60 protein-coding genes, 2 tRNA genes, 1 pseudogene and 1 riboswitch (1 of these 64 running past the window's edge) are annotated in these 55,397 nt (G+C 48.7%); of the genes and pseudogenes, 28 read left to right on the top strand and 35 right to left on the bottom strand.

From position 1 onward, the window contains the following. The 4 genes in view from cbiQ to Q397_RS0109720 are tightly spaced (at most 12 nt apart) and all read right to left on the bottom strand, a layout consistent with a single transcriptional unit that may run on beyond the window. On the bottom strand, positions 1–236 hold the beginning of the coding sequence (gene cbiQ, locus Q397_RS0109735; RefSeq protein WP_084149016.1) for a cobalt ECF transporter T component CbiQ. It extends 553 nt beyond the left edge of the window; 236 of the gene's 789 nt are visible here — the first part of the coding sequence; the start codon lies at positions 234–236; its stop codon lies beyond the left edge, outside the window. Then, positions 233–790 carry a hypothetical protein gene (locus Q397_RS0109730; protein ID WP_028879259.1) on the bottom strand — a complete coding sequence of 186 codons (558 nt, stop codon included), beginning with the start codon at positions 788–790 and terminating at the stop codon, positions 233–235. The genes cbiQ and Q397_RS0109730 overlap by 4 nt, the downstream gene beginning before the upstream one ends. Continuing rightward, complete coding sequence (cbiM, locus tag Q397_RS0109725) at positions 783–1,415, bottom strand: cobalt transporter CbiM (RefSeq protein ID WP_028879258.1); 633 nt, start codon at positions 1,413–1,415, stop codon at positions 783–785. The genes Q397_RS0109730 and cbiM overlap by 8 nt, the downstream gene beginning before the upstream one ends. Positions 1,416–1,427: 12 nt before the next feature. After that, complete coding sequence (locus Q397_RS0109720) at positions 1,428–2,219, bottom strand: DUF4198 domain-containing protein (RefSeq protein ID WP_028879257.1); 792 nt, start codon at positions 2,217–2,219, stop codon at positions 1,428–1,430. A gap of 93 nt (positions 2,220–2,312) precedes the next feature. Further along, positions 2,313–2,518, bottom strand: a riboswitch (cobalamin riboswitch). Between the two features lie 153 nt (positions 2,519–2,671). On the opposite strand from Q397_RS0109720, the gene Q397_RS0109715 reads away from it, so the two are divergent. The 7 genes from Q397_RS0109715 (at position 2,672) to Q397_RS0109685 (ending at position 9,026) form a co-directional block, all read left to right on the top strand. After that, positions 2,672–3,247: a YceI family protein gene (locus Q397_RS0109715; RefSeq protein ID WP_028879256.1), complete on the top strand. Its 576-nt coding sequence runs from the start codon at positions 2,672–2,674 to the stop codon at positions 3,245–3,247. A 31-nt stretch (positions 3,248–3,278) separates the two neighbouring features. Beyond that, positions 3,279–3,833 carry a cytochrome b gene (locus Q397_RS0109710; RefSeq protein ID WP_028879255.1) on the top strand — a complete coding sequence of 185 codons (555 nt, stop codon included), beginning with the start codon at positions 3,279–3,281 and terminating at the stop codon, positions 3,831–3,833. Positions 3,834–3,836: 3 nt separating this feature from the next. Continuing rightward, positions 3,837–4,388, top strand: coding sequence for a YceI family protein (locus Q397_RS21900; RefSeq protein WP_038013388.1), 552 nt, complete (start codon positions 3,837–3,839; stop codon positions 4,386–4,388). Positions 4,389–4,423: 35 nt separating this feature from the next. Beyond that, positions 4,424–5,038 (top strand): KH domain-containing protein, encoded by a 615-nt coding sequence (locus Q397_RS0109700; RefSeq protein ID WP_028879254.1) that lies wholly within the window; start codon positions 4,424–4,426, stop codon positions 5,036–5,038. 139 nt (positions 5,039–5,177) lie between these two features. Then, positions 5,178–6,875: a hypothetical protein gene (locus Q397_RS0109695; RefSeq protein WP_028879253.1), complete on the top strand. Its 1,698-nt coding sequence runs from the start codon at positions 5,178–5,180 to the stop codon at positions 6,873–6,875. An 83-nt stretch (positions 6,876–6,958) separates the two neighbouring features. Next, entirely contained in the window at positions 6,959–7,888 is a 930-nt protein-coding gene (locus Q397_RS0109690) for a DHH family phosphoesterase (RefSeq protein ID WP_028879252.1), read from the top strand. 181 nt (positions 7,889–8,069) lie between these two features. Then, positions 8,070–9,026: a sensor domain-containing diguanylate cyclase gene (locus tag Q397_RS0109685; protein WP_028879251.1), complete on the top strand. Its 957-nt coding sequence runs from the start codon at positions 8,070–8,072 to the stop codon at positions 9,024–9,026. Here the strand turns inward: Q397_RS0109685 and Q397_RS21895 are convergent. The 5 genes from Q397_RS21895 to Q397_RS0109660 form a co-directional block, all read right to left on the bottom strand. Then, positions 9,011–11,743 (bottom strand): response regulator, encoded by a 2,733-nt coding sequence (locus Q397_RS21895; RefSeq protein ID WP_051609893.1) that lies wholly within the window; start codon positions 11,741–11,743, stop codon positions 9,011–9,013. The two genes, Q397_RS0109685 and Q397_RS21895, sit on opposite strands and share 16 nt — an antisense overlap. A gap of 289 nt (positions 11,744–12,032) precedes the next feature. Continuing rightward, on the bottom strand, positions 12,033–12,836 hold the full coding sequence (locus Q397_RS0109675; RefSeq protein ID WP_028879250.1) for a GNAT family N-acetyltransferase: 804 nt from the start codon (positions 12,834–12,836) through the stop codon (positions 12,033–12,035). A 129-nt stretch (positions 12,837–12,965) separates the two neighbouring features. After that, the gene (locus tag Q397_RS0109670) at positions 12,966–13,295 is read right to left on the bottom strand and encodes a DMT family transporter (protein WP_028879249.1); all 330 of its coding nucleotides are present in this window, start codon (positions 13,293–13,295) and stop codon (positions 12,966–12,968) included. 53 nt (positions 13,296–13,348) lie between these two features. Continuing rightward, positions 13,349–14,680 (bottom strand): ABC1 kinase family protein, encoded by a 1,332-nt coding sequence (locus tag Q397_RS0109665; RefSeq protein ID WP_028879248.1) that lies wholly within the window; start codon positions 14,678–14,680, stop codon positions 13,349–13,351. Further along, the gene (locus Q397_RS0109660; RefSeq protein ID WP_028879247.1) at positions 14,680–15,267 is read right to left on the bottom strand and encodes a hypothetical protein; all 588 of its coding nucleotides are present in this window, start codon (positions 15,265–15,267) and stop codon (positions 14,680–14,682) included. Before Q397_RS0109660 ends, Q397_RS0109665 begins: the two co-directional genes overlap by 1 nt. 109 nt (positions 15,268–15,376) lie before the next feature. Here Q397_RS0109660 and Q397_RS0109655 point away from each other — a divergent pair, with 109 nt between their 5' ends. Beyond that, on the top strand, positions 15,377–16,084 hold the full coding sequence (locus Q397_RS0109655; protein WP_028879246.1) for an SDR family NAD(P)-dependent oxidoreductase: 708 nt from the start codon (positions 15,377–15,379) through the stop codon (positions 16,082–16,084). Between the two features lie 118 nt (positions 16,085–16,202). Here the strand turns inward: Q397_RS0109655 and Q397_RS0109650 are convergent, their stop codons facing one another. The 3 genes from Q397_RS0109650 to Q397_RS0109640 form a co-directional block, all read right to left on the bottom strand. Further along, the gene (locus Q397_RS0109650; RefSeq protein WP_028879245.1) at positions 16,203–18,557 is read right to left on the bottom strand and encodes a tectonin domain-containing protein; all 2,355 of its coding nucleotides are present in this window, start codon (positions 18,555–18,557) and stop codon (positions 16,203–16,205) included. An 82-nt stretch (positions 18,558–18,639) separates the two neighbouring features. After that, complete coding sequence (locus Q397_RS0109645) at positions 18,640–18,948, bottom strand: hypothetical protein (RefSeq protein ID WP_028879244.1); 309 nt, start codon at positions 18,946–18,948, stop codon at positions 18,640–18,642. A gap of 337 nt (positions 18,949–19,285) precedes the next feature. Next, a tRNA-Thr gene (locus tag Q397_RS0109640) sits at positions 19,286–19,360 on the bottom strand. Between the two features lie 116 nt (positions 19,361–19,476). Here Q397_RS0109640 and Q397_RS25205 point away from each other — a divergent pair. From Q397_RS25205 to hisD, 5 genes are all read left to right on the top strand, one after another. Beyond that, positions 19,477–19,632, top strand: a complete 156-nt coding sequence (locus tag Q397_RS25205; RefSeq protein ID WP_169737987.1) for a hypothetical protein — start codon at positions 19,477–19,479, stop codon at positions 19,630–19,632. Positions 19,633–19,727: 95 nt separating this feature from the next. Beyond that, complete coding sequence (gene dcd, locus Q397_RS0109630; RefSeq protein WP_028879243.1) at positions 19,728–20,282, top strand: dCTP deaminase; 555 nt, start codon at positions 19,728–19,730, stop codon at positions 20,280–20,282. 12 nt (positions 20,283–20,294) lie between these two features. Beyond that, a complete protein-coding gene (gene murA, locus Q397_RS0109625; RefSeq protein WP_028879242.1) occupies positions 20,295–21,590 on the top strand; it encodes a UDP-N-acetylglucosamine 1-carboxyvinyltransferase in 1,296 nt (431 codons plus the stop codon). Positions 21,591–21,604: 14 nt separating this feature from the next. Continuing rightward, the gene (gene hisG / locus Q397_RS0109620; protein WP_028879241.1) at positions 21,605–22,273 is read left to right on the top strand and encodes an ATP phosphoribosyltransferase; all 669 of its coding nucleotides are present in this window, start codon (positions 21,605–21,607) and stop codon (positions 22,271–22,273) included. After that, positions 22,257–23,555 carry a histidinol dehydrogenase gene (hisD, locus tag Q397_RS0109615; protein ID WP_028879240.1) on the top strand — a complete coding sequence of 433 codons (1,299 nt, stop codon included), beginning with the start codon at positions 22,257–22,259 and terminating at the stop codon, positions 23,553–23,555. The genes hisG and hisD overlap by 17 nt, the downstream gene beginning before the upstream one ends. 85 nt (positions 23,556–23,640) lie before the next feature. Here the strand turns inward: hisD and Q397_RS0109610 are convergent, their stop codons facing one another. From Q397_RS0109610 to Q397_RS0109585, 6 genes are all read right to left on the bottom strand, one after another. After that, complete coding sequence (locus Q397_RS0109610; RefSeq protein ID WP_028879239.1) at positions 23,641–24,171, bottom strand: hypothetical protein; 531 nt, start codon at positions 24,169–24,171, stop codon at positions 23,641–23,643. A 146-nt stretch (positions 24,172–24,317) separates the two neighbouring features. Next, on the bottom strand, positions 24,318–24,596 hold the full coding sequence (locus Q397_RS0109605; protein ID WP_028879238.1) for a TMEM165/GDT1 family protein: 279 nt from the start codon (positions 24,594–24,596) through the stop codon (positions 24,318–24,320). Positions 24,597–24,725: 129 nt separating this feature from the next. Further along, positions 24,726–25,397: a response regulator transcription factor gene (locus Q397_RS0109600; RefSeq protein ID WP_028879237.1), complete on the bottom strand. Its 672-nt coding sequence runs from the start codon at positions 25,395–25,397 to the stop codon at positions 24,726–24,728. Between the two features lie 271 nt (positions 25,398–25,668). Beyond that, positions 25,669–27,024 (bottom strand): sensor histidine kinase, encoded by a 1,356-nt coding sequence (locus Q397_RS0109595; protein WP_028879236.1) that lies wholly within the window; start codon positions 27,022–27,024, stop codon positions 25,669–25,671. Between the two features lie 132 nt (positions 27,025–27,156). Continuing rightward, positions 27,157–27,564, bottom strand: coding sequence for a hypothetical protein (locus Q397_RS0109590; protein WP_028879235.1), 408 nt, complete (start codon positions 27,562–27,564; stop codon positions 27,157–27,159). 442 nt (positions 27,565–28,006) lie between these two features. Next, entirely contained in the window at positions 28,007–28,645 is a 639-nt protein-coding gene (locus Q397_RS0109585) for a GntR family transcriptional regulator (RefSeq protein ID WP_028879234.1), read from the bottom strand. Positions 28,646–28,792: 147 nt separating this feature from the next. On the opposite strand from Q397_RS0109585, the gene Q397_RS25510 reads away from it, so the two are divergent. Genes Q397_RS25510 through tcuB form a run of 3 tightly spaced genes read left to right on the top strand, consistent with a single transcriptional unit; the run spans position 28,793 to position 31,323 of the window. Beyond that, positions 28,793–29,254, top strand: coding sequence for an FAD-dependent oxidoreductase (locus Q397_RS25510; protein ID WP_276202110.1), 462 nt, complete (start codon positions 28,793–28,795; stop codon positions 29,252–29,254). After that, positions 29,169–30,182: an FAD-dependent tricarballylate dehydrogenase TcuA gene (gene tcuA, locus Q397_RS21890; protein ID WP_276202109.1), complete on the top strand. Its 1,014-nt coding sequence runs from the start codon at positions 29,169–29,171 to the stop codon at positions 30,180–30,182. Before Q397_RS25510 ends, tcuA begins: the two co-directional genes overlap by 86 nt. Continuing rightward, positions 30,166–31,323, top strand: coding sequence for a tricarballylate utilization 4Fe-4S protein TcuB (tcuB, locus tag Q397_RS21885; protein WP_084149014.1), 1,158 nt, complete (start codon positions 30,166–30,168; stop codon positions 31,321–31,323). Before tcuA ends, tcuB begins: the two co-directional genes overlap by 17 nt. A gap of 47 nt (positions 31,324–31,370) precedes the next feature. On the opposite strand, the gene Q397_RS0109570 is transcribed toward tcuB, so the two are convergent. The 4 genes from Q397_RS0109570 to Q397_RS0109555 form a co-directional block, all read right to left on the bottom strand. Next, positions 31,371–32,327 carry an AbrB family transcriptional regulator gene (locus Q397_RS0109570; protein WP_156950675.1) on the bottom strand — a complete coding sequence of 319 codons (957 nt, stop codon included), beginning with the start codon at positions 32,325–32,327 and terminating at the stop codon, positions 31,371–31,373. A gap of 68 nt (positions 32,328–32,395) precedes the next feature. Continuing rightward, a complete protein-coding gene (locus Q397_RS0109565; RefSeq protein WP_028879232.1) occupies positions 32,396–33,490 on the bottom strand; it encodes a 4-oxalomesaconate tautomerase in 1,095 nt (364 codons plus the stop codon). A 13-nt stretch (positions 33,491–33,503) separates the two neighbouring features. Then, positions 33,504–35,483, bottom strand: a complete 1,980-nt coding sequence (locus Q397_RS0109560) for a tripartite tricarboxylate transporter permease (protein WP_028879231.1) — start codon at positions 35,481–35,483, stop codon at positions 33,504–33,506. A gap of 142 nt (positions 35,484–35,625) precedes the next feature. Further along, entirely contained in the window at positions 35,626–36,714 is a 1,089-nt protein-coding gene (locus Q397_RS0109555) for a Bug family tripartite tricarboxylate transporter substrate binding protein (RefSeq protein ID WP_038013381.1), read from the bottom strand. A gap of 313 nt (positions 36,715–37,027) precedes the next feature. Here Q397_RS0109555 and Q397_RS0109550 point away from each other — a divergent pair, with 313 nt between their 5' ends. The 5 genes from Q397_RS0109550 to Q397_RS21875 all read left to right on the top strand — a co-directional run bounded on the left by Q397_RS0109550 (position 37,028) and on the right by Q397_RS21875 (position 41,159). After that, a complete protein-coding gene (locus Q397_RS0109550) occupies positions 37,028–37,228 on the top strand; it encodes a hypothetical protein (RefSeq protein ID WP_028879229.1) in 201 nt (66 codons plus the stop codon). A 16-nt stretch (positions 37,229–37,244) separates the two neighbouring features. Then, complete coding sequence (locus tag Q397_RS21880; RefSeq protein WP_051609891.1) at positions 37,245–38,150, top strand: LysR family transcriptional regulator; 906 nt, start codon at positions 37,245–37,247, stop codon at positions 38,148–38,150. Between the two features lie 35 nt (positions 38,151–38,185). Then, positions 38,186–38,851, top strand: coding sequence for a response regulator (locus Q397_RS0109540; protein WP_028879228.1), 666 nt, complete (start codon positions 38,186–38,188; stop codon positions 38,849–38,851). Continuing rightward, the gene (locus tag Q397_RS0109535; RefSeq protein WP_028879227.1) at positions 38,848–40,215 is read left to right on the top strand and encodes a sensor histidine kinase; all 1,368 of its coding nucleotides are present in this window, start codon (positions 38,848–38,850) and stop codon (positions 40,213–40,215) included. Before Q397_RS0109540 ends, Q397_RS0109535 begins: the two co-directional genes overlap by 4 nt. Before the next feature lie 80 nt (positions 40,216–40,295). After that, positions 40,296–41,159 carry a D-2-hydroxyacid dehydrogenase family protein gene (locus tag Q397_RS21875; protein WP_240475050.1) on the top strand — a complete coding sequence of 288 codons (864 nt, stop codon included), beginning with the start codon at positions 40,296–40,298 and terminating at the stop codon, positions 41,157–41,159. Between the two features lie 222 nt (positions 41,160–41,381). Here the strand turns inward: Q397_RS21875 and Q397_RS0109525 are convergent. Beyond that, positions 41,382–41,468, bottom strand: a tRNA-Leu gene (locus Q397_RS0109525). Positions 41,469–41,536: 68 nt separating this feature from the next. Next, positions 41,537–43,258: a hypothetical protein gene (locus Q397_RS0109520; RefSeq protein WP_156950674.1), complete on the bottom strand. Its 1,722-nt coding sequence runs from the start codon at positions 43,256–43,258 to the stop codon at positions 41,537–41,539. 126 nt (positions 43,259–43,384) lie between these two features. Between Q397_RS0109520 and Q397_RS0109515 the strand changes: the two genes are divergently transcribed. From Q397_RS0109515 to Q397_RS0109505, 3 genes are read left to right on the top strand one after another with little or no spacing between them, the layout of a single operon-like run. Continuing rightward, positions 43,385–44,179 (top strand): tetratricopeptide repeat protein, encoded by a 795-nt coding sequence (locus tag Q397_RS0109515; protein ID WP_028879225.1) that lies wholly within the window; start codon positions 43,385–43,387, stop codon positions 44,177–44,179. A 58-nt stretch (positions 44,180–44,237) separates the two neighbouring features. Next, positions 44,238–44,732 carry a YdcF family protein gene (locus Q397_RS21870; RefSeq protein ID WP_051609890.1) on the top strand — a complete coding sequence of 165 codons (495 nt, stop codon included), beginning with the start codon at positions 44,238–44,240 and terminating at the stop codon, positions 44,730–44,732. 13 nt (positions 44,733–44,745) lie between these two features. Continuing rightward, positions 44,746–45,450: an amidohydrolase family protein gene (locus Q397_RS0109505; RefSeq protein WP_028879224.1), complete on the top strand. Its 705-nt coding sequence runs from the start codon at positions 44,746–44,748 to the stop codon at positions 45,448–45,450. Here Q397_RS0109505 and Q397_RS24075 read toward each other — a convergent pair. Then, positions 45,447–46,394: a transglycosylase SLT domain-containing protein gene (locus tag Q397_RS24075; protein WP_051609889.1), complete on the bottom strand. Its 948-nt coding sequence runs from the start codon at positions 46,392–46,394 to the stop codon at positions 45,447–45,449. The genes Q397_RS0109505 and Q397_RS24075 overlap by 4 nt on opposite strands. Before the next feature lie 617 nt (positions 46,395–47,011). Here Q397_RS24075 and Q397_RS24965 point away from each other — a divergent pair. Then, complete coding sequence (locus tag Q397_RS24965) at positions 47,012–47,161, top strand: hypothetical protein (protein WP_156950673.1); 150 nt, start codon at positions 47,012–47,014, stop codon at positions 47,159–47,161. Between the two features lie 5 nt (positions 47,162–47,166). Here the strand turns inward: Q397_RS24965 and Q397_RS25630 are convergent, their stop codons facing one another. Then, positions 47,167–47,418 carry a DUF7947 five-stranded beta-barrel domain-containing protein gene (locus Q397_RS25630; protein ID WP_478121257.1) on the bottom strand — a complete coding sequence of 84 codons (252 nt, stop codon included), beginning with the start codon at positions 47,416–47,418 and terminating at the stop codon, positions 47,167–47,169. Positions 47,419–47,450: 32 nt separating this feature from the next. Beyond that, positions 47,451–47,966 (bottom strand): DUF7946 domain-containing protein, encoded by a 516-nt coding sequence (locus tag Q397_RS0109485; protein ID WP_028879222.1) that lies wholly within the window; start codon positions 47,964–47,966, stop codon positions 47,451–47,453. Between the two features lie 101 nt (positions 47,967–48,067). Between Q397_RS0109485 and Q397_RS0109480 the strand changes: the two genes are divergently transcribed. Together Q397_RS0109480 and Q397_RS21860 are read left to right on the top strand one after the other, a co-directional pair. Further along, positions 48,068–48,442, top strand: coding sequence for a hypothetical protein (locus tag Q397_RS0109480; protein WP_028879221.1), 375 nt, complete (start codon positions 48,068–48,070; stop codon positions 48,440–48,442). A gap of 13 nt (positions 48,443–48,455) precedes the next feature. Next, entirely contained in the window at positions 48,456–49,289 is an 834-nt protein-coding gene (locus Q397_RS21860) for a putative phage abortive infection protein (protein WP_169737986.1), read from the top strand. Position 49,290: 1 nt separating this feature from the next. Here the strand turns inward: Q397_RS21860 and Q397_RS0109470 are convergent, their stop codons facing one another. The 8 genes and pseudogenes from Q397_RS0109470 to Q397_RS0109435 all read right to left on the bottom strand — a co-directional run bounded on the left by Q397_RS0109470 (position 49,291) and on the right by Q397_RS0109435 (position 54,927). Beyond that, positions 49,291–49,890 carry a tyrosine-type recombinase/integrase gene (locus tag Q397_RS0109470; RefSeq protein WP_028879220.1) on the bottom strand — a complete coding sequence of 200 codons (600 nt, stop codon included), beginning with the start codon at positions 49,888–49,890 and terminating at the stop codon, positions 49,291–49,293. 109 nt (positions 49,891–49,999) lie between these two features. Further along, positions 50,000–50,428, bottom strand: coding sequence for a hypothetical protein (locus Q397_RS0109465; protein ID WP_028879219.1), 429 nt, complete (start codon positions 50,426–50,428; stop codon positions 50,000–50,002). Positions 50,429–51,365: 937 nt separating this feature from the next. Then, positions 51,366–51,665 (bottom strand): hypothetical protein, encoded by a 300-nt coding sequence (locus Q397_RS0109460; protein ID WP_028879218.1) that lies wholly within the window; start codon positions 51,663–51,665, stop codon positions 51,366–51,368. After that, positions 51,662–51,940, bottom strand: a complete 279-nt coding sequence (locus Q397_RS0109455) for a hypothetical protein (RefSeq protein ID WP_028879217.1) — start codon at positions 51,938–51,940, stop codon at positions 51,662–51,664. The genes Q397_RS0109460 and Q397_RS0109455 overlap by 4 nt, the downstream gene beginning before the upstream one ends. 68 nt (positions 51,941–52,008) lie before the next feature. Beyond that, positions 52,009–52,401, bottom strand: coding sequence for a hypothetical protein (locus tag Q397_RS0109450; protein WP_156950672.1), 393 nt, complete (start codon positions 52,399–52,401; stop codon positions 52,009–52,011). Beyond that, complete coding sequence (locus Q397_RS0109445; RefSeq protein WP_156950671.1) at positions 52,383–52,814, bottom strand: hypothetical protein; 432 nt, start codon at positions 52,812–52,814, stop codon at positions 52,383–52,385. Before Q397_RS0109445 ends, Q397_RS0109450 begins: the two co-directional genes overlap by 19 nt. Positions 52,815–52,852: 38 nt before the next feature. Beyond that, positions 52,853–53,221 (bottom strand): annotated as a pseudogene (locus tag Q397_RS25505) (putative phage abortive infection protein); the annotation flags it as partial. Positions 53,222–53,289: 68 nt separating this feature from the next. Further along, positions 53,290–54,927, bottom strand: coding sequence for a tyrosine-type recombinase/integrase (locus Q397_RS0109435; protein ID WP_028879213.1), 1,638 nt, complete (start codon positions 54,925–54,927; stop codon positions 53,290–53,292). Between the two features lie 233 nt (positions 54,928–55,160). Between Q397_RS0109435 and Q397_RS21855 the strand changes: the two genes are divergently transcribed. Then, positions 55,161–55,397: transposase (locus tag Q397_RS21855; protein WP_038013375.1), on the top strand; the 237-nt coding region annotated here is incomplete at its 3' end.

Here is a 55,397-nt window from a genome sequence, read left to right as displayed (position 1 = left end):
GTCAGGACTTTTTTCATGGTGCTCGCGGCGGGCAAACCTGCTGAGACCAACAGAAAAAGGCCGATTGCGAGCGCAAAGCCCAAGGCATAAAAGCTGTCCAGCGTAATGACGCAGCAGGCAAACAGAACCGCAGCGATCACGCGCGCGCGCGGGTCTGTTCGGTTGACCCATGTTTGGGTATCTAACGCCCCGCGGGCCCGCATGACATTGGAAACATTGGGCCCGTACTGGCTCATACAGCAGCCTTTTCTTTGCGGCGTGCCATGATGTAAAAGACCACACCGGTCAGGCCGAAGATGTAGCCAATCCCGCCAAGGATGGCTTGCATGTTGTTCTTTTCCTTGTAAGACGCAATTTCTTTGCGCAAGGGCTGCACTTCCTGACGGACGGCTTTGGCAATCATCTTTTGCAAGTCAGTCGGATCGAAGGCTGGGGCGATGGCAGGCGTTGGCGTTTGCGTGGCAGCCATTTTGGGGAGTTCATCAACCCCCATGGTAAAGCGGGCCACGTGGCCTGCGCCCAGATTTGCGACAAAAGTATGGGCAACTGCTTGGGTTGGTGTAAAGCGGAACAGGCCGTCTTCGGTGACCGTTGTTTCGCCAATTTTGTTGTCATCGGCATCAAAAACTTCAACGACAGTGCCTTTTTTTGCCATGTCGCCGTTGGAAAAACCGACTTCGCCTTCAATGTCGGCACCGTCTGTCCACCCAGAGCCAACGACCTTATGGGCCAGAGCCTGATCTGTCATCAACAGCAAAGCGAAAAAGGCGGTAATGTAAAACTTAGGCATGAACAGGGCTCCCGTCGGCAGAAGGGGTATCGCGCAAGAGTTCAGGTTTGACACGATGGATCAGGGCAACGGCGCTACCACACAGGAACCCTTCAATCAGGATAACCGGGATATGGGCCAAAACGACGAGTTTAGCTGCGGGGATAAACTCTTCTCCTGTTAGGGCAAGGGCAAGCGTTACGACAAGGGCCGTGGTGAAAATCGCACCGCCCCCAGCGACGGCGGCCCAAAGCACAGCAACTTTCTTCTGGGTGCTTTTAACCCCGTTTCGACAGATATAATGCATGACCACGGCAGGCAGGGCGATGGCAACGGTGTTGACACCCAAAACGGTAATGCCGCCGTAGCCGAAGAAAATAGCTTGTAACAACAGCCCGACGAACAGGGCGGGAAACGCCATCCAGCCGAGTAAAAGGCCGGCAAGTCCATTCATGATCAGATGAACACTGCTGGGACCAATGGGAACATGAATAAGGGAGGCCACAAAGAAAGTCGCGGTGAGCATGCCGGCAGCGGGGATTTTTTCCATATCCATTTTGCGCAAGCCCCAGCCGATGCCGGCGGCGGCAAGAACGCCACCGGCAATCACAACTTCGTTTGATAAGGCGCCGTCTACAACGTGCATATCAAACCATCCTTACTTCAAGTCAAAGGCTTGAATCCACAAGACGGCATCTTGTGACAGTTCTTTGCCTTCAAATTCTGTATCCGGGCCGGACCCCAAGGCGGCAAAGCCCCAGTATCCTGCTTTGGGAATGCCGAAGGTGAATTGACCGTTGGCATCTGATACCGCGACAATCGCGCCACCGGGCATGGTGACACTGGCGTCGGATGACGGTTTGTTTGCGGCCATATCTGGCTCTGCGCTCATGTGTTCAATTTCAATTTCAACACCCGCGGCAGGCTTGCCTTCTTTCAACACAACACCTGTGAAGGTGGAGCCGACGATCGCGCCGTACGGCTTGTTCAACGGAACGATTTCTGTTTTCAGGCCGATCGGTTCTGCCCAATCGGTTGGTGCCGCACCTTTGTTGATAAAGACTTTGGTGATTTGCTGGATATAGATATCCTCGCTACCTTCCAAATAAGGTGCCGGGACCGTGATCAGGGCGTAGTCGCCATTGCGTTTCAGTTTGACGCTTGCGTCATAAGCTACGGCTTCGTTGGTCAATCCATTGAATTTGATGGGCTTGAGTGTCTCCATCAGGTCGGTTTTTTCACCTTTGAAAACCGAGTAAAATTCTTGCGGCTGTCCCATGTCCATGGCGTGACCGTTTTCCATCGGATGCCAGAAAACGAGTTTTAGCGGCAGGTCGCCTGCTTTTTCGACATTGCTGTCAGGTGTATAAATGAGTTGAAAATGTGCTTGGGCGGCTGTGGCAAAAGACAGGCTCGCAGCAGCAGCCAAGGCAAAAAGAGATTTACGCATAAAGTGATCCCCTCGATCATATAAAAATGTACAAATCGAGCGGTGTGAAATGGTTTCGTGGTGTGTCGAAAGATAAACCATGAGCCACCCCGCTCAATCTTCTTTTTTATGGCAGGTCTCCTGGCTCACGCTTTTTCGCCCTGTCGCCTTCCCAGTGTCCCAGTGGCATATGACAGCACATTTGCGCTTACAGTTGCGGGGGCAGCCATGGTTTTGATCCCTGATGGGTACGTCGCACCATGTTCCCTTTTAATCCCCTAGACTCAAGCCATCGGGGAACCATGCCCTTCTTTTAGAATGTAAAGTGTAGGGGAGTCAAACAATAAGAAGGGCCGTTGCGAACGATTATTATCAAATTGGAAACAATCACTTTCATTCTTGGCTCTTTTTGCACTGCGAAATTCTCCCTACTGTTTTGATCAAGCACTTTCCACTTTCTCAAGGAGCCCCTTATGAAAAAACTTTTCCTCGCCGCTGCAGTCGCTTTGGGCCTTAGCACCTCTCTTGCACAGGCAGACCCTGTTCAATATGCGTTTGACAAAGACCATACGTCTATTGTGTTTCATGTAAACCATATGGGGTTTTCAAACTTTCAGGGTGAATTTCAAGAGTTTGACGGCAGCCTGACCTTTGATGCCGACAAGCCGCAAAACAGCGCTGTGAATGTAAAGATTAATGTCAACAGCGTGGATACCGATGTCGCCAAACTGGATGATCATCTGAGAAGCCCGGATTTTTTTGACGTTAATAAATTCCCGTCCATGGTCTTTAAAAGTAAATCCATCGAAGTTACTGGCGAGAAAACCGGCAAAATCACCGGTGATTTTACTTTGTTGGGTGTCACAAAAGAAGTCACACTGGATGTCACCCTAAACAAAGCTGCGGATCACCCGATGTTGAAAGTGCCCGCCGTTGGTTTTTCCGCGACAGGGACAATCAAACGCTCTGACTTTGGCATGACAACTTATGTTCCCGCTGTGGGGGACGAAGTGACCATCAGTATCGAAACTGAAGCATACGCGAAATAAGCCTGCAATCTTGCGTATCAGGAGAAACGTTATGTCTTTACGAAACACAAAAACCGCTTTTGGTCGTGTCGCAAAATTTTTCCATTGGAGTATGGTCTTTGGCTTTATCGCCCTCTATGTCATTGGTTTTACTATGACAGATTTGCCGATCGGCCCAGAAATGTTTGAACGGATTGCCCTGCATAAATCCATCGGGATTGGGGTACTGGCCTTGGCTGTTGTGCGTTTGATCTGGCGTTTCTCCAACCCTAATCCTGCGTTGCCGGATACTATGGCGCCCTCTGAAAGATGGGGCGCGCATTTTTCCCATATCGCGCTTTATACCGTCATGATGGTGATGCCCTTATCCGGCTGGGCTATGAGTTCGGCGGCGAACTATCCGGTCAGTGTTTTTGGCTGGTTTACTCTTCCCAATATTCTCGCGCCGTCTAAAGCGGCAGTGGACTTCTTAAAAGAATTTCATGGTCTGCTGGCGTGGGGCATTTTGGGCCTGTTGGCCTTGCATGTGCTGGCGGCCTTAAAACATCACTATATTAATAAAGACAATGTGCTGACCCGCATGTTGCCCTTCTACAAAGGAAACTGATTGATGCTGCGTCTCTTTACTTTTTTAACCACGCTTTTGATGGCAACGCAGGTGATGGCAGCCGACTGGTCCGTGCGCAAGGAAGACAGCAAGCTGGGCTTCTTCGCAACCCAGGCCGGGGCGGAATTTGAAGGGGCTTTTAAAACCTTTTCCTCCGAAATCCGGTTTGATGTGAATGATCTTGCGGGCAGCGAGGTGAAAATCACAATTGATATTGCCAGTGTGGATACTCAAAGTGCCGATCGTGATAGCAATATCACCACTCAAGACTGGTTTTATGTGAGTGAGTATCCAAACGCGACATTTCAAACCAAGACGATCACCAAAGTGGGGGAAGGTCGCTATCTGGCGATTGCTGACCTGACCATGCGCGGGGTGACGAAAGAGGTGGAGCTGCCCTTTACTCTGACGATTGACGCAGGTGTCGCCCACGCCCAAGGGGAAGTCACCGTGTCGCGCACGGCCTTTGGGATCGGGCAAGGTCAGTGGGCCGCGAATACGGTTGTCGGCGATGATGTACGTATTTTCTTTGACTTGAAAGCCGATGCCCAATAGGTTCAGCCCAGCTTAATTAATCTGGGTAATGGATCATGGCTTCTAAGAAATCAGGTAAATATATTGGTGATGCAGGCGTTGCAAAATTTCTGGATCAATATAAAAGCCAGACACCGTTTTATGTGGTGCGCATGCGGGTCCTTGGGGCGTTAGCCAGCCCAAACAAGGACCTGTTGCCTGTGATGGTTGTTGCCAGTTTCTGGCCGGAAGACCAGTTCCCGAAATTTGTCACCAAAGATGAAGCCGAGACGTTCTTTTCCACCTTTATGGGGCTGTGGCGTCGGATGGAAAAAACGGTGGAAGCCAGCCAGAAAATGCTGAGCGCGCGGGGCAAGATCACCAATCTGGAAGAAGCCAAGGAAGTGTTGCTCAAACGGGTGGAAGAACTGGAAGCCGGATTTGTCGAAGGGTTCTGGGGCGGGCAGGACGATATGAAGATGCCGTCTGCAACCGCTGCCCTGATCGACGGGTTGAGCGAAGAAGCAGACTCTTATGCCGCCTTATTAGAAGATGTTGAACGCTGGACCGATTTTAGCGATGGAATGCGCGATGCGTTGCAGGATGAAATGGATGAGCGCGACGCCACCATCGAAGACGCCATCAAGGCGTTGATTTTGCTTAAGCAGAAGTCCGACGAAACCGCGCACTAGGCGAAAATTTAACTTCGGATAGAAAACTGCAATAAATGGCATGGTAATATTTTATTTTTCTGCGTACTATGAAACCTTGAGTGGGGAAAGGTGTCACAAGAATACCTGAATAGTTACGACAGAGAAGCATTATCACACCATGGGCGAACGAACGAAATACGAAATCCGCTTGAATGATCAGGACCGCTGGTTTGTGGAAAAGGTCTTTACCGACAAGAAGATGGCAGAACGTTGTTTTCTTGAGTTTGTTGAAGATGATAATCCTGAATTTTTTGGTGTCCAGATGGTGCGGGTCTGGATGCGTGCCGACCAAAACGAGGTCGAGAAAGTCATCACGGAACAGCGCCTGACACCACGCCACGCGCCACTTCGCCTGTCAAATATCGATGAAGCTGCCCCTTGCGCCCACCGCGATGATTATTTGGGGTTGGGCGCGCGTATCACCATGAACCGATTGTTGCGCAACTATTTTGACCGCGAAGGGATGATCCCGTCCGAGCTGATCTATTCCCATGATCGGGCCAAGCGTTTTATGACCACCGACCTCAGCCCGCTTGCGATTGATCGTGTCTCCACATTGCAGGCGCGCGATACCGGGGGAGATTCCCGCAAGCGCCGGGACGCGATCTTTGAAGAAGTCAACGCGATTATGGAAGAGGTAAAAACCGTTTCCAAATCGAAAACCATCAAGTCCTTTGAAAGCGCCAACCTTGAGGAAATTGATGCGGCGGCGGCAAAAGTGAACAAGCCGATGGCCTTTCATATACTGGCGTGTAAAGCGCTGGTGCAGTATCGCAGTTTGGAGGGGAAACTGGGGTTGGTGCTGGAGTGGCTGGAAACCGACAAAGGCAAAGAGCTGGAGTTTGAACTGGACAGTCTGCTGGCGGAAATTATGTCGTCGGCGACCTTGATACAGGATATGCTCGGGCCGCAGCGCAATTTGGCGAGTGCGATTTCAACCCTGTTGGATTGGGTGGATGGCAAAGAGGTGCAGGGAACCGGTGCAGCCCCACAAGCGGTGGGGGCGATCTGTCGTTTGTTCTCTCAGGATCGACTGGAGGCAACGCGCGATGTTTTGTTTGATTTTATCCTGCGTCAACTGTCTGGCAAACAGCCGCTGGCACGCAATGATCCTTCGCAGGAAGAAAAGGAATTTTTGGCATTGTTTAACCGTCTGGTCGCCCCCACAGGCATGACAGGCGGATCAGACATGGCAGAAGCGCTGACGCGTCGCTATGGACATGGTATGAAACAGGGGGGGGAAAGCGGGGAGCGTCTGTCGATTAAATGGTTGCTGGATTCTTTAGCGGACGGGGCAGCGCGCCTGCCTTATTTATTGGCCTTATATGACGCGCCGTTGGGGGAAAAATACCCAGATGTCATTCAGCAAAGCCTGATGATGATCTGCAATACCACGAAAACCATTTCTGATTTTTGTTCCGGTGAGTTTTCTGCAAAAGAAAAGCTGGTCTGTATGAAAGACCTGCATTTGCTTGTGGAAGGTTCCGTGCTGGAAGAGAGCGAGCAAAAAAAAGTACTGTCTGCACTGGATCGGACGGTTGAAAAATATCTGGTCGATACAAAGCTGATTGATAAGCTGGATAATCCAGATGCGTCGTTACATGACCGTGCCATTCGAATGGTACAGTTTTGTGGATCAGGTGTGCTGTGGCAGCACGGCTATGCCATGAGCTTGGCGCAATCACGGGTAATCGAACATTTGCGCGGGGCAAGTTTTATCGAAAAGTTCACGGAACATGAGACCGACCCGCATAAAAAAGAAGTGATGATCCGTAATTTTTACAAAATGATGGCTGATGCCGGATTTAAGAGTTAGTATGTACAAGCAGATCTTATAAACATAGACTATAAGCTGTACCGGCAAAATACTTGGAAGAAGAATCGACAGGAGCCGAAACGATGACGGATGAGAAATACCGCCTGGTCACACGTGCTGATTTTGATGGCGTTGTGTCAGGAACCTTGCTTCTTGAACTCGACATGATTGACGAGATCGTTTTTGCCGAACCCAAGGAAATTCAGGCGGGTGACTTTAAGGTCGGTCCCAAGGATATTTTGACAAACCTGCCCTATGTTGAAGATGCCTATCTGTGTATTGATCACCACGCCAGCGAGGTGGAACGGGTCGGGAAACACACCAATCTGGTGATTGATCCTGATGCACCGTCTGCAGCGCGCGTGGTCTATAATCATTTTGGCGGGGCTCGTGCTTTCCCAAAAATCAGTACGGAAATGCTGGCCGCTGTCGATCAGGCGGACTCGGCTCATTACTCCGAAGAAGATATTCTGGCGCCCGAACCTTGGGGATTGTTGAACTTTATCCTGGATCCGCGCACAGGCTTGGATCGGGTTGGCAATTTTGCCATTTCCCATGAACAGTTCATGAAGGATATGATGGTTTATTGCCGTCATCATCCCGTCGATGAAATTCTGAAAATCCCTGATGTGGAAGAACGTCTGCATCTTTATAGCCATCATGAAGAACTGTTTGAACGTCAGCTCAAACGATGTACGCAGGTCCATGATAATCTGGTGGTGTTTGATCTGCGCGGTGAAGACAAGATTTTTGCCGGGAACCGCTTTATGATCTATGCGATTTTCCCGCAGTGTAATATTTCCATTCAGGTTATCCCGGAAATTGAGCCGGGCAAATGTCTGTTGGCAACGGGTAAATCACTTTTGGACCGATCCTCGCAAACGGACGTTGGGCATTTGATGCTGACGTACGGCGGTGGTGGGCACCGTCAAGTCGGGACATGCCGGATCGAAAATGATCGCGTCGATCAGGTTTTGAGTGAACTGGTTGCCCAAATTACCGCGGACGGTTGATCTTTTTCCCTGACCCAAAGCTATTCTACCCAGCCGTGAGATATGTCAACATATTGTAATATATGATTGATTGGTTGCGACGTCTGCATTAGGATGTCCGCAGGTAAATAATATATCCATAAAGAGATATATAGACAGGGACAAGGGCTAAGCAATGGACAGCAGGTTGTCAGGAGACAACGTGAGTACTCACGAACATCTATTCGCCATCCGATTGATGCAGCATCTGGTCGTGCCGACTTTTGTGCTGGACCCTGAAGGGCGGGTGATGATCTGGAACAATGCCTGCGAACGTCTGACCAATGTGAGTGCAGACGAAGTGGTTGGCACCAAAGACCACTGGAAAGCCTTTTATCCCGAAGCCCGTGAATGTCTGGCCGATCTGGTTGTTCAGGAACGTATTGAAGATATTGAAAAACTATATGCCACCCATTCTGTCAAAGATGATGTATTTGTCGGGGTCCGGGCAGAAAACTGGGCAGTGATGCCGCGTGCGTCCAAACGGCTGTATCTGGCGATCAACTGTGGACCGATTTATGACGATGATGGCAATATGATTGCGGTTGTCGAAACGTTGCGGGATATGACCGAACAAAAACGTGCGGAAGAAGCGTTGCAAAGTCTGGCCCATAAAGACGGGCTGACGAATTTGGCAAATCGCCGATCGTTCGATATTTCTCTTGAGGCGGATGTGCTACAGGCGCGCAGAAGAGGCGATCATCTGGCACTGTTGTTGTGCGATGTGGATTATTTTAAACCCTATAATGACACGTACGGGCATCAGGCCGGGGACGAATGCTTAAAGAAAGTAGCGGCAGTGGTTGGTGAGCAAGCTTTACGCCCCACCGATTTGGCCGCGCGATATGGCGGGGAGGAATTTGCGATTATCCTGCCCAATACCGCAGATGACGGTGCTTTTCAGGTTGCGGAACGACTGCGCAAATCTGTTGAAGCGCTCAATTTGGAACATACAAACAGCCTAACCGAAGGTCGGGTGACAATGAGCATTGGTTACGTCTCTGTGCGACCAGACGATCATATCGAGCCATCTCACTTGATCGAACGGGCGGATGCTGCGCTTTATCAGGCGAAACAATCCGGCCGCAATCAGGTGAAAGGCTATCAGTCTGATAACTGATTGATCGCGTTCAGCACGGTGTCGTAAGCCTTTTCCAACTGGTCGATAATGGGGGCAACTTCTGTTTTGCCACGGATCAGGGCTTCTTCCAGATCGCGTGAGGCAACAAAGATGTCATTGGCGGCAATGGCACCGGCAACCCCTTTGATACTGTGCGACAGCATGCGCGCATTCTCAATATCATTGTCATTCAGGGCCTGCTTAATCTCGCCGACCAAGCCTGAGCGATCTCTTCTGAAAATCTCCAGCAGTTCCCGATAGAGTTTGCTGTTGCCACCAAGGCGGTCCAAGCCGCCTTCAAGGTCAATGCCATCCATTTTTACCGGCAGCAGGTTCGGGTCGTGTTGGTGCGGATTGGGGAGAACAGTGTCCGTGGCACGTTCGGTTTTGTGCGTGCTCGCCTTGATCCATTTTGCCAATGTTTCAAACAGTTGGTCCGGTTCAACAGGTTTTGTCAGATGATCATTCATCCCGGCCGCCAGGCATTTGTTATGCTCGCTGCGCATGGCATGGGCGGTCATGGCAATAATGGGCAACTGCTTGAAACGGGCATCACTGCGAATAACGCCCGTGGCTTCATAGCCATCCATCTCCGGCATTTGAATATCCATTAGGATGGCATCGTAATACTGTGTATTGGCCTCTTTTAAAATCATGTCGGAGGCTTCTTTGCCGTTTTCTGCCATATCGACCAGAATACCGGCACTTTGCAAAATTTCCTGACCGACCTGTCGGTTAATCTCGTTGTCATCACACAGCAGGATGCGGGTGCCCGCCAATTCCAGTTTTATCGGGTTTTCGCTGTTTTCGCGCTTGCGCGGCCGTTCGCGCACGACTTCCTGACCAAAGCTGGTCATGATGGCGTCAAACAGGCTGGAGGGGTTGACTGGCTTTTGCAGGAAGAGGTCAACCGGTGTGTCATCGGTTTTTTCTTTTTCTGCTGCACGGGCCTGACCGGAAACCATAATGATTTTCGGCAGGAAGATGGATTGGCGGTTTTTGAAAATCTGTTGGGCGGTCTGCAGCCCGTCCATATGCGGCATTTTCCAGTCCATGACGATAAATTCGTAAGGGGACCCGAGGGAAATTGCTTTCTCGATCTCCGCGACGGCATCCAGACCGCTACCCACAGCATAGACATCGAAAGACAGATGATTGAGCATGGCTGTCATAATATCGCGAGATGCGCGACTGTCATCCACCACCAACACTTTCATGGAATACATGTCGCGAGAGATGACTTTTTTACTGGCCTGCTGATTTTCGATATAGCCGAACTTGGCGGTAAAGGTGAAGGTGCTGCCTTGACCGGGCTGACTGGTGACAGAAACGTTGCCGCCCATCATTTCCACCAGTTCCTTGGAAATGGTCAGGCCAAGACCGGTGCCGCCATATTTACGGGTATTGGAATTGTCCGCCTGATTAAAGGCTTGAAACAGGTTGCCGATTTGCTCGTCACTCAGACCAATGCCGGAGTCCGCCACGTTGAATTCCAGCGTGACGTCCTGATCTGTTTTTTCCACCAACTCGGTTGAAACGATGACTTCGCCCTCTTGGGTAAACTTGACGGCGTTGGAGGTCAGGTTCAACAGAATTTGCCCCAAGCGCAGCGGATCACCGATCAGGTCTTTCGGTACATCGGGGGAGACGTTGAAGAGAAGCTCCAGCCCTTTTTGTTCTGCGCTTAAGCCGACAAGGTTGACGAGGGTTTCAAAGTTTTCGTTCAGGTCGAACTCGACTTTTTCCAGCTCCATTTTCTTGGCTTCGATCTTGGAAAAATCGAGAATGTCATTGATGATGCCCAGCAAGTTTTTGGCGGAGACATCGATTTTGCGCAAATAGTCTTTTTGCTGCGGATTAAGGTCCGTTTTGGACGCGAGGTGACTAAGGCCGATGATAGCGTTCATCGGGGTTCTGATCTCGTGGCTCATGTTCGCGAGGAATTGGCTTTTCGCATTGTCGCTTTGTTCGGCCTTTTCCTTGGCGAGGCGCAATTCGGTTTCCATGCGGTCGCGTTCTGTCAGGTCGTCTTCGGTGACGATATAGTTGAACTCCCCGGTTAAGGGGTTACGGGTGACGCGCACATCAACAGCGTGTTTGCGTGGCCCAAAGCGGGTGTTCATCATAAAGTCGCCGTGGCTGTTTTCCTGCGCTTTGGCTTTTTCAAGAATTGCCATTCCTTGGTGTTCATCATGGAAGCGGCGCACAAAAAGAGGGAGACCTTCTTTGGTCCCGATGGCTTCCTGTCCATAGACGTCCGCGGCCGCCGGATTTTGGCGCATCAACAGCCCTTCGGGTGTGAAAATGGAAATATTGACGGACGTGTAGCGTGTAGCATCCACCAGCAACAGGTTTTCCGGCTCTTTCCCCAAATCCACTTCTTCGGAGATAAAGGCGAGAATACCTTCTGATTTATTTTCACCCAGATAAACAGAGCGATGGCGCATATAGACGGTTTTGGGTTCGCCATTCGGGTAGGTGGTCCAGCTTTCGTTCGACTCCCCAAGTGTGGCGGCTTTTTCCCAGACCTGTTCCATACGGCGGCGGGTGCCGTCACTATCGCTGGTCATGTCTTTGTCGATCATGTCCTGTACGCTGCTGACGCCCCAGAACTTGAACGCAGCCTTGTTGCACCACCAGAAACGGTAATTGCCCAGATCGAAAATCCAAGTCGGTGTCGGGATCAGATCAAAGTCTGCCAACTCCGCGCGATCCATAAAATGTCTTAAATCGTGTTTAGGCAAGGCAACAGGCTCTCTTTATAAAAAATGTGAAAGGCAGTTTAGCTCACTTTACGAACATTTATAAAGGGATATCTGTAAAAAATGCGTGACAAGACCTGGCTTTTTTCTACTATAAAGTGCAAAATTAAGGAGTCGACCATCTAGCAAGCTAATATCTAGAGATCCACGTCATGAAAATGTCTTCCAACCAGTGGAACTCTTTCACTTTGATAAACTGTGTCATAGCGAACGGCGTTTCCTGAGAACAAGGGACAGATTTTTTTTAAGTGTTAGCTTGGTTGGGGAGGTCAGCAGATTCTTGCAGGTAGTGGCGCTGATAGCGTCCGGTGACATTGCCGGTTTCAACCAGCAGGCAGACATCGGTGGTGTTGAATTGGTGATCAATCACCGCCCCATGTCCGATGACCCCACCGACCCGCAGGTAGCCTTTGATCAGCGGTGGCATTTCGCGCAAGGCCTGACGGTTGTCGATTTGCTTTTTCTTGAGCAGCTTCATGTTTACAAAACGATTTTTCAGGGCTTTTGGGGACCATTCTTCAGGTGCGCTGTGATGGTGATGCAGATAAGACAGCGCGGTCGCCATGGCTTTTGGGTCTGTACCGGGGAAGCTTGCACAGCCAAACATCAGGGTGATGTTGTGCTGGTTGATATAATCCGCAATGCCGCGCCACAACAGTTGCATCACCGCCTTGCCGCGGTAGTGCGGGTCCACACAAGACCGACCCAGCTCGACAATTTCCCCCGGATAATTTTCAAGGTGGGTCAGGTCAAATTCATCAGCGGAATAAAAGCCTTCATGCAGCAGCGCAACGCTCCGGCGCAGCAGTCGGTAGGTGCCGACCACGCAGTCTTCACCCGCTTGTTCTTTGGCGGTATCAATGACCAGCAGATGGTCGCAATAGTCGTCAAAACGGTCAAAATCACGACCAGCTTGGGCGACAGGGGCATCCGGTACCGCGCCCATCCCTTCAAAAAAGACACGAAAACGTAATCTTTGGGCGGCGCGGATATCGTCTTCGGATTTGGCTAGGCGGACATCGAGTGTTGTTGCGGTTGAAGTCGTCATCTGTCTCATCACTGAATGTTAATCTATGTAAAACTTAAATTACGCTAGACACTGGATCAGGAATGTTTCATCGCCGTGAAGCTTTGATGACGAAAAGGCTTAAAAAATGTGACGCGGGGGTCTTTAGGGTCAGTGACTCACGCTTTTAGAGAAAACATTTATGACAATAACGCCTAAAATAATAAAGCCAATGCCGATCATGGCGGGAATATCCGGGATTTGCTTATAGAACACGGCACCCGCAACGGTGACGAGGACGATCCCGACCCCGGACCAAATGGCATAAGTGATCCCAATAGGCAGCGTGCGAATGGTCAGTGTCATAAAATAGAAAGCGACACCATAGCCGATGACAACCACAATACTGGGCACCAGTTTGGTAAATTCTTCAGACGCTTTTAGCGCGCTGGTGGCAATGACTTCGCCGACGATGGCGATGGCAAGGTAAAGGTAGGCCATGGGAGGTTCGCTTAAAAAATGGGGGAAGGGTGGACTATCTGCCAGTCGTCCGATTAGGTCAAGCCGACTTTTGTCAGCAGGTCTTTTTGTTTGCGGTTTAAGGCGTCTGCGTCAAATCCATCCACAAGGTCATGGAAGAGGCGGTGCCAGTTGACCTCGGCCTTGGTGCGCATAAACACACTGCCGAGCCCGACGGCGGCCCGATCCACCATGACAAATTCCCGTGGGGGGCGGATACCACCGAGTTTCTTGAGCTCCTGATGGATCTCGTTGGCAACTTTGGCCCCATAAAGGCCATCGTCGCTGTCGTGGATGCGCCGGACTTTATCCTCTAGCAAGGGGGTGTAGATATAACGGGCCCAACGGTTTAGCACCTCGATAACCTCACGCGAGAGATTTTCAAATCCCCATGTTTCATAGGCATGGACGGCAAGGTCATGGTCGCCATCACGGATGGCTTTGTAAAGGTCGATGATCCCGCCGACGAAGCTGGCTTCAAAAAAGCGGATACAGCCGAAATCCAGCAGGTTGAGGGATCCGTCCGGGCGCACCGTATAGTTTCCCAGATGGGGATCACCATGGATGACGCCGTAATGATAAAGCGGCAGATACCATGCCTTGAACATGGCAATGGCGATGGTGTTGCGCAGATCGGGATTATCTTCTGCCATTTTGATCAGGGGCTGACCTTCCATATAGGACATGCTGAGTAAGCGGTCGCTGGACAGGTCCGTGTCGGGGACGGGCACGTGGATCATAGGCTCGTCTTTTAAAATTTCCGCGTAAAGCTGCATGTTTTTGGCTTCGCGGCGATAATCCAACTCTTCACGCAGACGCTCGGTGAGTTCTTCCAGAATGTTGCTCGGATCAATGGCTTTGTCGTACCGGCGATAGATGGAGAAGATAAACTTAAGCTGTTTCAAATCCGCTTCAATGGCGCTGGACATATCGGGGTATTGCAACTTGCACACAAGTCGGTTGCCCGCGTGGTCGGTTGCATGATGGACTTGCCCAAGGGAGGCTGCATAGCTGGACTCCCGTTCAAAAGTGTCAAAGCGGGCTTGCCAGTTTGGGCCGAGTTCCTTGGTCATGCGGCGTTTGACAAAGGGCCATCCCATGGGCGGCGCATCGCTTTGCAGTTGAGACAGTTCTTTGGCAAATTCTTCGGGCAGCGCATCGGGGATGGTCGCCATGATCTGGGCGACTTTCATGATTGGCCCTTTTAAGCCGCCAAGGGCTTTACGGAGTTCTTGGGCGGCTTTTTCCGTGACAAAACTGTCAGAAGTCAGGCGTTGTCCGGCAAAGGTGGTTGCCATTTTACCGGCAGAAACGCCAACACTGCCATAGCGCTTGAGCCGTTGTAACAGGCGGTTATCTTCTTTCATTAGGCCACACTCCGGCGGGTGAGGGGACAGGTGAGCTTTGCTTCCCATTGTTCGGCTTTGGCAAGGTGTTTATCCAGTGCCGCCATGGTCTTTGCCATATCTTCGGTGTCATCGGTGCGCCAGACGTTGTAGACCAGCAAAAACAGCGCTTGCAGGCTGCGGATACGTAAGCGACCGCGTAATCCCTTGGCGTTGGCCTGACAGACTGTGAGCATCTCGCCAAACAGATCAAAGATCAGCTTGTGGCGTTTGCACAGTGCGCCCGGGCGGGCTTTAAAGCCGCGCTCAATATTTAAGGCGGCATTTTTATGAAGGGATAGTTCGTCGAAATATTGCATCAACAGATCAAACAAACGTTCGCGCACGCTATCTTGTGGGTCTGCCTGAAAGCCATAGACGACGCGTTGATTGATCGTGTCGATATAGGCATCGGCAAAATCAAACCCGTCTGCCAATTTGGGGGGGAGGTCCGTCAGGGATAATCCGGCTTTGTGTGCAACCGCATCGGGCGTGAGGTGATGAACGGGCGTATTTTCAGCCAACTCTAAAAAGCTCTGGAGGATGTTATCATTCAATGTTTCAGTCATGGCGATCTCCTTGCTTTCTATACGACAATGCGGTGCGGATAGATCATCCCTGTTGATCCGATTGTTCCGGGGGGACGTATAAAGCCCAGCAGAACAGGAGGACGGATAGATGAAGGCAATGATCTTTGGCGCAAGCGGTGGTATTGGGCGGGCGCTCGTCCGACTGCTAGGTGAGGAGGAACGCTTTCAACAGATTTATGCGGGCGCGCGTCAGATGCAATCCTTTGAGGCAAAGAAAGTCCATCCCTTTACCTTTGAATTGACCGATGAAGGCAGTATTGCGCGCGCTGTGGCAGAGGTCGAGGGACCGCTTGATCTGGTGGTGGTCGCAACCGGCATGTTGTGTGAGGCGGAGATTGCACCGGAGAAAAGTTTACGCGATTTGGACGGCGATAAGTTGGCAAGATATTTCGCCTTGAATACGATTGGCCCCAGCTTGATTGCAAAACATACGTTGGGGAAGTTGAACCGGACATCACCAGCGGTGTTTGCAGCAATCTCGGCACGGGTGGGCAGCATCAGTGATAACCGTTTGGGCGGCTGGTACGGCTATCGCGCCTCAAAAGCTGCGCTCAATATGATGATTAAAACCGCCGCGATCGAAGTCGCCCGACGCAACAAGTCAGCTTGCGTTATCGGCCTACATCCGGGAACCGTGGACACCAATCTCTCGCAACCTTTTCAGGCCAATGTCCCTGAGGGTAAGCTGTTTACACCGGATCAATCGGCAAAATATTTATATGATGTCATCAAGACCCGGACCCCGGATCAGACAGGCTTGATCTTTGCGTGGGATGGACAAGAAGTTAAGCCTTAAGCTCTTGTCGGATAGCCAGAGCAAGTTTATGGAGCAAAGTTGCAGGTTAGACGTACATCGGGGAGAAGACGAAAGCCTTCTCCCCGATGTGCTGGTCTACAGGATCCATATGTGGATGCTATTTGGTCTTTTGTCGATAGATCAGGTTGTCCTCCGAGATGGCCCAGACGGTGCCTTTTCCATCCACACTCGCGCGTTTGATCTTTGCGACGTGCGCAAGCTGGGCCCATTGATTGCCCCTTGAAATGTAGAGGTGGCCATCTTGCCCGACGATAAGGATTGTGCCATTTGCGCTGATTGCAATGTCCTGTGCCTTTGGCGCGGCCTCTTCGTGTGACCAGCGATCGTTGATCTTTTTGAAAACTTCCCCAGATTGGTTGATGACCCATGGGGTTCCGTCTGGGCTCACATCGATACGCACGCCCGCGGCCTCTCCTTTTTCTTGCTTGAACGCACCGTTCACCCACTTGTAAATCGGGAAGCCGCCCTTAACCGGTTCTTCGCCGATGACCCAGATTGCGCCGTTTGCGCCGACACCGATGTCGTTTGCGCCCCCCGTAAGTTGTGTCCATTCGTTGTTTAGATAGGCAAAAATATGCCTTTCACTGTTGAGACCGATGGGGGCTCCATTGGGGAGAACATCAATTTCGCGCAGAAAGCCGTCAAAGTCTTCCCACTTTTGGCCCGACTGATTCCAGTTGTAGATTTTATCATTGGCGCCAACCACCATGACATGATCCGCAGAACCTGCGCCAATGGCTGTGGCGTCACCGGGCATCTGTACCCAATTGTTGATGTCTTTACTGGCCAGAATCTCTTCTACGGCAGCATAAGACTTTGTCCAGTCGTCCATAAAGACTTTGACGGGTTTCATTTCCCCACTCATGAGGAAGCCCCAATAACTTAGGAGCTGCGCGATACCCTCAGGTGTGTTTGCCAGTCGGGTCAGATCACTTAATTCTACGGGCTGTTTGGCGGTGGCTAAGGAGGCGTTTAACCTGCCGGGCGCTTCTGTGATATTGATGATGTTCTCAATGTTGATGGTCAAGATCATACTTGCCACAGTGATAATCACCGTTGGTCCTGCGCCCGTCAGTGTGGAGAGAAGTCGCTTCGACGTCTCCGTGGCGGTCTTGACGGCTGCGGCGCGGGACATATTCAGGGCTGTTTGTTGGGAGATAATGTTGGTCAGGGCTGTTTTGGCTGTTTCCTTCGCCATTTTCTGCATAAACAGTTCAATGGCTTTTCCGATCGCAATTTCAACCGAATTTTTTGCAATAAATTGGATAGAGGTATCTGCTGTTTTAAAGTTCCCAAAACCGTTCAGGGCTTCGCCGGTTGTGAGGCTCGCAAGATCGCCCAAAACCGTACCGACGACGGGGATTGCCCCCACCGCAATACCGGCGGCACCGGATATGGCGGCATCTATTTCCGTGCTAAAAAAGGTGCCGGCGGCAATATTGGCGAAGTCAGGAGGGACAGTTCCATAGTCAATCAAGCTTATCAAGTTATGGCGGTTGCGGGCGGTGCGCGCTTCCAGATCGGCTTCTTTCCAGGCGTTGTAAGCCGATAGCGCTTCCTCAGCCATGAAGGTCCGGCGTTTTTGGATATACCGTCCGAAGGCTTCAGCCAGCTGTTTTTCATAATCGGTTACTTTGGAAGGGTCGGCAATCGCTGCCATAATCCGACGCATGACCAAAGCCGCGGCAACAGTGCTGTGGGCTGGGTTTGTTTTCATGCGCTCTGTTTCGGCACGTAAGGCGTCAGCCTCAGAAATGTCGTTGGTTGAGGCAACTTCTTCGGCCGCAGCGCTGAGGGCAGAAGCGATCAAGTCAGGATTTCGCTTGAGCAGGTTTTGTAAAACTTTTTCAACAACGCCCCTTTGTGCAAATCCAAATAAACCGGGGTTTTTGTAAATGCCGGGTTGCCAAACCATGTATTGAGCTTGGCAGGCCTCATCGGATTTTACACTCGAACTTGTCCGCTCATACCCTTGTGGGCAGGCCCAGCATGTCCCGCTTTCAACAGGGGATGGGCGTTTGTCGGTCTTAAATTCGGGGCGGGTATTGATGTCCTGTTGGTTCAGGTCGATAAAGTCAAACACTTCGCCAGCTGGGCAGGTTAAATCTTGGAGCTTGGTTGCTCTTTCAAAATCAAACCATTCTGATTTCTCGCAGGCGGCGGCACCGTTGATGGGAAGAACTGTGCGGTCGGTCCCTTCCGGGCACGTCCAGCAAGAACCACCATTCCCGCCGATGCCGTCTTGAATCTCACCCGGATTGCAGTCGGCTTTTTTGATTAACTTGGCAGGGGCGATGGGACCGAACATACCGTCTTTTTGACAGGCGTTGTGTTGATCAATTGCTGCCATGGTCCGCCCATAGCCTTGCGGACATTTCCAGCACTCTCCGCCGCGAATACCATCAAAGGTGGACCCTTGAGGGCAGATATCTCCTTGTTTGGACGCGGACATGAATTCGCCTAAAAGTTTTGGTTCTGGGCGCTTCTTCTGACAGGCTTTATAATTGTCTATCGGAGCCGCAGAGCGTTCATATCTAGCAGGCCCAGTTTCCAATATCGAATGTGGAGCCTTCCGGGCAGTTTCCCTTAGCGGCCTGTTTAAAAATAGCCGGCTTTTTGCCACATGAGGATTGTCCCGGACCACCGCATAAGGGACTGCCAGGGATGCTTGTTGTCGCCTTTTTCACCTGAATGTCGTTTTCTTTGTAACCGACAATAGGAGTCATGTTTTGTGGCGTAATGGCAATAGTATGGCTTTGCGTGTTTGCTGCTTGCGCAATAGGGATGCTCACCCAATTAAACGTCAGAACAGTGTATAGAATGATGGCGACCACTTTGCGCATCAATTCCTCCTGTATGTTTCAGATAATATAAACTCTCTCTTTAGTGGTAATTTAGTTCATGCAGCAATTATAAGTAAAGTTAATTAATTGTAAATATCCAGCAAACACATCTAAAAGTTATGGTTTAGGGCAGCGGCTCCTACCTAGATTATGCTTAGGTCCTAGATGCAACGAAGTGCGATCGTGACCTACTTCTTGTGCGAAGGGGATGAGGGGATAATGTGTGATCAATGGAAAAGCCAGAACACAACATTCAGCAATACCGCCACAACAGGTGCGGCATGACAGGTGTTGTGATTTTTTGGGAAACTGCAAAGATTGGTCAATAAACGAGAAATGGTGCTGTCGAGAGGATTTGAACCTCCGACCTCTCCCTTACCAAGGGAGTGCTCTACCCCTGAGCTACGACAGCACATGACGCTTTGCGTGGGCGGTATATCGCATAGGCTTGGGATGTGTTCAAGCTCTTTTTTTCGAAAAATGCAGTTTGACTTGACGCTTAGGCGAACTTGGGGCACCTATGGAGCCATGAGTAAAGAAATGCCGAAACAATCCTCCCAAAAACAGGAGGAGAAACAGAAAAAACAGGACCGTCTGGCGGAAGCCTTGCGCGCGAATCTGCGTCGTCGCAAGACTCAGTCGCGTGCGCGCAAAACGCCCAGCGAACCGGACGCCAAAGAATAGGCCAACACCACGTGTTTTCTGTGCTTGAGACTCTGCGCGCTTTGCTTTAATAAAAAAGCTTCATCGTCTAACTCGCGCGAAAGAGGAAAAGCGACATGTCCGTATTGCCAGATAAGTGGATCCGTGAACGGGCCCTCAACGACGGTATGATTGAACCGTTTGTCGATGGCTTAAACCGTGACGGGGTGATTTCCTATGGCTTGTCTTCTTATGGATATGATGCCCGCGTTGCCAGTGATTTTAAGATCTTCTCCAACGTGGACTCGGCAACGGTAGATCCCAAAAATTTTGATGAGGACTGCTTTATCACGCGCGATCAGGACTGTGTCATCATCCCACCTAACAGCTTTGCGCTGGGCCATACGGTCGAATATTTTCGCATTCCGCGCGATACCTTGGTGATTTGTCTGGGCAAATCCACCTATGCGCGGTGCGGCATCATCGTCAACGTCACCCCGCTGGAACCCGAATGGGAAGGCCATGTGACGCTGGAATTTTCAAATACAACCCCGTTGCCTGCAAAAATCTATGCCAACGAAGGGGCGTGCCAGTTCATCTTCTTGAAAGCAGATGACGTGTGCGAAACCTCTTATGCGGATCGTGCCGGTAAATATATGGGCCAACGCGGCGTCACTCTGCCGAAACTTTAAGGAACAGAATTAATGGACAGAATTCACATTCGCGGCGGTGTGCCGCTGCGAGGGTCCATCCGCATTGGCGGTGCTAAAAACGCAGCGTTGCCCCTGATGGCAGCGTGCCTTTTGAGCGAAGAAACATTGACACTGTCAAACCTGCCGCATCTGGTGGATATCACCACCATGACACATTTGCTGGCAGAGTTGGGCGTGGAAGTCGGCATGAACGGGCATGCCCCGAACGGTGGTCATGTGGGCCGTGTGTTTGAACTGACGGCCCATGATAAAGGTATGACGGTTGCGCCTTATGATGTGGTGCGCAAAATGCGGGCGTCTGTTTTGGTGTTGGGTCCACTGTTGGCACGGTATGGCAAAGGCAAAGTCTCCTTGCCGGGGGGCTGTGCGATCGGCACACGTCCTGTGGATATTCACTTATCCGCCCTCGAACAAATGGGTGCCCAGATCGACCTGCAAGAAGGTTACATTGTCGCAGAAGCTCCAGACGGCCTGAAGGGTGCGCATATTACGTTTCCGATGGTGTCTGTGGGCGCGACGGAAAACCTGTTGATGGCGGCAACGCTGGCAAAAGGGGAAACCGTCCTGTCTAATGCTGCACGTGAGCCTGAGATTACCGACCTTGCAAATTGTCTGGTTGCCATGGGCGCGAAAATCGAAGGGATCGGCAGTGATACCTTGCGCATCCAAGGCGTGGAAAAACTGCATGCGGCAAACTATGCGGTTTTGCCGGACCGGATCGAAACCGGGTCTTATGCGGTTGCTGCTGCGATCACGGGCGGGGATTTGACCCTGACCGGGACGCGTATGGACCTGATTGAGTCTGTTGCGGAAACCATGGCGAAATGTGGCGTTAAGTTTGAGGAAGTCGAAGACGGTATCCGCGTTTGGCGCGATGGGCCGTTAAAAGGTGTGGATGTGATGACTGAACCTTATCCGGCGTTCCCCACCGACATGCAGGCGCAGATGATGGTCCTGATGACGATTGCCGATGGCGCGTCCATGATTACCGAATCGATCTTTGAAAATCGCTTTATGCATGTGCCGGAACTGTCGCGTATGGGCGCAAATGTAAATGTGCATGGTCGAAGCGCGATCGTGCGCGGCGTGAAAAAGCTGTCCGGTGCGCCGGTTATGGCGACAGATTTGCGTGCGTCCATGTCTTTGGTGCTGGCGGGGCTTGCAGCCGAAGGCGAAACCATTGTAAACCGCGTCTATCATTTGGACCGTGGTTATGAAGCCCTGGAACAGAAACTTTCCGCCTGCGGTGCAAATATCTACCGTGAAAAAGGCGCCCCTGCCGAATAGATGGATGAAGACAGATGTCTGAACAAGAAAAACTCGTAATCGCCCTTCCGAAAGGTCGCATCCTTGATGAAGTGATGCCCTTGGTCAAAAAGGCCGGTATTGAACCGGAAGCCGCATTTTTTGATTCCAAATCCCGCGCGCTGAAGTTTGCAACCAACCATGACCATATCGAGATCGTGCGGGTACGCAGTTTTGACGTGGCGACCTTTGTGGCCTTTGGCGCAGCGCAAATCGGTGTGTGCGGCGGTGATGTGTTGCTTGAATTTGATTATCCTGAAATTTACGCCCCGCTTGATCTGAATATCGGCTATTGCCGCATCTGTGTGGCAGAACCCAAGGATTTGTCGGATAGTGATGATCCCAGCCGTTGGTCCCACGTGCGTGTGGCGACCAAATACCCCAACATCACCAGCAAATATTTTGCAAAACGGGGTGTGCAAGCGGAATGTATCAAACTAAATGGGGCAATGGAGCTGGCACCGAATATGGGGCTCTGTTCTCGCATCGTTGATCTGGTGTCCTCCGGGTCTACGTTGAAAGCGAATGGTTTGGTAGAGGTTGAGCAGATTTGCGAGATTACGTCGCGTCTGGCGGTTAACCGCACCGCACTGAAAACCCGATCTGAAGAGATCAAAAACTGGATTGAAAAATTCCGCGAGGCCGTCAATGACGTTTCGTCTTAAAACATCCCAAGCAGATTTTGAGGCACAATTTACAGCCCTTCTGTCTGCAAAACGTGAAGAAGCCCCCGACGTTAACAAAGTCGTGGAAGATATCCTGCGCGATGTGAAGCTGCGCGGTGATGAAGCGGTTGTTGAATACACCAACAAGTTTGACCGTATGGACATCACCGTTGACGGGCTTGCCATCACCGCCGAAGAAATGGACCGCGAGATCGCCAAAGTTTCAGAAGAAGCGATGGCAGCCTTGCAGGTCGCCTCTGATCGCATCAAGGCGTTTCATGCCAAGCAGTTGCCGGAAGATCTGGATTATACCGACGAGGCGGGCGTGCGTCTGGGGTATCGTTGGAAGCCAATACAGGCCGCGGGTCTGTATGTTCCCGGTGGCACTGCCTCTTACCCCTCCTCCGTGCTGATGAATGCGATCCCGGCCAAGGTGGCAGGCGTTGATCGTCTGGTCATGGTTGTGCCGACACCGGATAACGTGATTAACCCGCTTGTGATGGCGGCGGCGCGTTTGTCCGGCGTGGATGAGATTTATCGCATTGGCGGCGCGCAAGCTGTCGGGGCGCTGGCCTATGGCACAGAGACCATAAAGCCGGTGGATATCATTGTCGGGCCGGGTAATGCCTTTGTGGCCGCGGCTAAACGTCAGGTCTTTGGGACGGTCGGTATTGATATGATTGCCGGACCCAGTGAAATTCTGGTGATTGCGGACAATCAAAATGATCCAAGCTGGATTGCAGCAGACCTGTTGTCGCAAGCCGAACACGACACAGCCGCCCAAAGTATCCTGATTACGGATGATGCGGACTATGCGGAAAAAGTTGAGCAGGCTGTGGAAGCACATTTGAAAACCCTGCCGCGTGCGGAGATCGCGCGTCAAAGCTGGGAAGATCATGGCGCCTTTATCGTGGTGAAAGATTGGGAGGAGGCCGTTGCCCTGACCGATCGGATTGCACCGGAACACCTTGAATTGGCATTGGATAATCCGGATGCGCTGGAACGTAAAATCCGCAACGCGGGTGCCGTCTTTATGGGACGTTACACGCCGGAAGCCATCGGGGATTATGTGGCGGGTCCAAACCACGTCTTGCCGACCGCACGATCTGCACGTTTTTCCTCCGGTCTTGGGGTGTTGAACTTTATGAAGCGTAACAGCCTGATCCAGTGTGATGCATCAAGCTTGAACAAAATCGGCCCGTCTGCGGTTGCGTTGGCGAAAGAAGAAGGATTGCAGGCCCACGGCTTGTCGGTTGCTATTCGCTTGAACATGGAACGTTAGACTTAACAAGTGGTTTAAATAAAAAAGCAGATACGGAACGCTGGTTCGTATCTGCTTTTTTTATGGGAAGAAGAGAAGGCGGGAGTTAAGCGATAGACCGTGCGCTGTGATAGTACGTGGTTGTGGGGCTGGAAAATTTAATGAAGCAGTCCTTGGCGAATTGGACTTCTTTGGCGATGGTTTCTTGGGGGCTACCACCGCTTTGCATAACCTTGACAAGATAACGCGTGACATATTGAAGATGTTGCGCGCATTTACGTTTTAAGCGATAGGAGCTGACGTCATCCAACAGCGTGCGGCACAACCGATGGAGGATCCCGGACAGAACTTGATAGGCTTGGCTATGGTCTTCCAGCTTGGTCAGATTTTGTACCAGATTGGTGGAGGAGGCTATCAGGAGAGAGGCCGGGTCGGTATCTGTATAGTCTGCCCCCATCTGGGCACTGGTGAAGATGTCTTCGGCTTCTTTTAACGCACACTGATAGAAGGTGCGGGCTTGTTTGTAGTTTCCCTGTTTAAACAAAAGGTTGGCATTTTGGGTTAGGTCACGCCAGCAGGCGTCTGTTGCTTCCTCAAACGGGGGGAGGGCGGTTTGGTTTTTGTACAAAACGTCCATGAGAAATCCTTAATGCAAATAATTATTAATTGCAATATTAAGAAGAATCACTCACCTGTCAATGAGATTTTGAGAATCGTTCTCAATAATTAACCGTGTATGCAGACGCAGTGCCCGAAGGCTGAGCTTTTATGTATGTTCTGGTTTTAAGACCCGTTGTAATGGCCCCAGACGGTCCACATACCAATCATGATAAATCCGATCCCGGCGACCAGTTTTAGCGGAATGACACTAAGATATTTTTCCGCCATTGTCCCAAGCAGGACAGCGAGTGCGGTTGAGGCGACAAGCGCGAGGGCAGCTGCAACGAAAACCGCCATGGGATGATGCTCTTTTTCGGTTGCAAAGAGGACGGTGGCAAGCTGGGTCTTGTCTCCCAATTCGGCCAGAAATACAGTAATAAAAATAGCAAATAGCTGTGACATCTCAGAGCAACCCTTTATTTGATTTTATGGAGGTTCTCTTACCTGATATCAGCAATAGCGTCAAATGGCGTTTTTTTATAACAAGTCTTGTGCGGCCAAAATTTTCCGCTCCCACCTGTAAGGGGGAGGTCAGGTCGGGGTTAAGCCATATCCCAGGCCGCGATACACCCGAATAGGAAGGTGTTCACCGCTATTCTTACTGACTTTTTTGCGCAGTCGAGAGACCAAAACCTGCAGGTTTGCAGCTTCTTCCTGTGTGTCTTCTTTGCCCATAGCGCTTAGTAACTGTTCTTTTGTGACAGGCTTACCATCGGCTTCCATGATCATATTTACAAAAATATACTCGTTTTCAGTGAGTTCGTGATGATGGGCGGCTGGAGACGTAATGACCCAACTTGCATGATCGAGAGTCCAGCTTTGGGATCTTTTGTGTGTGAGACGTTGGTGCAATGAATTGACGATTGCTTGAAGTTCGCGAATTTGTATGGGTTTGGACAGGTAAGCGTCCGCGCCGAGCTCAAGGCTTTCCACACGTGTTTCATAGGCCTTGCAGCCGCTGATCAGAATAAGACCTAATGAGGTTTCTTCCCGCAGGGTCGGCAGCAGGTCCAGCGAACTTTCCTCGTCCAGATTAACGTCGAGAATGAGGATATCTGCATCGAGGCTATGAACATTCTCCATAAGCTGCGTCAGGCTTTGAAAAGGGGTAACCTGATAGTCGCTGTACTCTAGAAGCTGTTTGAGAGACAGCAGAAAGTCCTGATCGTCATCAACAAGTACTAATTTGGCTTTGTTATTCATTTTTTGCCTGCTTTTGAATGCAAGAAGGATCCTGTTAGTCATACGTTTATCAAGTGGATACTTATATGAATAAGAATATCTTTGTTCAATGGATAATTGTTTTTAAATGTACTTTCTGTCGATTGAGTAAAGGCTGAAGTGTTTTGTATATTTCAGGTTGTTTTTATTGGTCATGCACTTCTAAGGGAGTGAATTTTGAATTTTTTCACTATCGCTGTCAGGTGTTTTTCACGTTTATTTAATGAAACGTCTTACGATGGGTGGACAGAACTTAGAGGGGATGATGACGGGGAAAGGTGAGTGTAAAGGCTGTCATACCATCTTCACGATGCATGCCCACTTTGGCATTATGTAGGTTTGCGATTTTTTGGGTGATGTATAGGCCGTAGCCGCCACCGTTTTTGGTGTGATGCTTGTCGGACCTAAAGAATTTCTCGAATAGGTGCGGCATATCTTTTTCATCGACCCCATCACCGTCATCAAAAACTTTAAATATAAGGCTCCCATTTGCTTGCCGCGCGGCAGTAAAGTAGCAGTTTTCTTTTTGATTTGAATATTTTAGCGCGTTGTCGATCAGGGATGAAAATGCGACGGGTAACAGATAGGGGTCGCCTTGTATACAGGTTCCCAGCGGTAAGTCGTTTTTGAAGGCAATGTTATATTCGAACGACAGGTTTTGCAGCATGTTCACAATGTCGATGGTGTCGTGTTTACGTTCAGTTGTCGCAACTTCCAGCCAATCGTTGATCAAACATTTGTCGACCAGACTCGCAAGTCGGCTAGAGGCCCGTTGAATGCGTAAGCTTTCGGTTTCGATGGTCTGCGGGTTTTTGTTGGCGGCAAGTTCGATCAGGTTTGCCGAGTTGATAATGGTTGAGAGCGGAGTTTTGAATTCGTGGGAAACCATGGCCCAGAAGTTATTTTGTTCCAGCATCGTCTGTTTGTCTTTCTCAAGGGCCAGTGCAAGGTTGCGGCGCAGGCGCTCGGATACCAGCATGGTCAGGCCAGCGGTGAGCGTTAGGAAAAACAAGATAAGAAGTGTGTAGAAAGTTGCGACAATAGTCTGCGTGGTGAGGCCGATTTCTGGATAAAGATTGCTGGTTAGGAGGGCGCCGCTGCGTAGGGTTGAAGAGAAGGCGATACCGCAGAAGGACGCGATAATAATCAAATAGGCGGAGATCCGTTCTTTTTTGATTTCCTTACGGAGGTAATATACGGAAACGATGCAGACGAGAGTGATGCAAATATCTACTAAATGGGATCGGATTGCGAACAGTTCCGGGGAGTCATAGGTGTAGAAAAAGGGGAGCCAGATCAGTGAGAAAATAAAGAGTAGAAAGGGCCAGTTTATGGTTTGCCCGACATATCTCATAATCCCGATGAGAAGAAAGCCATCACCGGCAAGAATGAGGGCGTTGGCTAAAAGGATTGAGAATTCTGTAGGAATGGCATGACGATTAACCTGCAGGCTACACCCCAGTGCAACCAAAAACATCGCTAGGGCCCACTCACGGGTGCCCGCAATTTCTTTGTGTTGAAGGTGCACGAAGAAAATGACGATAGCTGATGCGATAAAGGTCGCAGGCAGTAAAAAGAGCAAGGTCGTGTAGTCTAAAAATATATCCATTTCGAGGCGCGTTCTCTGATTATGAACCTCGGAATTTACGATAAACACGAGGCACGTGCCAGAAGTATCATGGATTTTAGGCTATCAGACGCGGATTGTACGAAAGTTAAGCCGGGATTTTTGTGACCGTATTTACCTTAGGGGTTGGGCGGTAAATGTATGCAACCATTGAGTTGCTGGACTCGTATCCCCAAAATGTTTCATGATGACTTCCGGGTTGTCGATGAGGGAGGTAAACTGTTTTGCCATCCTAGAAATTTCATCGTTTTGTCCGGTGACAAGGGCAACGCAGACTTTATGTTTATTCAAATCCCAAAGCGAAGAGAGAGAAGCTAGAGAATAGAGATCATCTTTTTGGAAATTGATGTGATCGACTTGTGTCCAGTCACTTAAAATGAGTGTGTGATATTCGCGGGAATAGCCGTCTGCATAGGAGAGCATACTCTCGGCAACCTCATCGATACAGACGTCTTGAAAATATTGAACATGCAAGTATGAATGAGTGTTCTCAAAGTTTTTGATGGTCGCATTTTTAGGCATGGCACTTCTCCCGCGTGATGTGCACATCGTATAGGTTAAAATATAATATTACTATTAAACTATAGCATTACAAGTGCTGCGCTTTAGTTTATTTGCAGCTTATGAGTTGAGAGCAGGTGACTGTCTTTTAAAGAGGTAATTAATAGATAAAATTTATTAATAATTATAAATTAATCAATTTTACAAGTTTTTCTTTTCTCGCTACTGTTTGATCAGATCAATCCAGCAGTTAAAGGAGAAATGAAATGATTGCAGTTTTGGAAATGATGTCTTCAGCTCTTTACACTTCAAAAAAGTACAAATGATAAAGAAGACAGATACAAATACAAAAGGCTCAGCCCTTATGAGGCTGAGCCTTTGAAATTACTTGGTGCGGGCGAAATAACAGGGACGCACTCTACTTTTCCTGTGCAGGTCAGTCTGCATATCGCCAATATAGGACTTATCTAAACATTCTGATCCGAACCCGTTGGGAATTGGAAATGTGATTACGCACTGATTGGTCTGCTTCTTTTCCTTTTTGAAGCTGAATATGTTCTATGATTTCCTGATGCTCTTTAAATGCAATATTAACGCGCTCTGCACTGTAAAGGGTCGTTCCTTCCAATAAGGCCATGGCATTGGACAGGTTGTTGATGGCATCAATCAGATATCGATTGTTAGCAGCGCGATAGAGTGTTTGATGGAATAATCGGTTTGCATCGGCAGCCTCACTTTCCTCTTCCTTATTTTTTAGCATCAGATCATTCAATTCGATCAGTTCATCAATTTCCAATAGGGATGCGTGTTGGGCTGCATGAAATGCGGCGGTTCCTTCCAGAACCTGGCGCATTTCGTACATTTCCATGATTTCGCGATGATCGAGTGTTTTGATTACGGCACCTTGATGGGGCAAATGGACGATCAGGCCATCACTTTCAAGTCTGCGGATTGCATCGCGCACCGGCGTGCGACTGATCCCGAATTCTTCAGCTATGTCCGTTTCCCGGATACGGGTGCCGGGTTTCAGGGACCCCTTCTGAATGGCTTCAAAAAGTTGATGATAGGCCAACTCGCCACGGGAATGTTTTTCTGATGTCATCTCTCAAACTTTTCAAATTTAGTCTGACATAAGGGTGCATGTTCTTGCTGTCAGTTTCCTGTCAGGCTGAAAGAAAACTGACAGGTTCAGCTTCTAAATATTGATTGTATACGAAGGTACACAATTTTAAAATAACAGGATTGAGCTGTGACTATTGATCAAACACATTTCGATGTTCTTGTTGCCGGTGGTGGGCAGGCAGGCATTGTTGCTGCCATTTGCGCTGCTGAAAAAGGCGCACATGTCTGTGTGCTGGAAGGTGCGCCAAGAACCCATCGCGGCGGCAATACCCGCCACACCCGAAACCTGCGTCCCATGCATGATGGTCCCTTGTCGGTTCTCAGCGGCATTTATGATGAGGAAGAATATTGGGACGACCTGATGCGGGTGACCAAAGGCAAGACGACAGAAAATCTTGCCCGTATGACGTTGCGCCGATCACCTGAATGTGTGACTTGGCTGGAAGAACGCGGCGTTCAGTTCCAGCCGCCACTTGGAGGCACACTTCATCTGGGGCGCACCAATGCTTTCTTTATGGGGGGGGGGCAAGCAGCTCTTGAATGCCCTGTATCGTCATGCCGAAAGTCTCGGGATCGAAATTCATTATGATGCCATGGTGACGGATATTGAATTTGATGGAGATGAATTTAAAAGCGTCACCGTTGGCGATAAAGTCATCACCGCAACGTCCTTTGTCGCGGCTGCAGGCGGTTTTGAAGCCAATATCGAATGGCTGAAAGAAGGCTGGGGGGATATTGCGGAAAACTTCCTGATCCGCGGCACCCCCTACAATACGGGGGGCCTGCTGAAACTGCTGTTAGAAAATGGTGCGCAGAAAATTGGCGAGCCGGATCAATGTCACGCGGTTGCGATTGATGGTCGGGCGCCAAAATTTGATGGCGGGATCTGCACCCGTGTGGACTGCGTCTCTCTTGGTATCGTGGTGAATAAACATGCCGAGCGCTTTTATGATGAAGGCGAGGACTTCTGGCCGAAACGGTATGCCATCTGGGGCCGTTTGGTGGCCGGACAACCAGATCAGTTTGCTCATGTGATCATTGACCAGAAAGCCATTGGCTCTTTCATGCCGCCTGTATTCCCGGCAGAAAAAGCAGACAGCATTGAAGAATTGGCTGAAAAAATCGGGCTTGATCCGAATGCCTTGTCGAAAACAGTTAATGACTATAACGCAGCGGTGCAACCGGGTGAGTTTGATCATACAGAACTGGATGGTGTGCATACCGAGGGGCTGAAGGTCAACAAGACCAATTGGGCGCGCGCCATCGATGAAGGCCCGTTTTATGCTTACATCCTGCGCCCTGGCATCACCTTCACCTACCTAGGTGTTGAGGTAACCGAGCAGGCGCAGATGAAGATGGCAAATGGCAACCTGAGCAAAAATGTATTTGCCGCCGGTGAGATTATGGCAGGCAACGTTTTGGGTCAGGGATACTTGGCCGGGATCGGCATGACGATCGGTAACGTATTTGGACGAATTGCAGGGAATGAGGCAGCAGATTATGCGCTTAACAGATAAAGTAGAAGAAGCAGCACGGGTACTGACAATTTGTAATGCGTGCCGTTATTGCGAAGGCCATTGTGCGGTTTTTCAGGCCATGGAACTTCGTCTTGAATTTAATGCAGACAACCTCGATTACATGGCAAACCTGTGTCACAACTGCGGGGCCTGTTATCATAACTGCCAATATGCACCACCGCATGAGTTTAAACTGAATGTACCGGGCGCCATGGCAGAACTGCGCCAGGAAAACTATGGTGTCTTTGCCTGGCCGGGCTTTATGGGCAAGCTGTTTGCCAATAACGGTTTGTTTGTCAGTCTTTTGTCCATCATCGTAATCGCAGGGTTCTTTTTTGTGACGTCAGCCATGACAGGCGACGACTTTACCAAAGAACATGCCAATGCGTTTTATGGTGTGATTTCTCATAACAGTCTGGTGGCACTCTTTGGCACAGTTGGTGGCTTTGCGTTCCTCGCTTTGATGATGTCGGTCATGAAGTTTTGGAAAACCATGCGCCTTGGCAATCCATTTACTATGGATTGGGGCCGTGTCATGCAGGGGGTGAAAGATGCACTGACCCTCAAGTATCTGGATGGCGGTAATGGGCAAGGCTGTTCTTACCCGGATGAAACACCATCCATGGCCCGTCGATGGTTCCACCAGTTGACTTTCTGGGGGTTCATGTTGTGCTTTGCTGCCACGTCTGTGGGTACTGTCATGCATTACGCTTTTGCATTGGAAGCGCCTTATGACTTTATCACCTTGCCAAAAGTTTTGGGCACACTGGGAGGCCTCGGTCTGTTAATCGGTCCCGCGGGTCTGTTATCTCTTAAATTCAAGGCAACAACTGATGTAAAAGGAAAAACGAACAAAGGTATGGATGTTACCTTCCTTGTTCTGTTGTTCCTGACTTCCCTAAGTGGCCTGGTTCTGATGTTTGTCAGCAAGACCGCCTATGTTGGTCCGGCGCTCAGCATTCATCTCGGCATTGTCATGACGCTGTTCCTTTCCATGCCATATGGTAAATTTGTACATGGCTTTTACCGACTAATTGCCTTGATTGCCTTTGCGGTAGAAAAACAAAATCATGAAGCACTGGTTGGCGTGAAAAGGAATGAGAAAGTCGATCTGGATGACGCTGCGAAGGCCCGTTCGTAAATTGAAAACAGGCGTGGGCGGTACTCAAAAGGTACCGCCTTCTTTTTTTAAGCAAAGCGCTTGATGAGCTTAAATATTAACTGCGCCCCAACAATAACGAGTACCATTCGGATAAGATGATGAAGCGCAACATAAGTGACATCGATATCCATAGCAAAGGCGATTAGGTTCATTTCTGCCTGTCCGCCGGGGGAAAAAGCAAGCAGCGCTGCAACCGGATCAGCTTCGGCAAAGATAAAAACAAGTCCGACAAAGGCGGCTGTCAGTATTCCTAGAATAAGAAGGTAACCGAAGGAAATGAAAATGACTGACGCCATTTCTTTGACTCTCATACCTTGATATTGGCACCCGATATGAACGCCGATAATCAACTGGGCGAGATCAATAAACGCTTTAGGTGGCGTTGCTTCAACCCACCCCAAATAATGGGCAAGTCCGCTGACGACCATCGGACCTACGATGGCAGATCCGCTTATACGAAGTAGCTTTGCCAAGCCCCAACCAAGACCACCACACAAGAATAAAATAATCAGACTTTCGAAGTCTGGCCAGTGATGTAGGCCTGCGTTCTCGGTTTCAAGCCCTTCAATCCATCTCACCAGAAAAGGTAAGGTAAAAACCAAAAAAATGATACGGGTCGCATGGACTAAGGCGAGGGGCTGAATTTTAGCCCCTGCCTCTTCACCAAAGGCGACCATATCTTGAAAACCGCCGGGCATGGCTGCGTAATAAGCTGTCGGTCTATCAAATTTCGCGACGGTGCGGAAAAAAGCGTAGCCGATTAACCCTGTAAGTAAACAGTAGGGCGGCAAAAACAATAAGCTATGAGAAAGGTCGCCCAAGCGTTCATTTATTTCAGGTGAGAACGCACTGCCAATGGCAACACCTAAAATCGCACGCATGGACAAGACAATGGAACCTGGCTTGTATAATGAGAGGCCGCAAAAGGTTGCGATTAAGCACACGCTCATCGCACCCAAAAGCCATGCCAGCGGTAACTCCATGAGGGCAAAGGAGAAACCGCCGGCACACCCCAGCAATAAAGCGGGGAGTTTTTTGAGGTGCTGTTTAATCAGTTTTTGCTCCAGATATTTTCTGAAACCAAGACTTCGCCCTGAAACAGACGTCGCGCGGTTCGTAGAATGCCAGCATAATTAAAGGTCAAGTCGCTGGTATGTCCTGTAACGGACAGTTCAACTTCGATCTGACCGGAAGGGTGCTCAATCACAATATTCTCCACATCACGGCGGTCTACTTGGCTCAGGTCTTCTGCTACAGTTCCTTTCATCACCGCACAGGTTGCGACACATTGTGCACCCGTCACAGCATGGGTTGGATGACAATCCCATGGCATGAAGTAGCGTGATGTTATGTTGCCGCCTTTGTTCGGTTTAGAAAGAATACCGATTTTTGGGATAACCTTTTGAGAGACATCGCCAAGCCCCATGCGTTTGCCGGCTATTCTGCGGATCGCTTCAATTCTTTCCAGCAAGTCAACATTGGCATCCAGTTCAGCCTTTGTTTCATTCCCTTTCAGACCGAGATCAGTCGCGCGCATCATGACCATAGGAACGGCCACATCCATGCAGGTAACGTCAATGCCATTGATTTCTTCCATGACTTTACCTGTCGGCAGGATTGCACCTGTTTTGGACCCGTCCACCCCCATGAAGCGTAGCATAATGGGGGCGGCTGAACCCGGAACGCCGTCGATTGTCGCACTGCCGTCGTATTCGACCTGACCATCCGGGGTTTGCACAACGGCATCAATGCGGCTGTTCGTATTGACATTTCGGATGCGCACCAGCGTTTCGCCGTCTTTGGGCATGACCAAGCCTTCTTCAATGGCGAACGGGCCAACTGCGGAGAGAATGTTCCCACAGGATGGGGATATATCAACAACGCCTTGATCAATAGAGACCTGAGCAAAGAGATAGTCCACATCAATACCTTCAATGGGAGAAGGTGAGATCATAGCGACTTTGCTTGTAACCGCCTGCGCCCCGCCGACACCATTGATCTGCAAGGGGTCAGGTGATCCCATTGCGGCCAGTAAAACGGCATTGCGTCGTTCTTCTGTTTGAGGCAAATCGCCCAGTTTGAAGAAGGGGGCTTTGGAGGTTCCCCCGCGCATCAGAACGCAGGGGATAGCACGTTGTTTTGTCATAGCGATTTCCTCCTTACCCAATTGGCCACGGCAGTTCGATCAGGTACTGGAGATATCCCCGTGGGAAATCCAGAACCATGATGTGAGCCAGTGCCGTCAGACCACCAAGGGTGCAGGCCACGAGAATGGCAATGCGGACCCAGGATGCTTTTGCTTTCGTGCGCAAGTACGTTGTCATGAAGACAAAGAGGGCAGGAAGGAAGCCGACTAACGCGATACCTGCAATGAAACTGACAAACCAGAACAAGTAGTGGCTTATAGATTGAACGTCTTCCATACCCACATGGTCACCGACGTGTTCGTGATCATAATTCACAGGGTCGTCGACTTTGTTTGTGGCGAGCTTGTAGAAAACAATGGAGCTAAAGGCCAGCATCACAGCCGATACACTTCCGCTAAAGACACCGCCGAGGAAAGACTGGCTCGTTGCATCCAGAAGACCAAAAGCGAAGAACAGTACAACAACGCCCGCAAATATTGCCTGTGGTTTTAGATTGGTGGCATGGGAGATTTCTTCTTCTTCATGCTCAACCGGGTTTTCAGGTTTTTTACGCATGCTAACCCAGAGTGACAGAACAATCAGTGCGCCGATAATCAACACACCGGGACGTGTCAGGAAGCCCCAGTCATAAAACTGAACGGACTGATAAAGGTATGTTTCAGCAGTACCGGAAAGAACGAAACCGATTAGAAAAGCCGGTCGCGGCCAGCCAAAACGCTTCATTCCAATACCCAGCAACGAAACACCCAACAAAGCGAGCAGGTCATTCAGATCACGTGTTGCCTGAAAGGCGGCAAAACAGATAATCGTGATCATAAACGGTGCGAGATAAGAATAAGGAATGGTGGTCAAACGTGCGACTGCAGGAGACAGGAACAGGCATAATCCGGCACCGACCACGTTTGCCAACGCCAAGGACCAAACGATTGTATAGGTAATATTTAATTCTGCGCCAACCAATGCTGGGCCAGGTTCCATTCCAATCAAGATCATACCGCCAATAAAGACAGCCATTGAGCCGGAACCCGGAATACCAAATAGCAAAGTGGGGATTAAACCGCCGCCTTCTTTTGCGTTGTTGGCAGATTCAGGGGCAAGGACACCACGGATATCCCCTTTGCCGTACTGAGATTTATCTTTGGATGATTGAACGGCATGCCCATAGGCAATCCAATCTACGACTGAACCACCCAGACCGGGTAAAGCACCAACAAGACACCCGGCAATGGCACAACGTACGCAGAGCCATTTATGGCGGATCATATCTTTTGCACCATCTAGCCAACCGGAACCAAGTGAAGCGGATTTGGAGATTGCGCGGTTTTGACGTGCCAGATCAATAATTTCGGGAATAGCAAAAATGCCCAGCCCGACGATGACCAGCTTGAGACCATCCATCAGGTACGGGACATCCATGGACATACGAAATTCACCTGTTGCAGGTGCGCCCCCAATGGAACCGAGCAACAGGCCAATTCCACAGGCTGAAAGACCTTTGGTAAGACTGTTGCCCGCTAGAACCCCAACCATGGATAGGCCAAGGACGGCCAGCATAAACAGTTCTGCGGAACCAAATGCAAGGATCACGGGACGAGCGATTAAAACAAAAACGGTGAGGACAATCGCACCGAAAAGCCCACCGAACAGGGAGGCCGTGAAGGCCGCGCCAAGAGCACGGGCGGCATGGCCTTTTTTAGCCAGCGGGAAACCGTCAAGAACCGTGGCTTGTGACGCAGATGAGCCTGGAATACCCATCAAAACTGACGTGAAAGTATCGGAGGTAGGAATTACCGCAACTAGTCCAACCAGCATAGCAAGTGCGGAGATCGGATCCATTCCATAGAGAAATGGAAGACAGAGGGAAAGGCCGACAATACCACCAAGTCCCGGAAAAATGCCTACGGCCAAACCGAGCAATACGCCACCGACAAGGTATAGTAGATGGGTGCCGCTTGCTACAGTTGCCAAGGCTGTCATCATGGCTTCTAACATAACGAGTTCCTAAAATTAGGGTGAGCGATAGCGTTTGCGCGAATACAATTGAAACGCTCAGCAATTTAATTTGATAAAAAGGAGTTGTGTTTTGGGTAGACTTCGGGCGAGTTCCTAGATGGATACCCGCCCGTTTAGGTCTTTAGAATTTGACGTTGTAGGCTTCAGTTAGCCAGTCGCGCACATAGTTCTGTGCAGCTTTAGAAACGTTGATAGCAACATCTTTTACTTTTGTCGCTTGAGCGCCTGTAGATTGTGGGTATGTCCCCAATGTCATCTCGGCTTTTTGGGCAAAGTCAGGTGCCGTTACAACTTTTTTGAAAGCTTCGGTATATGTGTCAATAATGTCCTGTGGCGTGCCTTTTGGCAGGAAAACCATTTTCTGACCGGGGAAGCCCGCTGTGAAGAAGGCTTTCCAAGCGTCCCATGCCTCACCAGACGGCTTCTTGCCATGAACCATTTCGTAAACTTCAGGGAAGCTCGGCAGATCAGGGAATGTCGGATCGCGAACAACATCGCCATTTTCATTCAACGCCCCCCAGCTCATCAGAGGGATCGCTTTGCCTTCTTCTACGAGAGGTAAAGATTTTTTCAGATAACCGGTAGAAGTCTGATAATCCACATTGACTTCGCCGCGCTCGAACGCCAAGCGACCCGCACCACGACCTTTCATACCGAAGATCGCTTTTACATCTATATCTAGCATTTTCAAAGAAAGAAGCGGGATCAAATCTAGGGAAGTCGCGCCCTGAGACCCATACTTAAGGGATTGCCCACGCAGTTTCGTGATATCCTTGGCTGATTTTACGCCTAGTTCAGGGTTCACATAAAAAACACCACCTGTGGCGGATGCCAACACAACATTCCAATCCTTGTAGTCATAGCGAACACGCTTGTCACCTAACAGATAAGGAAATTGTGTTGAACCGGAAGTGCCGAGAATTTGCAGACCATCGGGTTTTGCACGCATGGCAAATTGGTTGGCTCCTTTGGTTGAACCACCGCCGGGAACATTTTTGACAACAACGACGGGGTTGCCTGGAAGCGCCTCACTCAGTAATGGGGCATAGAAACGCGCCCAACGGTCAGAACCGCCACCTTCTTTAAATGGGACAATCCATTCAATGCGCTGACCAGAAAAATCAGCTGCTTCTATAGCGCTTGCGATGGTCATTGCGCCGGCAACACCTGCCAGCATCATAGAAAACTTTTTCAATGTCTTCGGAACCATAAGTAAAACCTCCAATAAGAATAACTTGTGAGAGTTGCCCTTTTCTTTAGCTGGGATTCTTTGGCGATCCCGAGGTTTACTCCCGTTTTAAACAAGGCATTTGCCCAGTTCTTAAGAAGACATTACGTCTGCTACCTTTCAGTCAGCTTTCAGCTTTTATAGTTTTCTTTCAATACTGTCATCATATCAGAAACTTTTCAAACAGGTCGTGCTTTTCCACGATGCCCTGACTGACGAGCGAGCATTACCATCCTTTGTCATTTCTCCATATACTGCGATGCAACGAACACAAGATGATTTTGGAGTAAAGCAAATGATTACCTATGAACAACAAATCGATACAGCCCAGCCCCAAACACGAGCACACAAGATTCTGGGCGCTCTTAATGGTGTTGTTGAAACGACAAAAGAAATGACTGCTCTGGTGAGAAGAGCCATTCATGCTAAAAATGCCGCTGACAACTTTTCGAAAGGTTCTCATGATAAGGTTATGAAAATCTTGTTGGAAGACTAATTAAATGTGAGGCCTCATGCAGAGTTTCGACATTGTTACCTTGCGGGTATTTTTAGGGGTCGCACGCCTCGGAAGTATTGGGGCCGCGGCCCGAAACGAGCATATTGCGGCCTCTGCGGCCTCAAGGCGGATCAGTGATCTTGAGCATGCTCTTGATGCGATCCTTATTAAACGCACCCCAACAGGGGCAAGCCTGACGCCGGCTGGCAAGACCTTTGCCAAACATTGCGAATCGCTATTGTCTCAGTACGCTGATATTCGTGCGGATTTAAAACGCTATTCCCAAGGAAACGGTGGGGAATTTCGTATCGCGGCGATCACCTCGGTGATGAACGGACCTTTGCCCTCTGTTGTCGCCAAATTTAAAGAAGAAAACCCGCAACTGAATGTTCATTTGCGCGAGATATTTTCCCAGGAAGGTATACGTTTCTTGCGTGAGGATTTAGCCGATCTTGTGCTGATATCAGATACAACGGTGACAAAAGGTTTTGATGTTGTCCCCTATGCGCACGATCCAGTTTGGATCGTCGGAAAATCAGGCCATCCGGTTTTTGGGACCACACGAAGGACAACGCCTGTTTCTTTTGAAGATACCCTGAAATACGAGCATATTTCTTTTCATGAAGGCGGTGTGCTTGATGAATTGGTCGCAGAAGCAACACGCAAAGCAGGTCGCACCCCTTCATACAAAACAAAAGTGATGCGCTTTGGTTCCTTGCGCACCTGTGTACAAGCAGGTTTGGGTTTGGGGTTTATCCGTGAAAGTCTTGCCAAGCCGTACATAAATAAAACGGATTTGGATGGTCGCCCTTTAAAAGATGAATGGGCGTCTCGTAATCTGGTTTGCGCCGTTCCCAAAGGACAGGCAAAGGCGCCTGTCATTCTTAAGTTTCTGGCATGTTTGAAAGAGAATCAAAAATAAGTTTCAAAAACGGTAATCTTCCTTATTATTTAGCTATGAGAATTCTTGTAGTTGAAGACCATGCTGATCTGGCAAGTGCCATCTCGCGCTCCATTAAACAAATGGGGCACGCTGTTGATGTGCTTGACGATGGCGGCCTTGCCAACGATGTCCTTAAAACGGAAAACTACGACCTGCTGGTCCTGGACTTAAATCTGCCGGGCATGGATGGGCTGGATATTCTAAAACATTTTCGGGAACGTGGCGGATCTTCTCCCGTCTTGATTTTGACGGCGCGGGCTGAGATTGAAGACAGGGTTAGTGGACTTGACCTAGGTGCGGATGATTATCTGACCAAACCATTTGAGGTCAGTGAACTCGAAGCCCACATACGTGCATTATTGCGACGTCACCAAGCAAAAAGAAGTACTTTGATTAAAGCTGGTGTCCTTGTTTTTGATACGAATAGTCGTCTCTTTATCGTAGACGGTTATGATCTGTCTCTAACGCCACGTGAACGCGCTGTCTTGGAAGTGTTGATTCGAAATCATCGTAGTGTGGTCCCAAAAGACAAAATTTTTGAACATATCTTTGGCTTTGATGACGAAGCTGACCTGTCGGCTATTGAAATCTATATTTCCAGACTTCGCAAAAAGTTGAAGGCGTATGATGTCGGTATTCGAACCATTCGTGGGATAGGGTATATGTTGGAGGCTGAATGACGTCGCCAATAAGTTCGTTAAAAAGGCGTCTCCTGACCTGGTTATTGATCCCCTTAGCCGTCATGGCTTTTGCGTTAGTTGCAGAATCCTATTTTAGTTCGAAAAAATCTATCCGTGAGATCCATGATCGCATGATGGTCTCAATGGCGTTGCTTGTTTCTGAAAATGTCATCAAAAGTGGGGGTGACATGCTGTCAGAAGACGCAAGTGCGCTGCTCAGTTTATCGTCAAATGAAAGACTTTATTATCAAGTTCTTGGCCCCGATGGTGCTTTCATTACCGGGTATGCTGATTTACCCCAACCAAAGAAAACACAGAAGTATTTAGAAGGGTATCCGCACTTTTACGATACAATCTACGACAATCAACCGGTGCGTATGATGGCTATGCGTTTTTTGGTGGAAGGACGTGGGGCTGAGGGCTGGGTACGGATTTTGGTCGCACAAACCAAAACAGAGCGTGACGACCTTTTGCTTCGCGCTGTTCTTCAATCCGCCGTTCGAATTGTTTTGGTCATCGGATTGGCCTCGTTACTTGCCATCATTGGTGTGGAGAGGGGACTGGAACCCTTAGCCAAATTGCAGACCTCAATTCAAAAACGCTCTTATAACGATTTGCGTCCGATCAATAAAAGTATGCCGAAAGAAATAAGCAAAGTCGTTGAAGCCTTGAACGGGTTGTTGGTGCGACTACAAGACAGTATCGAAAATCAACGCCGTTTTATCTCCAATGCATCTCATCAGCTTAGAACGCCCTTAGCGGTTTTACAGGCAGAAGCTGAACTTGCATTGCGCGAAGTCGACGACCCTCAGTCTATTCAAGCCTTGGAAAGCATTCTGGCCAGTACAAAACAGACGTCGCGCCTTGCAAAACAGTTGCTGAGTTTAACCCGTGTCCGGGGAAACCCCCGAGGTGGGGCAAATGAAACCCAGTTTGATTTGGTCGTTCTCGCACGCGATATGACGGTGGAATGGGTCAAACGTGCAATCGACTTGGAAAAGGACTTGGGGTTTGAGGCTGAGATTTCAGAACGCTTATTTAGAGGTAGCGAATTTCAAATCCGTGAAATGTTGTCCAATTTGATCGACAACGCGTTGAAGTATGGCGGTGACGAAATCTCAGTTCGCGTCACGGAAATTGATGGTCAAGTCGCATTGGAAGTGGAAGACAACGGCAAGGGAATCCCTGAAGATCAGCGTGGACAGGTTTTTGAAAGGTTCGTGCGTTTAGATGAACGTGCAGGAGAAGGCTGTGGTCTTGGGATGGATATTGTCCGTGAAATTGTCGAAGGCCACGATGGAAAAATTAAACTCTTGGATGGGAAAGGAAATCAAGGCCTTTTGGTACGTATCCTTTTCCCGTAAAGAAGGAGAAAAGGCATGACGCGTATCGCTATTCTTGACGATTATCAGAATGTTGCTCTGGATATGGCCGACTGGTCCTGGTGGATGTAACCGTTTTTAATGAACCTCTGAAAAACCCAGCGGAAACACTGAAAGAGTTCGAGATTATTTGTATTATGCGGGAACGCACCCCCTTTCCCCGTAAAATGTTCGAGCAACTTCCACTTTTAAAACTATTAGTGACATCAGGAAAGCGCAATGGCGCAATCGATCTTGACGCGGCCCGCGATCACAACGTAACCGTATGCGGCACGTCTTCCCCAGGCCATGCAACAGCAGAATTGACATGGGGCCTTATTTTATCTTTGACACGACAAATTCCTTCGCAATATCAAAATGTGCGTGAGGGGCGCTGGCAAAGCAGGTTAGGCTGTGATGTGCGTGGTAAAACGCTTGGTATTATTGGTCTTGGTCGCATGGGCACGCAAGTTGCGCGAATTGGTCAGGCTTTCGGCATGAATGTTATCGCCTGGAGCCGAAACATGACCGCTGACCAAGCCGCCGAACATGGTGCAGTCTACGTGGAAAAAGAAGCGCTGTTTGAACAGGCCGATATCGTTTCCATCCATATGAAATATAGCGTGGCCATCAAACATCTTGTTGGTAAAAAAGAACTGGGCCTTATGAAAGAGAGCTCGTATCTCATCAACACCTCTCGCGCGCCCATTATCGATACCGATGCCTTAATTGAGGTCTTACAGAAAGGCAAAATTGCTGGAGCAGGTCTTGATGTTTATGACATCGAACCTTTACCCTTTGACCATCCTTTGAGAACATCACCCAATTGCGTTCTTACCCCCCACATTGGCTACGTAACCAGAGAAACTTACGACGTCTTCTACGGTGAAACCGTTGACGTGGTCCGGGCCTTTCTGGAGGGGAACAAATTAAACGAGATGACTTAAAAAATATGCCGGACCAAGCGATCGAGGGCAAGTGCTTGGCCCAGCACTAAGAGGATGCGAATAAACTCTAGGGAGATATCTCTTCGCATTTGAGTGATAGATCGTTCGGGGAGGATCTATAAGAAGGACCGTAGCGCTCTAACCTGTCAATTACCTTTCAGGTAAGTGCCGGTAGAAAAGCAAAAGGCTCAGCCCTTTTGGGGCTAAGCCTTTGAAATTACTTGGTGCGGGCGGGCGGACTTGAACCGCCAAGACCAAAAGGTCGGCAGATTTTAAGTCTGCTGTGTTTACCGATTTCACCACGCCCGCACAGCAAGTGGTGCCCCGTTAAGAAGCGGGTGCACATTATCGCCACAGGGGGGCGATTGCAAGAGGGTTTATTTCTTTAATCCTGCTTTTTTTAACATGATGTGTAGCTGAGTGACCATTTTGTCTTTCTTGGTCTGGGTGTTTGCCGCTTCGGTGAACTTTTCGACGAAGTTGGGTTGGCGCAGGTGTTCTTGAACACGATCGCGCACCCAGTTGAGTGTGCGTCCTTCGATCAGCAGGCCAGAGGCGCAGAACTGCAAGAGGTTGGTGGCGCGAATAAAGAGCGGGTCTTCCGGGCTGTCCATCCTGTCGATAATGCGTTCTTCATCCAAAAAGGTATAGAGCAGATCATCCAGCCATTGGACCAGTTTGAGGTTGGTCTTTTGCGGCAAGCTGATTTCCAAGGCCATGCGTTGCAGGGTCGAGAGGACTTTCAGTTTGCGTTTTACGGGTAATCTATAATGGACGATGTCGTGGACATGTTCCGGCCCGTCCATGAATTTTGGGATAAAATCACAGACGATCTTTGAACAGTCCTGCCCGAACTGGGATTTGGACAGTGTGAGTAGATAGCGCAGTTGCAAGACCGGAGCTTGGAGAGTTTCAACGATGTACTTGATAGCCTCTTCGGGTTGCTCCAATGTTCTGTCCCGATTAAAGCTGCGGGTGGCGCACATGGTCAGGGCTTCCGCCATTCCTTCCCCGCCCAGCAGGGTGCCATTTTTTGCGATGTAGAGCGGCAGCAGTTCCTTAAAGGCGTGCTTTTCTTCGTACATATCGCCTTTGGTCAGGGCGGTGCGGTTGCGTAACATCTGTTCAACACGGTCAGCCAGCGTGCGGCGACTTTGTGTCATGGGATGTTTGCGCATCAAAGTTGCGATGCGTTTTAGGCCCATCGTGTCCCATTTTAGGGGCTCATATTTGGCAATGCACATTTCGGTCAGGACTTTGATGGCGTTATACCGGTCCGGCTGTTTGCCCAACATTTCCTGAATGACGCTGGGCATGATGAACATCTCTGCGATCAGTTCGTCCAACATCTCTGTGGTATTTTCATGCAAGCTGGCCAGATCCTGATCCCCTAAGAGATCGAAAAGACCAGCGAGTTTTGCCTCCCAGGAGGTGGCGGAAGCTGTTGTGCGGCAAACAGAACATAAGACACGATAGTGAACGGCACTTTCTTCATATTTGCCAGCCTCTGCGAGATAGCTGTTCAGCGTACCTTTGTTGATATCGTCAAAGCCTGTGCTTTGTGCTTTTGTGAGGATATGTTGAAAGAAGGATTGAATGTTATCGCGTTGGTCTTTTTCCCCAATGCGTCCACGCACGGCCTGAATGGAGGCGAGGCGATCAAGGGCGGCAAAAAACAGCGGGTCTTCCATGAGTTTGGAAAGTTCGCGCGGGCTGTGCAAGGCTTCCCTTGGTGTTAAGGCCTGTTGATCGAAATAGTCACGCAGCAGATGGGCGAGAGTCTGTCGGCTTTCTGTTGAGAAAAGGTCGTCGGCCGTTTTCCAGACAGGCGAGCTGGTGATGTGGCCCAGCCCCGCTTTCTTTTTGATCGAGGTGACATTTTCGTCAAAGACGGTCTTTTTTTCACCGCTTTTGGTGGTTTGAATAACCTGTACCTGATCAGCGACCTTCTGTTTTAAAAGGGAGCGAGCCTCCTGTACAGCTTCGTTCTCGCTGGTTTTGTAAGAATGGAAACTCCAGCGATTTGCACTTTTGACTTTGAGTTCGAATTGACCCGGCACAATAACCCTCAACCATAGATGTTGTTTTTTAAGTAACATAACAGTCGCAAGGGTTTCTGTCACGCGGGTCTGTTTAAGAATTTACTTTGTTAGGGCTTCTTTTATAAACTATGTCTATAGTGAGGTTGTTTTAGTCGGTGGTTAAGAGGGAAAGTGAAGATATCAATGGTCCGTCTCGTTGCTTTGTTGGGGGCATTGTTTGTCCTGTCTGCCTGTTCACTCCCGTCACCAGCCAATTTACCTGTCCTAAAATCTGAAGCCTCCGTTCGACCGGATTTACGCGATCGGATCAGCCACCGTTTGCTGTGGTTAGCGCCGGAGCAGGAGTGGCACTATAACTGTCTGTTCTTGAAACCGATTGCAGACCTTACCCGTGATGAACAACGATTAGCCCTTCCCAGTGCGGATTTGTTGTTTCGGGCGTATTTTGAAGATCAGCGCCTTGCCCATCGCTCTGCCGGTTTTCTGTATCGCCAAGTTGCTGATCAGGGGGTCGCATATGCGTATCTTAAACTTGGAAATTTGATTTTAGATGGCAAAGGAACAGAGCCTAACCCACTAGGCGGGGCAAAGGTTATCTATCAGTCTGCTTTGTTGGATTGTGCCGCAGGACAACATCGCTATGCGGAACTTTTGACGCAAGGCAAAGGCGTTGCAACGGATCTGGTGGCAGCATGGAGCTGGGCCGAAGTTGCGAAAAACCAAGGGTTTGAGGGTAGTGAAACCCTGCAAAAACGCATGGAAAGCGTCATGGCGCCAGCCCAGATTGAACTGGCAAAAGGCGATGCCAAGAGATTGCGCAATCAGCTCAACCTGTTTAATCACGGCGCGTTGGGTAAAGAATTGGTGGAATGTCGCACGGAGCGAAATGTGCGGCCCTTTATCACCCGTATGCGTGCCTGTCATGCCATGGGCGGCACCCATGATGGACAGACGATTGAATTTAGAACCACGCCGTAAACGATCATGACAAAACCATTAGAAGAGAGTTTGGCAAATCGAATAAAGTTTGCAGAAAATGGTTAATTCTGTTGTGGTCATCCTTGGCGCAGCGTTGCAAGCGGATGGGGCAGCGAGCCCTGCGTTGAGGCGACGGGTCGAAACCGGCTGTTGTTTTGCGGCTGAAAAGGATGCCGACCTGTTGATGTGTGGAGGTGTTACCCATCCGGAAGTTCCCATGAGCGAGGCCGCCGTCATGGCGCAACTGGCGAGGGAAATGGGATTTCCAAACCAAAGAATATATCGGGAAGAACACTCACAGAATACGCTGGAGAATGCGTTTTTTGCGTCCCGATTGATTAAGGAAAAAGGTTGGGCGCGCGTGACGATTGTGACTCAGCGCTATCATGTGCCGCGGGCACTGTTTTCTTTTAAATCATACGGTATTTCAGCGGGTTATAAAGCTGTGCAGGGCGAGAAAATCACGCCTTTGCTATTTTTTTCTTATCTGCGTGAGGTTCCGGCTTTGCTTTGGTATGGGGTTCGGGTATTAAACGGACAGTGTAGAAAATAAGCAACCAGAAATAATGACCCTGTCTCGATTGTTATGTGCCGGCACGTTGTGTGTTGGCTTATCTGTCTCCGCTGTCAAAGCCGAGACTTGCCCGGAAATAAATAGCTTTGATGGCTTGATCTTTGATGCCGGGGCTTTTGTTGCCTCAACAGGGATGGAAGGCTATTTGGATCAGGCGCTGACATACGGGGTCGAAAAAGCAGTTTTATACCCACATCCCTTTGCAGACGATAACAACCAACCACCGGCACTGGAAGAAAGCTTCCCCGATTTAGTGGTCCGTGGCAATGCGCCGTGGAGTGATGCAGCCCCGGTGATCTGGCCTGAACCTATTACCTCCAACATGATTAGCAGCTTTGAAGCGGAGTTGGTGCGCAATGCGGATCAGCCCTATCTGTTGTCTCATGTGTCGCGTTTTGATGCAAAGGTGATCAAGCGTTGGATGGGGGTGCATCATAATCTGTGGATCGGTTTTAGTGAGCCGGAGATCACGCAGTTGGTGGACAGTTGTGCGCAAGGGCCGCTGGCGGATTTAATGCGCGCCGCAGGGAATCGTGTGGTGTTTTCTTCTTTCGGGAAAGATCAGGGCTGGGAAGAGTATAAGTGGACCATCCGTAAACTTAAAAAGCTCTCGACTTATTTGCCGGCAGCTCAGGCAGAGGCTTTGCTTTATAAAAACGCCGAAGAGCTTTTCAAGTTGTCTGTAACGGCACCTTAATCCTCTAACAGGTTTTGCGGCTGGGCTGTGGTGCTGGCTTCAATGTAATCCGGGTGGGCGACAGTTCGGCGCCACCGATCAAGTTGTGCCGAGCGGCGTTTGGAAAAATCATGTTGCTGCCCAAGGCCGCGATAGGTCGTGGTGGTGTTGGTTAACAGCCCCTTTTTTTCCTTTTGTACCCGCAGAGCGGTGTTTCGCGCTGCGTTGACCTGTGGGGAGTTGGACAGGCGGCGGCTGTCACGCCATTGCGAGATCTGCGCACTCATATCATCCACACGTTTGACCGCTTCGCGCTGGTTTGACAGCCGTTTTCTAAAGTTATTATTCAGCAAGGTTGTACGCTGTGTATCGATCTGGGCGACCCGATAGCTGTTTTCACGATTGGGTTGGTCGTGTGGCTCTTCCGTATTGGCGTATTTCCAGAAACCCAGCACTTTTTCTTTGTAATACAGGCCCCGGTCCGGGTCGGAGGAATGGTAGCGACCGGCAGCGGCGCTCCAGGATTTGGTTTCTTTAAACAAACGGGCGAGGAAATCACCTGCGTAATTGGTGTTGAGGTATGGATCGAACGCATCATCCAGATTCTTAAAAGCTTCGGGGTGATAACGTAGGTTGATCTGCATACAGCCCACATCAATATTGGTCACTCCTTGGGCCTGCAATTGGCGTACATGACGGATGGCGTCTGTCTTGGTGGGGAAATATTCGCCTGCTTTACCGGACGCAACGGTCCAGGGCCAGGCAATATTTGCCTTGTCTTCTTTGACCCAGCGGCCGGATTCTGTCAGCGAAATGGCCCGAAGTAAATTGCGCGGAATGTTGTATTTTTGTTCAGAAGCATGGGCCGCGCTTTTACATAAATCTATGTTTTTAATTGCTTTTGTGCTGGCCTGAGCTGTCATGCTGAGGCAGGCACCAACTAGAAACAGTATGAGATATCTCATGGCTTAACTTCTCTATTCGATAGGCAGGAACAATCTTCTGGTTTTATCAAAGCAAACGTGATGCCAGTTTGTACGTTCCCTGTCGCGAAAGAGAGAAAATGCAGAAAATAATTAAAATCGGGTTGATTTATTTTTCCGAGTATGTTCTATACGTCCTCAGCAATTAACGTGTAAACTGTTTATAGGTTAATTGACTTTCTTGGACGTTTCCTCCCAAACTTTTTAGGCTCATCTACGGATGGGCCTTTTCTTTTTATTTTCTGCCATTTTTTAAATAAGTCAGAGTATATTTCATATTCCTAATGGCACAACAATATGGCACAATATATGGCACATTTTTGTGAACCAAATATATGTCGTTTTTGTTGATTAACATATTTTAAGTTAAGTTGTTCTCGATATCGAGATATCTCTCATCCAAGTAGCTATAGCGAAGTTCGACGCTGTGACAGATAGTAAAACCGCACTATATCTTTGATGGATTGACCTATGATGAAAAGAAAAAGAATTACAGTGATACGTTTCGACGCTTCATAGACCGTTCAGACGCCGCCGCACCACGCACCAGCTTCCATTCATTCCGACATAACTTCAAGAAAGCCGTTGATACTGAAAGCGTGAAAGATATCTTTCTGTTTAAAATCATGGGATGGGCACCGGAAAACAAATCCATGAAACACCAATACGGTAAAATTGAACCACATGAACTGGTGCCCTATGTGAAAGCGATCTCGTATGATCTGGATTTGTCAGGGCTGTATGTTTGAGACCATCAAATATGACGGCAGCCAACTAAGATATATCGCTTGGTTTGATCCCGTGCAGACAGAACTCGCTTCACTTGGAACACAATCGATGATGGCAACCTATTTGTAGCTTTATCCAAAGACCAAGACAGTAGGGCGGCATCTTCATCATTCAAGGCATTTGACTCTGGGCTGAACGAAAGCGTTCGTTGTAGGTAGTCATCATACAGACGACCTTTTTGTGAAATCACATTATAGCGGGTAACATGCCCTGTAATTTCTTCGACATTAGGCTGCTGGTCCCGCGTGGTTACCCAGTCAAAGTATCCCGGTCAAAAGTCGCCAATGTCGATTTCGGACGCTCAAGCGTGACGTCACCACCGACACTCTGAATCGTTCGATGTCCGTCTATGAGCGATCCCTCCATAGCTTCTGCGACACTATCGAGGAACGGTTCGTCCTTGGTGTTCAACTTAGTCATAAATGGCGTCTCTGGCGTTGCCACTAATCCGGTTGCTTTTGCAAACGTCATCTTTAGGAAATCATAACAAGCATTGCTTAAGACACCGCTACCGATACCCGCAGCATACACTTCTGGATTTTGAGTAATTTGGATAACAAGTTCTTGCAGAAAACTGCCACGTCTTGATGGCAGCATGTAAATATCAGCACCTCGCAACGCAGTCGCATGATGAATGACATCGTAATGAATAAATCCATGAACCGAAATTTGGATAGCACGAGCTATACCATGGATCGATTTTGATCCGTCATACATCGGTAACATCGTTTGCGGATAACGCACCTTCAACTTAACGTCAGTCATTGCACCCCCTGAATGCCAGAATTCCCTATTTACATTTTTAAGAGTATTGTATTAATATAAATAACTCAAGATTGTCTTTTGTGATTTAAGCGGAAACACCAATGAAGTATTTTGCCAACGGAACCCCACCCTACAAAATTGATTTTCACATCGAACTGGAAACTCCCTCTACAGAGGAAAAGTTTGGGTTTATTGTCTTGTTAGAAGCAAAGTTCATGGCCGAGATTACCTACAAAGGACGCTTCGATAGTGGAACAGAAATATGTGGATCAGTCGAATTATCGTTTGACAGTTATGACAATTACGATGGGGCAATCTACCACTGTCGTGACAAACTTACAGACGCAGGCGAAGTCAAGAAAGATTACGTCGGAGCACTTGAATATGCTGATCGAGGCGGATTAATGACCAAAAAACTGATTAAAGAAATTGAAAAGATGGACTTATCCAATTCTGATTTTAGTCAGTCAGAATAATGGCAACATGAACATGGAAGAAGAACAAGAAACCAAGGTATCAAAACCGTTTGTAATCGGGTCGATCATCTGGGCCGCCATTGGTTTTAGTCGGGGAGTATTTGAATATAGCACCAATGACAAATTCCACCTGAATGAACTTGGTGACTACTTTGCTGGCTGGTTTGCTCCCCTCGCATTCGCATGGTTCATGTATGCTGTGTTTATGCAGCGGAAGGAGCTAATTGAAACCCGCAAGGTTTCGAAAATGCAAAATGAAGAACTGGCAGAAACACGTCGTGTGACAGAAATGCAGGCAGAACAATTGTCATTACAGCGTGAAGAACTCGAAGGCTCACGAAAAGCATTAGAAGACCAGTCACATGCGTTGAACCGACAGAACGTCGAAAACACATTCTTTAACCTTGTTAAATCTCTACATGACATCATCGACGCCATGTCGGGACATAAAAGAGAAGGTCGTGATGTAATCACACGGTATAAGCAATTAATAGAGAGACACTTGGGACAAAATGATTTTCAAACGTATTGCGATCTTTATCACCAAACATATGATGACTTCGAAGGATCAGTTAGTCATTACTTCCGGCTAATTGAACGGATAATTCAGTATGTAGATGCAAGCCCGTCACTGAGTGAAAGTGAAAAAATTGAGCTTGTCGATTTCCTAAGATCACAAATTTCTAACGATGAATTGGTGGTCTTATTTTGTCACACACTTGCACATAAAAACTACGGGTTAAGTAGCTTCTGCCACAAATATCAATTCCTTGCCCATGTCCCTCACCGAACTCTACAAAGTAGCGACTATACAAAAGAGCATATACGCCATGTGGGAGCGTTCTGACTCAAACCACACCCTTTACAATCTTTTCCAAAATCATCGGATTACTGTCAGCATATTCTGCGGATTGGTTCACAGTCGCGTGCCCCATGAGGGTGGATAGGTTCTTCAAACCAACCCCGGCATTAATCAATCGGGTCGCAAAGGTCCGGCGACCGCTATGGCTACTGGTCGCATCAGGCAGACCGGATTTGATGAACAACTTCTTCACCAATTGTTGCATAGTATTCCCTGTAAAACCGCCGCCCTTCTGTGATCGGAACAAGTAGCTACCGGGGTTCAGGTTTGGGCCTTCGGTGGCACGGCGGTAATCGATGTAATTCTGGATGGCACGACGCACACGCAGGTTGCTCAAAAACACTTCCCGGTTTCGCTTGGTCTTGCTGTTGGCAATCTTGATCTGGAATTGTTGACGAATTTCACCATCGGCATCCATGACATCACAAATCCGCAAAGAACTGACTTCATTAACCCGTAGGCCCAGACCAAACAAACACAGCAAAATAGCGGTATTACGAGCCGCGTGTGCTTCTACGGCAGTAATCTTCATTAGTCGTTCAAACTCCGCATCCGTCAAAACTTTCGCTTTACCTTCCCGGCTCATTAACACCTCCTATAATGTTTACATTTCCAAGCACCAGTAGGTAATTCAAGATTGTGATCCGGGGTAAAAATGAAGAGCACCCCAAAACCCGCATAAATACTCACAATGTTTAGCTTTGGACATTAGTAAACTTTTTCCACCGGGTGCGTTCAAATGCGTCATCTAATGCCACCAGCACATCTTCATCCTGATCGTCTAATGCTTCAACAACGCGGTTCAAAGTTGCCTGCACATGACCCAACGTTGCACCACACCGGATACTCTCATATCCACGAATTTTGACCTTCTGGGATGAATAACGCAGGATCAGATAATATTCGCCATCATCAGCCCAATACCACTTACGCACCGGCACGGCGATTGTAGTGGGCTTACCATGATGATAACGACGTCGTTCAATCGTTAATGTTTTACCATTGAGTTCCTGTGCGACGACATTCAACTGTTGGGCCAGTGCAGCCCGGAAGACTTTGACTGGATCATTTCGTTTCACCACTGCCATTGGCTTTTGCTTGTTGCTAAAGTTCAATTCAATCATGATAAGCATCCTGCGTAATTGGATTAAATCCTATACTTTCATTATCAAAAGTCAAATTCAGGCCATTTGCATATCACGCCAAAAGCCTTGCTGATTTCAATTAAACGAGTCCATTCAATAGCTTCCATATTAAAAGGTAACCTCGTGTTACCACTCTCATCGCATGGTTGCTACTCCGCGATTATTGCGATTTCGGCATCGAATCCAAAACAAGAACATTGTTAGGAATAAATTAATTGACGATTCAGTATGCCCTGATTTAGAAGGCAAATATGGTGGCTGGGACATGCAACTGATGGCCTGTGCTAAATAAAACCATACGACATACAAAGAGGCTCTTGTCACACCTAAATTGGCGATACCGGGACACATGACCGGCGGCGTAAGCTCCAAGCCTCGGAGCGACTGGCAGATCGACTAAATTAGCGGTTCCCACCAGCATAAAAAAAGGGGCCACGGCGGTGTTGCCGCTGTGTAGAACTCAGGCATTTTATTAAATTTTCTCTTAGGTTCAAAAAAGATGCTGGCACTGTGAAAAAGATTACAACCAGCACGTTCACATTGGCTTCCAACCAAGGTCAGTCTGAACGACCGTCAGGTGCTTCGGCACGGATGTTCGATGTATTGTGGTAGTGTAAGCGGCTGACCGCCTACCCGTTGTTATTTCTAGCAACAAGTCGATTGGTTGGGGTGTTATGACGGCTCATTGCAGGTCATACCTTCATCTCCCCTTGTCTCGCGATTATTTTTTTCACGGGACAGGGGGGATGAAGGTATATCTGGTCTATTGCAGGTGATAAAATCATTTGGTCCTCAGACCCAAATGAAAAACAAAATTAACGTAAACCCCGCAGGCGAATGCCAAGGGGTTAAGTTAATTTTCCGACGAACGCGACTGCGTTTGGCGGTTGACTATTATATGTCCTCTTAGCGGACATTATTCTGATTTCAAGAAGTCTATTTTGACATCGAGATCATAGACCAAATAAAGCAGATCGTCGGACGAATTCGACCAAATTTCAATATTCACATAATCTTGCCATATAGCGAGCATATCTCGGCAGAACCGATCCAAGTCTGTTGTGTGAAGTAACGTTGAAATTGATACCGGATGCATTCGCGGCAGCAATTCAACCAATCGATCCAGTTGTTCACCCGTTAAATCAATGCCAAGGCAATGTTCATAGTCGGCATGTGTCGGTTTTTCTAGGGAAACATAATCATCAATAGAAATCATTGTCCAATCTCCATCTCGATTTGACGAATGTAATGCCGCAACCAACGCTTAAGCGTTTCATTGCGACAATTTTTAGTCAATTCTGACAGGAAGTTCTGCATGGCGACCCAAACTTCGCCACTGGGATTACTTTTGGTTCGCCGTAGCGTCGAAAAATACGTTCGGGAACGTTGGACCTGTGCAGTTAGGTCCGACCAACTACGGATCAAATTATTGGCGACCAGAAATTTTTGGATCACCATATAAAGCGGCAAATCGGTGTCTGCGATAATCATAACTTCATCTCCATTAAAATTATTATACAGAGATATTTATCAATGACGATCTACCATGATGAATTATGTCAATCGGATTTACATAGCGGAATGGGAATAACCTGCATAGAATTGTTAACAATGTTAACACTGAGGATGTCATCCCCTGTGATGTTAACGTTAACACCGTCGAGAATGGCGTTAACACCCGTATCTGTCAGTTTACACCATGCAGCGTCTATGACGCTGTTAACGGCATCTTCCGGGCTTGACGATACGATCACAACTTTCCCGGTCGCCGTGATACGGCAGGGACCGTCAAAGCGTTGCTGAACACTGATATCGAGAAACTCAACCTTATAACTATCAATACTCATACCGGGCTGTGCAAATGCATCAGGCATGTATCGGGGTGGAAGTGTCCCAGTGATGGATACCGGGATGATGTAAATCTGCTTGGTCATCATACGGACAAATTCCAATCTGCACCATGATCGGTTGATGAAATTTCCGCCGTTTCCAAATCAACGGCAATGACATTACCATCCAGCATAATTTCGACATCCAGCAGGATGTCAACGAAATCCGTGCAACGAACTGAAACGAGAGGGTTTTGCCCAATACGCTCCAGTGCATCAGTCAGGGTCTTCCCAAAAACCGCAATCACACCACAGCCATGGATAAATGCCGATTGCATGCCACCATCAAGGTTCTTATAGCAATGTTCGAAGGTCGCATTACCCAGCACATGGCCTTCGATAGTCATCTTCATCTGGTCAATAACCAGATCACCTGCCGTGGGCATAGTGTTGCCACGAACCTTCACTGGCACGGTGTATAAAAAATCGGCACATTGATACGGGGTATTTGAAATAGCAAAATCGCACAGTCGCATGGGAACCTCCATCAGTTGATGGCGGTATTTATCAGCAGCTAAGATTTCAGATTGTCTTCTATATAGGGGGCTTCTTCTTGGCGGCCTTCTGACGTAATCTTTGTATATAACGAAATCAAATTATCATTACCTTCAAAAGCCCAACGCTTAAACTGTGTAATGCTTTCTTCTCGGATTAACGATGTTGAACGTAAATCTTTGAATATCGAAATCCGCTCACACTCTGCTTTCAGGGCCATACCATCTCTCGTCAACGACTTGAAATATATTAGTCCTAGTTCAGCTTCGGATAGGTTTGAGCGGAGTATTCCTACGTGCTTCGCAATGTCAAAATCATCTGACAATGAAGCATGCTGACCAGTGATGAGTTTGATAATATTCAGCAGCACCCGGAAGTAATGATCTAAATCTTTGGAATATGATGATGAATACGAATTCTGAACTGAACTATTTTATATAAATATTCAACGGTGGTTCACGATTTATAACTGGCTGGTTTGACAAGGTGTTCGATACCGAACTCAAGTTCTGCGAGGCTGGTAATTAAAGTCGAGGGGGGTATCTGATCTGCGTATTTGGCTGCGGCATCTTTTTTCATCCCCCAACCGGCGACGGTCTTCCAATCGACTTCTCGAATTTTCTTATTATTATTTGCGTAAAACTTGTATGTATGACGATATGAATGGAACTTCTGTTTCTCATTCCAAACGCCACGTTCCTCCATCCACTCCTTCATCATCTTCTGTGGATCGCCAACATAGAAATTATTGGCTTTGGTCGTATGGACATCTGCAAACACCATTTTTTCCCCGGCAACTTTCCGCATACTCACATAATCGATGAACCCCCATTCAATCAGTTTAGGGTGCACCGGAAGCCAGCGTGGTCTGTCGGTTTTAGTATGAGGAAGATGGATGACCCAAAGATCACCGTAATCAAAGAAAACAGATTCAGTCTCCATGGAAAAAATCTCATTCCCCCGCATGCCATGAAACAGTGCTAACAATGGTGCCCAGCCCCAGTTATTATGACGGGTTGGTTCCCAGTCCGTGAACAGATCAGTTAATTGCTCAGGGGTCATATTCGTTCGCTTAGACCCTTCGGTTTTTCCACGGATACGGTTGGCTGGGTGCGACAGGTTGTATTTCTTACCAAATTCATCGATGGTCCAGTTGAAGAATTGGGTGATGTGTCCGATGTATTTTTCGGCTGTATCGTTCATCAGAAGTTGCGGAACCGGCTGTGGCTCTAAACCCTTCTCCAAAATTTCTTCGTTTTCTTCTTTGAGTTCTATTATCTCGTCAGCCTGTTCTTGTGGCGATTTTGTTTTTTTACGATGCCAGCCGTATGGAAGGTTTCGAATGATCCGGCGAATGTCATAGATGTCATCTCGTTCGATGGAGCCTATTGGACGGTCCGCATAGTGCGTTTCAAGGATGGTCAATAATGTTGAATAGTTGCTGCGTTTCCGGTTTCCTTTATCCGGGTTCAAAAAATCGTCTATCACGTCTTTGACTGTTGGTTGTGTCAAGTAAAGAGGACGTTCCCCGATATTGTTTAAGAGTGTTGATGCCAATATTTCAAGTTGGGACGGATCATCAACGCGAGGCGAAAGTTTTGATGCAATGATATTCTGTAGGGCGGCTGTCTTTGTATGATTGGCTAAATCGGCATGCGTTGCGAGCAAGAGCTTGTGTTGAAGTTCTGTAAGATACCGAGGGTCGATTGTGTCCCCATGGCTCTTGACAGCTTCCATGATGAGAAGAGCGGGGTTGTGATGTGGGTCAGCACGCTTGGATCGAATGTCATTAACGATACGGTCAAGGAGCCGCTGTTCGTCCATTGCAGCCATGGTGCGAATGATGGTCGGTTGAGGTCTGGCAGCAAGAAACATGGCTTTTAATTTGGCGGTATGGGACTGTTGTAGGATGTCAGCCATGGCGGGATCGCTGGTTCCCAATGTGAAACGAACATGTTCATGGTGTTTCAGTTTGGCTTTTTTGCCATGATCATATTCATAATGTTCAGGGAGATCGCCTCGGACGTCTGATGGTATCGTTAGCTTGTAATGGTATCTGCCACCGCGTTGCGTAGTATTCGATATTTTTTTCATTTTCGCACCATATTTCCGAGAACTGTGGAAAATCAAAATGGCACAATTCTATGGCACAAAATAATGGCACATGATGCTAAAAAATCAAGCAAAATAGCGTATTTATTAGGGTTTTGTATTTTCTGGAAACGATTATACGTTTCCTCCCAAACTAATTTTCGGCTCTCCTCGTGAGAGCCTCAGATTGCTGACAAAGGTCTCGCCTTGGCGAGGCCTTTGTGATTCAATGAGGAATGCTTAAAAAACGCGGTCCTCAACAAACGGAACTTGAGATGGTCAGTCTGGATAGTCTGGTTCCGTCCAACCATCTTTTGCGCAAAATTGATGCGCATATTGATTTCAGTTTCATTCACGACAAAGTGGCGCCTTTATATTGCGCCGATAATGGTCGACCTCCGCTTGATCCGACTATGTTGTTTAAGGCTTTACTGGTCGGTTATCTCTTTGGCATTCGCTCCGAGCGTCAGTTG

The organism is Terasakiella pusilla DSM 6293 (assembly GCF_000688235.1).
In the GTDB taxonomy this organism is placed as follows: Bacteria; Pseudomonadota; Alphaproteobacteria; order Rhodospirillales; family Terasakiellaceae; genus Terasakiella; species Terasakiella pusilla.
Note: the sequence above shows the minus strand (reverse complement) of the source record. Positions and strands in the feature narration are given on the sequence as shown.

Excerpts from the sequence above, each read along its gene's own strand:
- Q397_RS0109730 (WP_028879259.1), bottom strand. The coding sequence starts at position 790 with ATGCCTAAGTTTTACATTACCGCCTTTTTCGCTTTGCTGTTGATGACA.
- cbiM (WP_028879258.1), bottom strand. The coding sequence starts at position 1,415 with ATGCACGTTGTAGACGGCGCCTTATCAAACGAAGTTGTGATTGCCGGT.
- Q397_RS0109720 (WP_028879257.1), bottom strand. The coding sequence starts at position 2,219 with ATGCGTAAATCTCTTTTTGCCTTGGCTGCTGCTGCGAGCCTGTCTTTT.
- Q397_RS0109715 (WP_028879256.1), top strand. The coding sequence starts at position 2,672 with ATGAAAAAACTTTTCCTCGCCGCTGCAGTCGCTTTGGGCCTTAGCACC.
- Q397_RS0109710 (WP_028879255.1), top strand. The coding sequence starts at position 3,279 with ATGTCTTTACGAAACACAAAAACCGCTTTTGGTCGTGTCGCAAAATTT.
- Q397_RS21900 (WP_038013388.1), top strand. The coding sequence starts at position 3,837 with ATGCTGCGTCTCTTTACTTTTTTAACCACGCTTTTGATGGCAACGCAG.
- Q397_RS0109700 (WP_028879254.1), top strand. The coding sequence starts at position 4,424 with ATGGCTTCTAAGAAATCAGGTAAATATATTGGTGATGCAGGCGTTGCA.
- Q397_RS0109695 (WP_028879253.1), top strand. The coding sequence starts at position 5,178 with ATGGGCGAACGAACGAAATACGAAATCCGCTTGAATGATCAGGACCGC.
- Q397_RS0109690 (WP_028879252.1), top strand. The coding sequence starts at position 6,959 with ATGACGGATGAGAAATACCGCCTGGTCACACGTGCTGATTTTGATGGC.
- Q397_RS21895 (WP_051609893.1), bottom strand. The coding sequence starts at position 11,743 with ATGGATCGCGCGGAGTTGGCAGACTTTGATCTGATCCCGACACCGACT.
- Q397_RS0109675 (WP_028879250.1), bottom strand. The coding sequence starts at position 12,836 with ATGACGACTTCAACCGCAACAACACTCGATGTCCGCCTAGCCAAATCC.
- Q397_RS0109670 (WP_028879249.1), bottom strand. The coding sequence starts at position 13,295 with ATGGCCTACCTTTACCTTGCCATCGCCATCGTCGGCGAAGTCATTGCC.
- Q397_RS0109665 (WP_028879248.1), bottom strand. The coding sequence starts at position 14,680 with ATGAAAGAAGATAACCGCCTGTTACAACGGCTCAAGCGCTATGGCAGT.
- Q397_RS0109660 (WP_028879247.1), bottom strand. The coding sequence starts at position 15,267 with ATGACTGAAACATTGAATGATAACATCCTCCAGAGCTTTTTAGAGTTG.
- Q397_RS0109655 (WP_028879246.1), top strand. The coding sequence starts at position 15,377 with ATGAAGGCAATGATCTTTGGCGCAAGCGGTGGTATTGGGCGGGCGCTC.
- Q397_RS0109650 (WP_028879245.1), bottom strand. The coding sequence starts at position 18,557 with ATGTCCGCGTCCAAACAAGGAGATATCTGCCCTCAAGGGTCCACCTTT.
- Q397_RS0109645 (WP_028879244.1), bottom strand. The coding sequence starts at position 18,948 with ATGCGCAAAGTGGTCGCCATCATTCTATACACTGTTCTGACGTTTAAT.
- Q397_RS25205 (WP_169737987.1), top strand. The coding sequence starts at position 19,477 with ATGAGTAAAGAAATGCCGAAACAATCCTCCCAAAAACAGGAGGAGAAA.
- dcd (WP_028879243.1), top strand. The coding sequence starts at position 19,728 with ATGTCCGTATTGCCAGATAAGTGGATCCGTGAACGGGCCCTCAACGAC.
- murA (WP_028879242.1), top strand. The coding sequence starts at position 20,295 with ATGGACAGAATTCACATTCGCGGCGGTGTGCCGCTGCGAGGGTCCATC.
- hisG (WP_028879241.1), top strand. The coding sequence starts at position 21,605 with ATGTCTGAACAAGAAAAACTCGTAATCGCCCTTCCGAAAGGTCGCATC.
- hisD (WP_028879240.1), top strand. The coding sequence starts at position 22,257 with ATGACGTTTCGTCTTAAAACATCCCAAGCAGATTTTGAGGCACAATTT.
- Q397_RS0109610 (WP_028879239.1), bottom strand. The coding sequence starts at position 24,171 with ATGGACGTTTTGTACAAAAACCAAACCGCCCTCCCCCCGTTTGAGGAA.
- Q397_RS0109605 (WP_028879238.1), bottom strand. The coding sequence starts at position 24,596 with ATGTCACAGCTATTTGCTATTTTTATTACTGTATTTCTGGCCGAATTG.
- Q397_RS0109600 (WP_028879237.1), bottom strand. The coding sequence starts at position 25,397 with ATGAATAACAAAGCCAAATTAGTACTTGTTGATGACGATCAGGACTTT.
- Q397_RS0109595 (WP_028879236.1), bottom strand. The coding sequence starts at position 27,024 with ATGGATATATTTTTAGACTACACGACCTTGCTCTTTTTACTGCCTGCG.
- Q397_RS0109590 (WP_028879235.1), bottom strand. The coding sequence starts at position 27,564 with ATGCCTAAAAATGCGACCATCAAAAACTTTGAGAACACTCATTCATAC.
- Q397_RS0109585 (WP_028879234.1), bottom strand. The coding sequence starts at position 28,645 with ATGACATCAGAAAAACATTCCCGTGGCGAGTTGGCCTATCATCAACTT.
- tcuA (WP_276202109.1), top strand. The coding sequence starts at position 29,169 with ATGCTTTCTTTATGGGGGGGGGGCAAGCAGCTCTTGAATGCCCTGTAT.
- tcuB (WP_084149014.1), top strand. The coding sequence starts at position 30,166 with ATGCGCTTAACAGATAAAGTAGAAGAAGCAGCACGGGTACTGACAATT.
- Q397_RS0109570 (WP_156950675.1), bottom strand. The coding sequence starts at position 32,327 with ATGGAGTTACCGCTGGCATGGCTTTTGGGTGCGATGAGCGTGTGCTTA.
- Q397_RS0109565 (WP_028879232.1), bottom strand. The coding sequence starts at position 33,490 with ATGACAAAACAACGTGCTATCCCCTGCGTTCTGATGCGCGGGGGAACC.
- Q397_RS0109560 (WP_028879231.1), bottom strand. The coding sequence starts at position 35,483 with ATGTTAGAAGCCATGATGACAGCCTTGGCAACTGTAGCAAGCGGCACC.
- Q397_RS0109555 (WP_038013381.1), bottom strand. The coding sequence starts at position 36,714 with ATGGTTCCGAAGACATTGAAAAAGTTTTCTATGATGCTGGCAGGTGTT.
- Q397_RS0109550 (WP_028879229.1), top strand. The coding sequence starts at position 37,028 with ATGATTACCTATGAACAACAAATCGATACAGCCCAGCCCCAAACACGA.
- Q397_RS21880 (WP_051609891.1), top strand. The coding sequence starts at position 37,245 with ATGCAGAGTTTCGACATTGTTACCTTGCGGGTATTTTTAGGGGTCGCA.
- Q397_RS0109540 (WP_028879228.1), top strand. The coding sequence starts at position 38,186 with ATGAGAATTCTTGTAGTTGAAGACCATGCTGATCTGGCAAGTGCCATC.
- Q397_RS0109535 (WP_028879227.1), top strand. The coding sequence starts at position 38,848 with ATGACGTCGCCAATAAGTTCGTTAAAAAGGCGTCTCCTGACCTGGTTA.
- Q397_RS0109520 (WP_156950674.1), bottom strand. The coding sequence starts at position 43,258 with ATGTTACTTAAAAAACAACATCTATGGTTGAGGGTTATTGTGCCGGGT.
- Q397_RS0109515 (WP_028879225.1), top strand. The coding sequence starts at position 43,385 with ATGGTCCGTCTCGTTGCTTTGTTGGGGGCATTGTTTGTCCTGTCTGCC.
- Q397_RS21870 (WP_051609890.1), top strand. The coding sequence starts at position 44,238 with ATGGTTAATTCTGTTGTGGTCATCCTTGGCGCAGCGTTGCAAGCGGAT.
- Q397_RS0109505 (WP_028879224.1), top strand. The coding sequence starts at position 44,746 with ATGACCCTGTCTCGATTGTTATGTGCCGGCACGTTGTGTGTTGGCTTA.
- Q397_RS24075 (WP_051609889.1), bottom strand. The coding sequence starts at position 46,394 with ATGAGATATCTCATACTGTTTCTAGTTGGTGCCTGCCTCAGCATGACA.
- Q397_RS0109485 (WP_028879222.1), bottom strand. The coding sequence starts at position 47,966 with ATGACTGACGTTAAGTTGAAGGTGCGTTATCCGCAAACGATGTTACCG.
- Q397_RS0109480 (WP_028879221.1), top strand. The coding sequence starts at position 48,068 with ATGAAGTATTTTGCCAACGGAACCCCACCCTACAAAATTGATTTTCAC.
- Q397_RS21860 (WP_169737986.1), top strand. The coding sequence starts at position 48,456 with ATGGAAGAAGAACAAGAAACCAAGGTATCAAAACCGTTTGTAATCGGG.
- Q397_RS0109470 (WP_028879220.1), bottom strand. The coding sequence starts at position 49,890 with ATGAGCCGGGAAGGTAAAGCGAAAGTTTTGACGGATGCGGAGTTTGAA.
- Q397_RS0109465 (WP_028879219.1), bottom strand. The coding sequence starts at position 50,428 with ATGATTGAATTGAACTTTAGCAACAAGCAAAAGCCAATGGCAGTGGTG.
- Q397_RS0109460 (WP_028879218.1), bottom strand. The coding sequence starts at position 51,665 with ATGATTTCTATTGATGATTATGTTTCCCTAGAAAAACCGACACATGCC.
- Q397_RS0109455 (WP_028879217.1), bottom strand. The coding sequence starts at position 51,940 with ATGATTATCGCAGACACCGATTTGCCGCTTTATATGGTGATCCAAAAA.
- Q397_RS0109445 (WP_156950671.1), bottom strand. The coding sequence starts at position 52,814 with ATGCGACTGTGCGATTTTGCTATTTCAAATACCCCGTATCAATGTGCC.
- Q397_RS0109435 (WP_028879213.1), bottom strand. The coding sequence starts at position 54,927 with ATGAAAAAAATATCGAATACTACGCAACGCGGTGGCAGATACCATTAC.